Origin of the sequence: Halorientalis sp. (assembly GCF_028275115.1) — an archaeon.
Lineage (GTDB): Archaea > Halobacteriota > Halobacteria > Halobacteriales > Haloarculaceae > Halorientalis.
In genome coordinates this window covers 1-55,413 of record NZ_JAQCNH010000078.1, presented here as the reverse complement: position 1 = coordinate 55,413, position 55,413 = coordinate 1, and the positions used below count along the sequence as shown (strand labels likewise).

The 55,413-nt window shown below is 66.3% G+C and carries 55 protein-coding genes and 3 pseudogenes (1 of these 58 only partly in view); 33 read left to right on the top strand and 25 right to left on the bottom strand.

Features of this window, described 5'->3' with window-relative positions:
* The 8 genes from Q0964_RS10765 to Q0964_RS10730 form a co-directional block, all read left to right on the top strand.
* Positions 1-299, top strand: partial view of a DUF4129 domain-containing protein gene (locus Q0964_RS10765; RefSeq protein WP_299267162.1) — the end only. Its footprint begins 367 nt before the window's first position; 299 of the gene's 666 nt are visible here — the last part of the coding sequence; the start codon falls outside the window, past its left edge; it ends in the stop codon at positions 297-299.
* Positions 299-829, top strand: a complete 531-nt coding sequence (locus Q0964_RS10760; protein ID WP_299267159.1) for a DUF7269 family protein — start codon at positions 299-301, stop codon at positions 827-829. Before Q0964_RS10765 ends, Q0964_RS10760 begins: the two co-directional genes overlap by 1 nt.
* On the top strand, positions 826-2,109 hold the full coding sequence (locus tag Q0964_RS10755; protein ID WP_299267156.1) for a DUF58 domain-containing protein: 1,284 nt from the start codon (positions 826-828) through the stop codon (positions 2,107-2,109). The genes Q0964_RS10760 and Q0964_RS10755 overlap by 4 nt, the downstream gene beginning before the upstream one ends.
* Positions 2,106-2,594, top strand: a complete 489-nt coding sequence (locus tag Q0964_RS10750) for a DUF7519 family protein (RefSeq protein WP_299267154.1) — start codon at positions 2,106-2,108, stop codon at positions 2,592-2,594. The genes Q0964_RS10755 and Q0964_RS10750 overlap by 4 nt, the downstream gene beginning before the upstream one ends.
* A 445-nt stretch (positions 2,595-3,039) precedes the next feature.
* Entirely contained in the window at positions 3,040-4,425 is a 1,386-nt protein-coding gene (locus tag Q0964_RS10745; protein ID WP_299267151.1) for an ammonium transporter, read from the top strand.
* A complete protein-coding gene (locus tag Q0964_RS10740) occupies positions 4,422-4,787 on the top strand; it encodes a nitrogen regulatory protein GlnK1 (RefSeq protein WP_299267149.1) in 366 nt (121 codons plus the stop codon). The genes Q0964_RS10745 and Q0964_RS10740 overlap by 4 nt, the downstream gene beginning before the upstream one ends.
* A gap of 3 nt (positions 4,788-4,790) precedes the next feature.
* The gene (gene lrp, locus Q0964_RS10735) at positions 4,791-5,255 is read left to right on the top strand and encodes an HTH-type transcriptional regulator Lrp (protein WP_299267146.1); all 465 of its coding nucleotides are present in this window, start codon (positions 4,791-4,793) and stop codon (positions 5,253-5,255) included.
* Positions 5,256-5,357: 102 nt separating this feature from the next.
* Positions 5,358-5,615, top strand: a complete 258-nt coding sequence (locus Q0964_RS10730) for a hypothetical protein (RefSeq protein ID WP_299267143.1) — start codon at positions 5,358-5,360, stop codon at positions 5,613-5,615.
* 7 nt (positions 5,616-5,622) lie between these two features.
* Here Q0964_RS10730 and Q0964_RS10725 read toward each other — a convergent pair whose 3' ends face one another.
* Positions 5,623-6,876 carry an RNA-guided endonuclease InsQ/TnpB family protein gene (locus Q0964_RS10725; protein WP_299267140.1) on the bottom strand — a complete coding sequence of 418 codons (1,254 nt, stop codon included), beginning with the start codon at positions 6,874-6,876 and terminating at the stop codon, positions 5,623-5,625.
* Positions 6,877-7,134: 258 nt separating this feature from the next.
* On the opposite strand from Q0964_RS10725, the gene hemL reads away from it, so the two are divergent.
* The 3 genes from hemL to Q0964_RS10710 all read left to right on the top strand — a co-directional run bounded on the left by hemL (position 7,135) and on the right by Q0964_RS10710 (position 10,269).
* Positions 7,135-8,475: a glutamate-1-semialdehyde 2,1-aminomutase gene (gene hemL, locus Q0964_RS10720; RefSeq protein ID WP_299267137.1), complete on the top strand. Its 1,341-nt coding sequence runs from the start codon at positions 7,135-7,137 to the stop codon at positions 8,473-8,475.
* Between the two features lie 85 nt (positions 8,476-8,560).
* Positions 8,561-9,391: a hypothetical protein gene (locus Q0964_RS10715; protein WP_299267134.1), complete on the top strand. Its 831-nt coding sequence runs from the start codon at positions 8,561-8,563 to the stop codon at positions 9,389-9,391.
* Positions 9,392-9,471: 80 nt separating this feature from the next.
* Positions 9,472-10,269: an HVO_0234 family beta-propeller protein gene (locus Q0964_RS10710; protein WP_299267131.1), complete on the top strand. Its 798-nt coding sequence runs from the start codon at positions 9,472-9,474 to the stop codon at positions 10,267-10,269.
* A 6-nt stretch (positions 10,270-10,275) separates the two neighbouring features.
* Here Q0964_RS10710 and Q0964_RS10705 read toward each other — a convergent pair whose 3' ends face one another.
* Positions 10,276-10,608: a DMT family transporter gene (locus Q0964_RS10705; protein ID WP_299267128.1), complete on the bottom strand. Its 333-nt coding sequence runs from the start codon at positions 10,606-10,608 to the stop codon at positions 10,276-10,278.
* 117 nt (positions 10,609-10,725) lie between these two features.
* Between Q0964_RS10705 and Q0964_RS10700 the strand changes: the two genes are divergently transcribed.
* Entirely contained in the window at positions 10,726-11,574 is an 849-nt protein-coding gene (locus tag Q0964_RS10700) for a ribose-phosphate diphosphokinase (RefSeq protein ID WP_299267125.1), read from the top strand.
* 151 nt (positions 11,575-11,725) lie between these two features.
* Here Q0964_RS10700 and tnpA read toward each other — a convergent pair.
* Both tnpA and ileS read right to left on the bottom strand, forming a co-directional pair.
* A pseudogene (gene tnpA, locus Q0964_RS10695) lies at positions 11,726-11,967 on the bottom strand (IS200/IS605 family transposase); the annotation flags it as partial.
* Between the two features lie 178 nt (positions 11,968-12,145).
* On the bottom strand, positions 12,146-15,430 hold the full coding sequence (ileS, locus tag Q0964_RS10690) for an isoleucine--tRNA ligase (protein WP_299267122.1): 3,285 nt from the start codon (positions 15,428-15,430) through the stop codon (positions 12,146-12,148).
* Positions 15,431-15,532: 102 nt separating this feature from the next.
* Between ileS and Q0964_RS10685 the strand changes: the two genes are divergently transcribed.
* The 6 genes and pseudogenes from Q0964_RS10685 (at position 15,533) to Q0964_RS10660 (ending at position 19,818) form a co-directional block, all read left to right on the top strand.
* Entirely contained in the window at positions 15,533-16,063 is a 531-nt protein-coding gene (locus Q0964_RS10685) for a type IV pilin domain-containing protein (protein ID WP_299267119.1), read from the top strand.
* A gap of 46 nt (positions 16,064-16,109) precedes the next feature.
* Positions 16,110-16,745, top strand: coding sequence for a uracil-DNA glycosylase (locus tag Q0964_RS10680; protein WP_299267116.1), 636 nt, complete (start codon positions 16,110-16,112; stop codon positions 16,743-16,745).
* Positions 16,746-16,769: 24 nt separating this feature from the next.
* Positions 16,770-17,257, top strand: a pseudogene (locus Q0964_RS10675) (ZIP family metal transporter).
* A 77-nt stretch (positions 17,258-17,334) separates the two neighbouring features.
* Positions 17,335-19,155 (top strand): LEA type 2 family protein, encoded by a 1,821-nt coding sequence (locus Q0964_RS10670; protein WP_299267110.1) that lies wholly within the window; start codon positions 17,335-17,337, stop codon positions 19,153-19,155.
* Positions 19,156-19,219: 64 nt separating this feature from the next.
* Positions 19,220-19,615 (top strand): TetR/AcrR family transcriptional regulator, encoded by a 396-nt coding sequence (locus tag Q0964_RS10665; RefSeq protein ID WP_299267107.1) that lies wholly within the window; start codon positions 19,220-19,222, stop codon positions 19,613-19,615.
* Between the two features lie 2 nt (positions 19,616-19,617).
* Complete coding sequence (locus tag Q0964_RS10660; RefSeq protein ID WP_299267101.1) at positions 19,618-19,818, top strand: hypothetical protein; 201 nt, start codon at positions 19,618-19,620, stop codon at positions 19,816-19,818.
* Between the two features lie 245 nt (positions 19,819-20,063).
* Here the strand turns inward: Q0964_RS10660 and Q0964_RS10655 are convergent, their stop codons facing one another.
* Genes Q0964_RS10655 through Q0964_RS10645 form a run of 3 tightly spaced genes read right to left on the bottom strand, consistent with a single transcriptional unit; the run spans position 20,064 to position 22,394 of the window.
* Complete coding sequence (locus Q0964_RS10655; protein ID WP_299267098.1) at positions 20,064-21,215, bottom strand: thiolase family protein; 1,152 nt, start codon at positions 21,213-21,215, stop codon at positions 20,064-20,066.
* 53 nt (positions 21,216-21,268) lie between these two features.
* Positions 21,269-21,970: a hypothetical protein gene (locus tag Q0964_RS10650; protein ID WP_299267093.1), complete on the bottom strand. Its 702-nt coding sequence runs from the start codon at positions 21,968-21,970 to the stop codon at positions 21,269-21,271.
* Position 21,971: 1 nt separating this feature from the next.
* Entirely contained in the window at positions 21,972-22,394 is a 423-nt protein-coding gene (locus tag Q0964_RS10645; protein ID WP_299267090.1) for a hypothetical protein, read from the bottom strand.
* Between the two features lie 208 nt (positions 22,395-22,602).
* Here Q0964_RS10645 and Q0964_RS10640 point away from each other — a divergent pair, with 208 nt between their 5' ends.
* The gene (locus tag Q0964_RS10640; protein WP_299267088.1) at positions 22,603-22,980 is read left to right on the top strand and encodes a DUF5658 family protein; all 378 of its coding nucleotides are present in this window, start codon (positions 22,603-22,605) and stop codon (positions 22,978-22,980) included.
* A 3-nt stretch (positions 22,981-22,983) separates the two neighbouring features.
* Here Q0964_RS10640 and Q0964_RS10635 read toward each other — a convergent pair whose 3' ends face one another.
* A complete protein-coding gene (locus Q0964_RS10635) occupies positions 22,984-23,679 on the bottom strand; it encodes a hypothetical protein (protein ID WP_299267085.1) in 696 nt (231 codons plus the stop codon).
* Between the two features lie 572 nt (positions 23,680-24,251).
* Here Q0964_RS10635 and Q0964_RS10630 point away from each other — a divergent pair.
* From Q0964_RS10630 to Q0964_RS10620, 3 genes are read left to right on the top strand one after another with little or no spacing between them, the layout of a single operon-like run.
* Positions 24,252-24,686, top strand: coding sequence for an HIT family protein (locus Q0964_RS10630; protein WP_299267082.1), 435 nt, complete (start codon positions 24,252-24,254; stop codon positions 24,684-24,686).
* Positions 24,687-24,733: 47 nt separating this feature from the next.
* A complete protein-coding gene (locus tag Q0964_RS10625) occupies positions 24,734-25,453 on the top strand; it encodes a MinD/ParA family ATP-binding protein (RefSeq protein WP_299267079.1) in 720 nt (239 codons plus the stop codon).
* A 38-nt stretch (positions 25,454-25,491) separates the two neighbouring features.
* Positions 25,492-25,695, top strand: a complete 204-nt coding sequence (locus Q0964_RS10620; protein WP_299267076.1) for a DUF7561 family protein — start codon at positions 25,492-25,494, stop codon at positions 25,693-25,695.
* Here the strand turns inward: Q0964_RS10620 and Q0964_RS10615 are convergent.
* Entirely contained in the window at positions 25,692-26,984 is a 1,293-nt protein-coding gene (locus tag Q0964_RS10615) for a hypothetical protein (protein WP_299267074.1), read from the bottom strand. The two genes, Q0964_RS10620 and Q0964_RS10615, sit on opposite strands and share 4 nt — an antisense overlap.
* Positions 26,985-27,071: 87 nt before the next feature.
* On the opposite strand from Q0964_RS10615, the gene Q0964_RS10610 reads away from it, so the two are divergent.
* Positions 27,072-28,802 (top strand): ATP-dependent DNA helicase, encoded by a 1,731-nt coding sequence (locus Q0964_RS10610; RefSeq protein ID WP_299267071.1) that lies wholly within the window; start codon positions 27,072-27,074, stop codon positions 28,800-28,802.
* Between the two features lie 129 nt (positions 28,803-28,931).
* Here Q0964_RS10610 and Q0964_RS10605 read toward each other — a convergent pair whose 3' ends face one another.
* The 3 genes from Q0964_RS10605 to Q0964_RS10595 all read right to left on the bottom strand — a co-directional run bounded on the left by Q0964_RS10605 (position 28,932) and on the right by Q0964_RS10595 (position 33,215).
* Positions 28,932-30,008, bottom strand: coding sequence for a class I SAM-dependent methyltransferase (locus Q0964_RS10605; RefSeq protein WP_299267068.1), 1,077 nt, complete (start codon positions 30,006-30,008; stop codon positions 28,932-28,934).
* Complete coding sequence (locus tag Q0964_RS10600) at positions 30,005-31,150, bottom strand: 60S ribosomal export protein NMD3 (protein ID WP_299267065.1); 1,146 nt, start codon at positions 31,148-31,150, stop codon at positions 30,005-30,007. Before Q0964_RS10600 ends, Q0964_RS10605 begins: the two co-directional genes overlap by 4 nt.
* 262 nt (positions 31,151-31,412) lie before the next feature.
* Positions 31,413-33,215 carry an ATP-binding protein gene (locus Q0964_RS10595; RefSeq protein WP_299267061.1) on the bottom strand — a complete coding sequence of 601 codons (1,803 nt, stop codon included), beginning with the start codon at positions 33,213-33,215 and terminating at the stop codon, positions 31,413-31,415.
* Between the two features lie 523 nt (positions 33,216-33,738).
* Here Q0964_RS10595 and pspAB point away from each other — a divergent pair.
* Positions 33,739-34,323: pseudogene (pspAB, locus tag Q0964_RS10590) on the top strand (PspA-associated protein PspAB).
* Here pspAB and Q0964_RS10585 read toward each other — a convergent pair.
* A complete protein-coding gene (locus Q0964_RS10585; RefSeq protein ID WP_299267058.1) occupies positions 34,320-34,997 on the bottom strand; it encodes a histidine kinase N-terminal 7TM domain-containing protein in 678 nt (225 codons plus the stop codon). The pseudogene pspAB and the gene Q0964_RS10585 sit on opposite strands and share 4 nt — an antisense overlap.
* A gap of 192 nt (positions 34,998-35,189) precedes the next feature.
* Here Q0964_RS10585 and radA point away from each other — a divergent pair, with 192 nt between their 5' ends.
* The 3 genes from radA to Q0964_RS10570 all read left to right on the top strand — a co-directional run bounded on the left by radA (position 35,190) and on the right by Q0964_RS10570 (position 37,264).
* A complete protein-coding gene (radA, locus tag Q0964_RS10580) occupies positions 35,190-36,227 on the top strand; it encodes a DNA repair and recombination protein RadA (protein ID WP_299267054.1) in 1,038 nt (345 codons plus the stop codon).
* 414 nt (positions 36,228-36,641) lie between these two features.
* On the top strand, positions 36,642-37,043 hold the full coding sequence (locus tag Q0964_RS10575; RefSeq protein WP_299267050.1) for a DUF2178 domain-containing protein: 402 nt from the start codon (positions 36,642-36,644) through the stop codon (positions 37,041-37,043).
* Positions 37,040-37,264, top strand: a complete 225-nt coding sequence (locus tag Q0964_RS10570) for a helix-turn-helix transcriptional regulator (RefSeq protein ID WP_299267047.1) — start codon at positions 37,040-37,042, stop codon at positions 37,262-37,264. Before Q0964_RS10575 ends, Q0964_RS10570 begins: the two co-directional genes overlap by 4 nt.
* A gap of 318 nt (positions 37,265-37,582) precedes the next feature.
* Here the strand turns inward: Q0964_RS10570 and argF are convergent, their stop codons facing one another.
* The 9 genes from argF to Q0964_RS10525 form a co-directional block, all read right to left on the bottom strand.
* Positions 37,583-38,473 carry an ornithine carbamoyltransferase gene (gene argF / locus Q0964_RS10565; RefSeq protein WP_299267044.1) on the bottom strand — a complete coding sequence of 297 codons (891 nt, stop codon included), beginning with the start codon at positions 38,471-38,473 and terminating at the stop codon, positions 37,583-37,585.
* A gap of 1 nt (position 38,474) precedes the next feature.
* Positions 38,475-39,560 carry a [LysW]-lysine hydrolase gene (locus tag Q0964_RS10560; RefSeq protein ID WP_299267041.1) on the bottom strand — a complete coding sequence of 362 codons (1,086 nt, stop codon included), beginning with the start codon at positions 39,558-39,560 and terminating at the stop codon, positions 38,475-38,477.
* Positions 39,557-40,696 carry an aspartate aminotransferase family protein gene (locus Q0964_RS10555; RefSeq protein WP_299267038.1) on the bottom strand — a complete coding sequence of 380 codons (1,140 nt, stop codon included), beginning with the start codon at positions 40,694-40,696 and terminating at the stop codon, positions 39,557-39,559. The genes Q0964_RS10560 and Q0964_RS10555 overlap by 4 nt, the downstream gene beginning before the upstream one ends.
* Positions 40,693-41,520, bottom strand: a complete 828-nt coding sequence (locus tag Q0964_RS10550; protein ID WP_299267035.1) for an acetylglutamate/acetylaminoadipate kinase — start codon at positions 41,518-41,520, stop codon at positions 40,693-40,695. The genes Q0964_RS10555 and Q0964_RS10550 overlap by 4 nt, the downstream gene beginning before the upstream one ends.
* Positions 41,521-41,538: 18 nt before the next feature.
* Entirely contained in the window at positions 41,539-42,588 is a 1,050-nt protein-coding gene (argC, locus tag Q0964_RS10545) for an N-acetyl-gamma-glutamyl-phosphate reductase (protein WP_299267032.1), read from the bottom strand.
* A complete protein-coding gene (locus Q0964_RS10540; RefSeq protein WP_299267029.1) occupies positions 42,585-43,499 on the bottom strand; it encodes a RimK family alpha-L-glutamate ligase in 915 nt (304 codons plus the stop codon). Before Q0964_RS10540 ends, argC begins: the two co-directional genes overlap by 4 nt.
* A 150-nt stretch (positions 43,500-43,649) precedes the next feature.
* Positions 43,650-43,814, bottom strand: coding sequence for a lysine biosynthesis protein LysW (gene lysW, locus Q0964_RS10535; protein WP_299267027.1), 165 nt, complete (start codon positions 43,812-43,814; stop codon positions 43,650-43,652).
* Positions 43,815-44,043: 229 nt separating this feature from the next.
* Complete coding sequence (argH, locus tag Q0964_RS10530; RefSeq protein ID WP_299267025.1) at positions 44,044-45,606, bottom strand: argininosuccinate lyase; 1,563 nt, start codon at positions 45,604-45,606, stop codon at positions 44,044-44,046.
* Between the two features lie 4 nt (positions 45,607-45,610).
* Entirely contained in the window at positions 45,611-46,921 is a 1,311-nt protein-coding gene (locus tag Q0964_RS10525) for an argininosuccinate synthase (RefSeq protein ID WP_299267022.1), read from the bottom strand.
* Positions 46,922-47,330: 409 nt separating this feature from the next.
* Here Q0964_RS10525 and Q0964_RS10520 point away from each other — a divergent pair, with 409 nt between their 5' ends.
* The 3 genes from Q0964_RS10520 to Q0964_RS10510 are packed head-to-tail and all read left to right on the top strand — an operon-like array spanning position 47,331 to position 48,350.
* Positions 47,331-47,513 (top strand): DUF7554 family protein, encoded by a 183-nt coding sequence (locus Q0964_RS10520; RefSeq protein ID WP_299267020.1) that lies wholly within the window; start codon positions 47,331-47,333, stop codon positions 47,511-47,513.
* 59 nt (positions 47,514-47,572) lie between these two features.
* A complete protein-coding gene (locus Q0964_RS10515; RefSeq protein ID WP_299267017.1) occupies positions 47,573-47,788 on the top strand; it encodes a hypothetical protein in 216 nt (71 codons plus the stop codon).
* Between the two features lie 52 nt (positions 47,789-47,840).
* A complete protein-coding gene (locus Q0964_RS10510) occupies positions 47,841-48,350 on the top strand; it encodes a 2'-5' RNA ligase family protein (protein ID WP_299267014.1) in 510 nt (169 codons plus the stop codon).
* Positions 48,351-48,353: 3 nt separating this feature from the next.
* Here Q0964_RS10510 and Q0964_RS10505 read toward each other — a convergent pair whose 3' ends face one another.
* On the bottom strand, positions 48,354-50,555 hold the full coding sequence (locus Q0964_RS10505) for an ATP-dependent DNA helicase (protein WP_299267012.1): 2,202 nt from the start codon (positions 50,553-50,555) through the stop codon (positions 48,354-48,356).
* A 552-nt stretch (positions 50,556-51,107) separates the two neighbouring features.
* Here Q0964_RS10505 and Q0964_RS10500 point away from each other — a divergent pair.
* Entirely contained in the window at positions 51,108-52,340 is a 1,233-nt protein-coding gene (locus tag Q0964_RS10500) for a hypothetical protein (RefSeq protein WP_299267010.1), read from the top strand.
* A 1-nt stretch (position 52,341) separates the two neighbouring features.
* Here Q0964_RS10500 and Q0964_RS10495 read toward each other — a convergent pair whose 3' ends face one another.
* On the bottom strand, positions 52,342-53,298 hold the full coding sequence (locus Q0964_RS10495; protein ID WP_299267007.1) for a cation diffusion facilitator family transporter: 957 nt from the start codon (positions 53,296-53,298) through the stop codon (positions 52,342-52,344).
* 103 nt (positions 53,299-53,401) lie between these two features.
* On the opposite strand from Q0964_RS10495, the gene Q0964_RS10490 reads away from it, so the two are divergent.
* Positions 53,402-53,905, top strand: coding sequence for a metallophosphoesterase (locus tag Q0964_RS10490; protein ID WP_299267004.1), 504 nt, complete (start codon positions 53,402-53,404; stop codon positions 53,903-53,905).
* 182 nt (positions 53,906-54,087) lie between these two features.
* Here Q0964_RS10490 and Q0964_RS10485 read toward each other — a convergent pair whose 3' ends face one another.
* Complete coding sequence (locus Q0964_RS10485) at positions 54,088-54,921, bottom strand: ArsR/SmtB family transcription factor (RefSeq protein ID WP_299267001.1); 834 nt, start codon at positions 54,919-54,921, stop codon at positions 54,088-54,090.
* A 99-nt stretch (positions 54,922-55,020) separates the two neighbouring features.
* Here Q0964_RS10485 and Q0964_RS10480 point away from each other — a divergent pair, with 99 nt between their 5' ends.
* Positions 55,021-55,149, top strand: a complete 129-nt coding sequence (locus Q0964_RS10480) for a DUF7859 family protein (RefSeq protein WP_299266998.1) — start codon at positions 55,021-55,023, stop codon at positions 55,147-55,149.
* The last annotated feature ends 264 nt before the right edge of the window (positions 55,150-55,413 follow it).

Here is a 55,413-nt window from a genome sequence, read left to right as displayed (position 1 = left end):
ACGCCGACGACGACGGCGTGAGCCGTGCAGGCCCGACCGTTTCGGACGCACCGGTGGACAACGAGGTGTACCGCGCATGGCGCGCGATGGTGCAGGGGCTCGACGCTCCGTTCGGCGAGTCGACCACGCCACGGGAGTTCGCCCGCGAGGCGGTCCGTGCCGGCGCGGCCACCGGCCCGGTCGAGCGGCTGACCGACCTGTTCGGTCGGGTGCGCTACGGCGCGACCGAGCCGACCGAGGAGTGCGAGGACAGCGCCCGCGACGCCTTGGCCGCGCTCGACAGCGAGGGTGAGGACTGATGCGGCGACTTCTGCTCGTGGTCGGGTTCGCGTCGACGGCCGCTGGGGCCGTACTGGTGTTCACACCGCTGTCGGTGAGCGGGGGTGGGCTCACGGTGGTCGTCCTCGTCGGCTCGGCGCTGCTGGCCGGTGGCGTCGGCGGGTTGGCGGCGCTCAGCCGGTCGTCGGTGACGGTGGCCGACGGGTCGCTCCCCGACCCGAGTGACAGGGGACGGTCGGTCCCCGGCGACGAGGTCGACCGGGAACTGGCCGGCCTCTCGACGCGGGACGAGGAAACACAGGAGCGGTTGCGGGCGCGAATCGAAGCCGTCGGCGTCGGGGTCCTCGCCGACCAGCTGGACTGCTCGCGGTCGACGGCGCGCGAGCGACTCGTGGCGAGCGATTGGACGGACGACGACGCCGCACAGGCCTTTTTTCAGGCGCGCCCGCCTTCGCGCCGGGACCGGCTGCGGACGCTCCTTCGGGGCGAGCCGACGTTCTCGCGGCGGGCCCGCGCGGCGCTGGCGGCACTGCGGGAGGTGGCGGCGTGACCGGGACGGTCCAGCGGACCGAGCGGTGGCGTGGGCTGAGCGCCGCGGCGTTGCTCGCCGGCGCGCTCGGCCTCCTCACCTGGACGCCGGCACTGTTGCCCGTCGCCGCCCTCGCGGTCGCACTGCTGGCGTACGGTCGTGTGGTCGCGCCGCCGGACGGGACGCTGGCGCTCACCCGGACGGTGAGCGAGCCAGAGCCGGACCCCGGCGAGGAGGTGACGGTCCGGCTCGCGGTCGAGAACGTCGGCGACCGGACGATTCCGGAACTCAGACTGGTCGACGGCGTGCCGCCTGCACTCGGGGTCGTCGACGGGGCGCCGAGTCTCGGGACGAGCCTGCGGCCCGGTGGGACGGCCAGGCTGTCGTACTCGGTCGAGGCCGCCTCCGGTGCTCACGAGTTCCAGCCCGCGACGGCGCTCCTCCGGGACGCCGCGGGCGTGATCGAGCGCCGGGCAGAGGTCGAGGCCGACGACGCGACGGACGTGGGTGAGCCACCGGGGCTCAACGACGGCCAGCGGCTCCCACTCCGAGCCGCGAACGCCCGCTTCGCCGGCCGACAGACGGTCGATGGCTCCGGGAGCGGCCTGACGTTCCGGACGATTCGTGAGTACCGACGGGGCGACCCGCTGAGTCGCGTCGACTGGCGACGACGGGCCAGAACGGGCGAACTGGCGACCGTCGAGTTCCACCCGGAGCGGTCGCTCCCGGTCGTCCTCGTAGTCGACACCCGGTCCGTCGCGGCGGTTGCACCGACCCCGGAGGGCGAAACCGCAGTCGAGCGGTCGCTGTCGGGGGCCGACGCGCTGTTCGGCGGCCTCTCGGCCGACGATCACCGCGTCGGCGTCGCGACGATGGGGCCCGGTCGAGCGTGGCTTCCGCCCGGTCGCGGGCGCGCACACGAGCAGCGCGCACGGGAACTGTTTGCACGGTCCGTCGAGCAGGGACCGGATGGCGAGGACGATGACGTGGCGGGCGCCGGAGCCGACGCCGGTCGCGAGTGGCTCCGCGAACGCCTCCCCGCGACCGCCGAAGTGATCGTGTTGACGCCGGCGGTCGACGACGCTGCCGTGACGCTGATAGAGGGGCTGGCCGCGCTGGGGAGGCCGGTCAGCGTCGTCAGTCCGAACCCGACCGTCGAGAACACGGCCGGTCGGACGCTCGCGCGGTTCGAGCGCCGGGACCGGCTGGCCGACGTTCGCGCCAGCGGCGTCCCGGTCGTTGAGCTGGGGCCGGACGAGCGGATCGAGCGCGCATTCGCGACCGCCGGGTGGTCGCGGTGAGGGTCGGACGACTGGCCGCCTGCTACGCCACGGGCGCGGGCATCGTGGCGTTCGTCCTCGCCGGTGTCGGGCCTCTCGCCACGGTCTTTGGGGCGTTCGGGCTGTTCGGACTCGCCGCGGGGTCGGTCCGTGGCCGAGCGGCCCTCGTCACGGGTGGGTGTCTCGGGCAGTTCGGCGCCGTCGTGGCCGGCGGCGTATCGGGCGCCGGAACCGCACAACTCGTGGGGGCCGGCGCGGCCGTCGTCGTCGCCTGGACGGTCGGCCGAACGGCCGCGGAGCTCCGGGCGTCGCTCGACGAGGCGGCCGACACCCGTCGGTTGGAAGCGACCCACGCCGCCGGGGTCACTGCGGTGGCGCTGGCGGCAGCTGGGGTCGCAGTCACACCGACACTGCTGTCGGTCGAGGCCGAACCGGTCGGAGTCGGCCTCCTGCTGGTCGGCGGAATCTGTCTGACGACTGCACTGGCACTCGCGCCTGAAGCGTAACCACGTGAGTCCCTCGGTCGATTCGTCGCAATAACTGGTCGAACGGTCGGTAAGCGGCGACCATCGACACAGATGCGACAGTACGCCGGGCCGTCGAGACGAGTCGGTACCAAATGGGCACAAAACTCTGAGAGTCGGCACTATCTGCTCGCGCACCGGCTACAAGCGGGTCATCCGGCGAAATGTGGGTTCACGAACGTTTGGAAATGTAGACCACAGTTACCGAGAGACTGGACGGAATACAACCTTATATCCATAATAGTTGCTTGTAATCCGAACGTTCGTCTATCTATCCTCCAAAAATAATCTATCTTTTAACCTAACGCTTATGTAGTGGGATTCCATGATGTTCTCTCGTGAAATACCAAACAAACATAGCGTGCTTCGGTGAAAAGTTAGACAACCACACGGGTAGTCTGCCCGTTGGTGTACGGTGGGTGGCTGCATGACCCTGCTACAGGCAGACCCCGCGACGATTATCGACGGCGTCAACACGATGTGGGTGTTGACAGTCACGTTCCTGATTTTCTTCATGCACGCGGGCTTTGCGATGCTGGAGGCCGGACAGGTACGTGCGAAAAACGTCGCCAACCAGCTGACAAAGAACATGTTGACGTGGTCTGTTGGGGTCATCATGTTTTTCCTGGTCGGGGCTGCAGTATCGACGATCGTCGCCGCACTGACCAGCGGCGGGGCGGTCGACTTCGCGAGTGCGTTCCAGAGTACCATCTCGCCCGAAAACACGGACGGGTGGGTCAGCTGGTTGTTCGGTGCGGTGTTCGCCATGACGGCGGCGACCATCGTCTCCGGGGCAGTGGCCGGCCGCGCAAAACTCCGTGCGTACGTTAGCTACACTATCATGCTGGCGGCAGTCATCTACCCCGTCGTCACCGGGCTGACCTGGGGTGGTGGCTTCCTCGCCAACGTGCTAGGCGTCGGTTTCAACGACTTCGCGGGCGGGATGATTGTCCACGGCATGGGTGGTGTCGCCGGCCTGACGGCAGCGTACATCATCGGTCCGCGCATGGACCGATACAACGGTGACGGCAGCGTCAACGTCATTCCCGGTCACTCGATGACTTTCGCCGTGCTAGGGACGCTGATTCTCTGTTTCGGCTGGTACGGATTCAATGTCGGGACAGCCGCGACAGTGTTCACGACCACCGAGGGCGGTGCGCTGGCGCTCGGTGCGTTCGGAACGTCGATGACGGCCGCCGGTTCGGTCGGCCGCGTCGCAATGACGACGACGCTCGCGATGGGTGCCGGTGCCATCGGGGCAGCCGGTGTCTCCCTGCTGCAGAGCGGGAAAGTCGACACGCTGTACGTCGCAAACGGGATGCTCGCGGGCCTCGTCGGCATCACGAGCATCACGCATCTCTCGACGTGGTGGGGCGCGCTCGCGGTCGGTCTGCTGGCCGGCGGTCAGCTCCCCATCGTGTTCAGCTTCATCGAGAAGCGGCTCAAGATCGACGACGTCTGTGCGGTCTACCCGGTTCACGGGAGTGCCGGTGCGATGGGCGCAATCCTGCTCCCGTTCGTCTCGGTCAACGGCTTCTCGGCGAACGTTCTCGCCGCACAGATCGTCGGCGTGACGATCATCGGTGCCTGGACCATCCTGGCGACGGCCGGGGTCTTCGGCCTGTTCAAGCTCGTCGGCCAGGTCCGTGTCGCCGAGAGTCACGAGCGCGAAGGCCTCGACATCTCCGAGCACGGCGTCGAGACCTACCCCGAATTCAACCGTGGTGACGAGACGGCAGTTACCGACGGCGGTAGCGGCCCAGCGTTCGAAACTGACGGCGGTCATGTCAACACGGAAGGTGAGAAGCAATGAGTGACACACCCAACGACGGCGATATCAAGATGGTGATCGCGTTCATCCGGCCCGGTAAGCTATCGGATGTAAAAAAAGGCCTCGCCGAAGTCGGCGCGCCCTCGCTGACGGTAACCAACGTCCGCGGCCGCGGGAGCCAGCCGGTCAAGAAGGGACAGTGGCGCGGCGAAGAGTACGTCGTCGACCTCCACGAGAAGGTCAAACTGGAAACGGTCGTCGCCGACGTGCCGGCGGACGACGTCGTCGACGCAATCCAGAACGCCGCCCACACCGGTGACCCCGGTGACGGCAAAATCTTCGTCCTCGACGTCGACAACGCCATCCAGATCCGCACCGACAAACGTGGTCGAGACGCGGTCTGACGAATGGCAGTCGACGACACAGACCGTCGCATCGTGAACGCGCTGCTCTCGGACGGCCGGGCCAGCGCGCGCGAGATTGCCAGCGAAACCGGTCTCGCAGCGACGACGGTTTCGAAGCGGCTGTCTGCTCTCGAGGAGGACGGGATCATCGAGAGCTACCGACCGGTAGTCGACTACGACCGACTGGGCTACGACGTGACCGCGGTCTTCCACCTCAGTGTGGATGGCAACGGTCTCAAAGCAGTCATCGACCGCCTGCGTGACCACGAGCGGATGGTCAGCGTCTACGAGGTGACCGGCAGTCACGACGTGGTTACGGTCGGGAAGTTCAGAAACACCGACGAGATGAACCGCAAAATAAAGGACCTGCTGACCGACCCCGACGTGGAGGCGGCGAACACGAGCGTCGTCCTCGACGTCGTCCGGGAGAACGCGCAGTTCGCGATCGACCTCGAAACCGAGGACTGACGCCGGACGGTACCGGTGCGCGGTTCGCTGTTTTCTGACGCTCGTTCGACGGGAATTGAGTCCGGGGGAGCATTTTTATTCTGAGAGCGTGACGACACGCCCGTGACCGACGAGCGGGACCCTGGGAAGACGCTGGAAGACTGGAAAGCCGAGATGCAGGCGGAACGCGAGACCCAGATCGCCGGGCCCAATCCGGACGAGGACCACCGAATCGAGGGCGTGGTACAGAGTAGTTACCGGGTGTATTTTACGTACGAGCCGGAGGCAGACGCGTTGGAACGGGACCGGCGGGAGCAGGTCGACGACTTCGGAGACCCGGAACTGTTAGCCTGTGTCTGTGGCGTTCGCGGCGTAAGCTAACCCACCCCTAAAGGGGTGGGCTTTCAGCGTGGACTCCCGCTCGGGCCGAATCCTCGGCAGGAGGTTCATACTCTCCGTTCGCGTTCAACATCCCGCTGTTTAAGCGCACGCCTACGGGTGCGCCTCCGCCGTCCCCAGTTTGGTTCCGGCGGAGATACCGCAGTCCGATATTCTTCGCGGCATTGTAGTCGGCGTGGTTCTGGTAGCCGCATTTCAGGCACTCGAACGCCTCGCCGTCGCGGTTGTCGGGGTGGGTGAATCCACACGTCGAACACCGCCGCGACGTGTTCTCGGGGTCTACCTGTTCCGCGTCGATACCGCGTAGCTCGGCTTTGTACTCGACGTACTGGTACAGACGCTCGAACGCCCACTTGTGCCCCCACGACGCACCGGGAAGCCGGTCGCGGATACCAGTCAGTTGCTCAAACGCTATTACCGTACAGCCGTTCTCGTCGGCTTCAGCGAGGATTTCGTTAGCGATACGATGGAGCATCTGTGTCAACCGCCCTGTCTCTGTGCGACCGACAGACTGGATGTTCTCGTGTGCCCACCGCGTATCGCACTGCCCGAGGTCGCCACGCCGCTGTTCGTACTCACGCCGCCAGTGGTCGAACTCGTCGCCCGTCCAGAACATCCCTGTGCTGGTGACGGCGAGTTGGTTCACACCGAGGTCAACGCCGAGGACCGTTAGGGTTTGGTGCCCGGTCGTTGCCTGTGCCGGTGTGTCAGACTCCACCTCCGCCTTTGTGCGGATGTGAAGGAACCACTCGCCATCTCTGTGGTGTAGCTCCGCCCCTGTCACCTCGTAGTCGTCGGCGAACAGGTACTCGGCGTGGGGCGTGTCCCGCTCGTCGTCGGGCAGAACGTACTGGGCGTCGATTCGTCCGTCTATCGTGGCGAGGGAAGCGTAGTCGTCGTGGAAAGTGGCACACCGCTTGTCGTACACGACAGTCGGCGTCGAGAAGTGGGGCTTTCCGGCGTACTCGCCCTGTTGCCACCGCGCGACGACGCCTTTGAGCGTATCGGCGGCTTTGTTCCGGGCGGCTTGGACGTGTTGGCTGTGGAGCCGTGTTCGGTCACGTATCTCGTCGTAGGTTTCCTCGTGCAACGTGGTCTTGCTGGTTTCGACGTATTCGCCGTCGAAGGTGTGGTCTACGACGTAGTTTGCCGCCCACAGGAACTCGTCTACCGTCTCACGCAGGAGCGCGGCACCATCATTATCCACGTCGAGTTTGACCGGAACAGTGCGCCGCACATCCATACTTCATATGTGTTGCTGGTGGTTGAAATACGTCGGGGAGTAGGCCGGGCTGTTGTGTGGTGGTTTGGTCCCCGGAGATTACGCGCTTCCTCCCACCCCTGAAGGGGTGGGTTTCCGCGCTGTATCCGCTATGACCCGCGAGGAGGCCCGCAGGCACGTCGCGGCCGCGACCGAGTAAAACCTCATCACCGGCGGCGTGTGGGGGTGCGTCCGGGGCGAGTGAGTCAGGTCTTTGGTGCGGGCGGGCCAAGAGATGGTATGACTCACGAGCAGTCGCGCGACCTGTACGACCGGGCACTGTCGGTGTTGCCTGGCGGCGTCAACTCCGCGGTGCGGGCGGCAATCGAGCCCTACCCGCCCTTCATCGAGCGGGGCGACGGCGGCCACGTCGTCGACGTCGACGGCAACCGCTACGTCGACTGGCTGATGGGCCTCGGGCCGCTCCTGTACGGCCACGACACCCCCCAGCCCGTGGAGTCGGCCATTCAGTCCCACGCTAGCGAAGGGCCGATGTACGGGATGCCGACCGAGATCGAGGTCGAACACGCCGAGTTCGTCGCCCGTCATGTCCCGAGCGTCGAGATGCTGCGGTTCGTCAACTCCGGTACCGAGGCCACGGTCTCGGCCTGCCGCCTCGCCCGCGCCCACACGGGTCGCGACAAGATCGTCGTGATGCAGGGCGGCTACCACGGCGCACAGGAGAGCACCCTCGTCGAGGGCGAGTACGACGACACCAGACCGTCGAGCCCGGGCATCCCCCAGTCCTTCGCCGACGAGACGCTCGCCATTCCGTTCAACGACGAGGAGGCCGCCCACCGCGTCTTCGAGGACTACGGCGACGAAATCGCGGGCGTCCTCGTCGAACCAATCCTCGCCAACTACGGTATCATCGAACCCGTCGACGGCTACCACGAGGCTCTCCGCGACCTCACCGAAGCCCACGACGCACTGCTGATCTTCGACGAGGTCATCACTGGCTTCCGGGTCGGCGGCCTCCAGTGTGCCCAGGGAAAGTTCGGCATCGAACCCGATCTGACGACCTTCGGCAAGCTCATCGGCGGCGGATTCCCGGTCGGTGCCATCGGTGGTTCCGCCCAGCTCATGGAGCGGTTCACTCCCTCCGGCGACGTGTTCCAGGCTGGCACCTTCTCCGGCCACCCCGTCACGATGGCCGCCGGGCTCGAGTCACTGCGTTACGCCGCCGAACACGACGTCCACGACCATATCCACGACCTCGGCGAGCGACTCCGGCTCGGCGTCGGCGAAATCGTCGAAGACCAGGCCCCGGCCTACACCATCACCGGCACCGACGGGATGTTCAAACTCGTGTTCACCCGCGAGGCACCCGGCAGTTTCGAGGGCCACTGCGAGGGCGGCTGTCAGCAGCGCGAGAGCTGTCCGCGCTACGACCGCTGCCCGAAAACCGGTTCGGACGTGGCCGGCGGCGAGACCGACCGGTGGCGGCGCGTTTTCTGGCCGAAGATGAAAGACCAGGGCGTGTTCCTCTCACAGAACCAGTTCGAGTCCCAGTTCGTCACGTACGCCCACACCGAGGAGGACGTCGACGAAACCCTAGAGGCGTACAAGCAGGCGCTGTGACTGGCACGGCCGTGTGGCCGCGTGGATAAAACAGCTGTTTTACTCTCCAGCGCCCCTTTTTACCTGCCGGCCGTCGGCACGCCGTATGGAACGACGCACGCTGCTATCGGCGCTGGCGGCGGCCGGAACGGCCACGGCTGCAGGCTGTCTGAGCGAACAGGACCCAACCGAGGAGGGGAACGGGACTACGACCGACGAGGCGGTGACCGACGAGGACGACGACCCCAGTCGGGGGCCCGAAGCGACTGCGGAGACGTTTCTCGACGCGTTCACCAGCGGCGACGCGGCCAGAATCAACGAACTCATGCACGACGAGGGGCCAGTCGAGGAGGTTGCGTCGTCGGAGGCGCAGGAACTGGCGTCCAGGTCGATAACGGTCGAGCGGACCGAAACCGTCGAGTCGGGTCAAGAGGAGGCGACCGTCGAGGTGCTGTTCAGAACGGGGGACATGGTCGAGGCCGGCGCCGCGGCGGTGTCACAGACCCTCGAACTGCGGGTTCAGGACGGCGAGTGGCGGGTCTGGTCGCGGTCGAGCACCCCGCGTGGTGAGTCGAGTATCGCGCCGGGGGCAGTGTTCGAGGTCGACCACGCCGGTGAGACGGCGACGATCAGCCACCAGGGAGGTGACCGCGTCCGTGCCGACGCACTGTTCGTTCGCGGGGACGGACTGGACGCGACGGGTTCGTGGGCCGCCCTCGGCGGGGAGGCGAGCGATGAACGCGACGGCACGGCGGCCGTTGTCGCCGGCGACAGCCTCACCGTCGGGGTCGACGCGGCGTTCGCCGTCCGGGTCGTCTGGGAACCCGACGGCGCGACCGCGGTGACGATGACGGAAGCGGCCGCGGCGTCGTCGACGGAGTCCGTGACAGCGAACGACGATGGCGACCGCGGCGATAGCAGCACCGAGCGTCGGTAGCGTCGGCACTGCGCGCCAGCAGCACTCGGGTGGACCGGTCAGTCGGTACGCTTTCAATCTCGCGCGAACCAGTGACACCTATGAGCGACGCGGACACCAGTCTCAACGAGAAGCGGGTCTACGGTGAAAAAACTGGAACGACGGAGTTGTACGTCGCCGCCGACCTCGGCGTGGCCGTCGTCGCCGTCTCGGCCGACATCGTCGGCGAGTTCTCGCTGGCTCACCGCTGTGCCGCTCAGGACGTGGCCGCCGGTCCCGACTTTCTGGCCGTCGCGACCGACGACGACGTACTCGTCAGTTCCGACGGGGGGTACGACCCGACCGGCTTCGGCCCCGCCGTCGCGGTCGGGTTCGACGGCGACGCCCTCCTGGCGGCGGGGCCCGACGGCCGGGTCGCCCGTCGAGACGACGGGGGCTGGACGACACTGGGCACGGTCGAAGGCGTGCGGGCTATCGACGGTGACCTGCTGGGGGCGGCCGGGGGCGTCTACCGCGTCGGCGACGGCCCCGGTCACGTCGGCCTTGCGGACACCCGGGACGTGGCGACCGGCGGAACGCCGCTGGCCGCGACCGACGACGGCCTGTACTACCTCGGCCCAGGCTGGGCGAAAGCCAGCGACGGCGCGTTCACCGCGGTCGCCAGCAGTCCCGGCCGGGGCTACGCCGCGAGTGCCGACGCGCTCTACACGGGCGACGGGGACGACTGGCGCGAATGCGGGGTCCCGGCCGACGAGTCGGTCGTGGCGGTCGCCCACGGTGACGGTGTCTACGGCGTCACCGAGAGCGGGACGCTGCTTGTCGACGCCGGCGACGGCTGGCGCACCCGGGCGCTCGGCCTGTCCGGCGCGTGTGGACTCGCCGTCGCCCCCAGTTCGTGAATCGAATCAGTGGGCGGACGTCTCAGAGACGACGTTCAGCAGGACGACGCCGAGGACGATACAGGCGATACCGGCCACCCCGGCGGGGTCGAGCCGTTCGCCGAAGGCGACGACGCCGACGGCCGCGATACCGACGATGCCGAGCGCGGCCCACGTCGCGTAGACCATACCGATTGGGAGCTCTTCCAGGACCAGCGAGAGCAGGGCGAAGGCCACGCCGTAGCCGACGACGACCCCGAGACTGGGCAGGGGCTTCGAGAAGCCCTGCGAGAGCTTGAGCGACACCGTGGCGACCAGCTCGGACGCGATTGCCGCGGCGAGGAGGGCGTACGGGTTCACAGGCGAGCGTACAGCCAGTCGACACTAAGCGGTTGCGCTCCGGCACTCCGGGTCCGCGGTGACCGGCGGACGGACCAAAGAGATGGGTTTTAGAGTCGCCGTAGCGACGACTCGACTATGATCGTCAGTGGCTCCAGTTCCCAGTCGCTGGCCGCGTCCGTCGCCGCGGCGACCGACGCGGACCTCGCGCCCGTCTCTTTCGAGCGGTTCCCCGACGGGGAGCACATGGCACAGGTTCCGTACTTCGACGCCGACGAAGCGGTAATCATCGCCGCAACGGACTCGAGCGACACACACGTCGAGTTGCTCCAGCTTCAGGACGCCGTGCGCGAGGCCGGTGCCAGTCACGTCACGACCGTCATCCCCTACATGGGCTACGCCCGGCAGGACGAGGCCTTCGAGCCCGGCCAACCAGTCTCGGCCCGCGCGATGGCAAAGGCGCTGAGTCCCGGCACCGACCGCGTGCTGACCGTCAACCCCCACGAGCCGACAGTCGTCGATTACTTCGACGTGCCGGCCGAGGCCGTCGACGCCGCCGCCCAGTTGGCCGACCCGCTTCCTGAAGACCTGACCGAACCAGTCTTTCTCTCGCCCGACGAGGGCGCGGTCAACATCGCCGACACGGTGCAGGGCGCATACGGGCGCGGCCGCACGGACTACTTCGAGAAGACCCGACTCTCCGGTTCGGAAGTCGAGATTCGACCCCGCGACGCCGACGTGGACGGGCGGGACGTGGTGCTGACAGACGACATCGTGGCGACCGGGTCGACGATGGCCGAATCGGTCGCCGCGCTTGACGACATGGGTGCCGCCCGGGTGTACGTCACCTGCGTTCACCCGATGCTGACCGGCGACGCGACGACGAAACTCGCCCGCGCCGGCATCGAAGCCATCTACGGGACCGACACGCTGGAACGGGCCGCCAGCACCGTCAGCGCCGCGCCCGTCATCGCGACAAAACTGTGACCTGCCATACCCTACCCTACTCGCTCACAGCGGTAACAGCGCCGAAGGCCATCCCGTCAGGGGTGGGAGGGAGCGCGTAAGCCCATGACACGTCCCACTCTGACCGACATTTTTGACTCTCCCACGCGATTAAAGACATTGATACGCCTCGCCTCAGGAGGTCTGTGGTTGGCTTCGCTCGGAAGAGGATGTGTACGTGGTCGTCCTCGCCGTCGAGGGTGGTCAGTTCGACACCGTAGTTGTCCGTGAGCCGCTGATGACCTCGTGGATGGATTGTGTTCGCTCCTCGGTTAGCACTCCGTGCCGATACTTCACGGTGAGTATCAGGTGGTAGTCCAGGGAGTACGTCGAGTGCGCTCCCGGGTCGAGGTCGTATACTGTGGGTTCGGTCAATAGTATACCACCCTACGCAGGAACGTTGTGACTGCGTGGGCCTGTGGGCCTCGGACCGTGTACGAGAACTGTGCGGCGCCGTATCCGCTCCCTGCTCGCGCCCCCCGTTCGGTCGGCGCTCGCTGAGGAAGGGGGTTCAGCGCCTACGTTCAGCTAAATTCGGCCCCGGTAGGACACGTCAGTCAGACGCTTCCACCGCCGGGACCGCCTCGACCGCAATCTCCATGACGATACCGTCGACATCCCACTCCCTGCGGTGGCCGTCCTCGACCGGTCCGAACTCGTCGGCCCGGACTTCCCCGGCGATCAGGTCCTCGTGGTCGGCCACGAGGTCGGCCACGCGGTCGTCGTCGATGTCGAGGTCGACACGGATCCGCGCCTCCAGATCGAGGTCGAGGTCTTTGCGCATCTCCTGCACTCGACGGATCACCTCGCGGGCGTACCCCTCGCTCTCGATGTCCTCGGTCAGGCCGGCGTCGATGTAGGCGACGCCCATCTCGTCGCCGGCCACGTCGAAGGCCACACCCGTCACGTCGTCGGGCGTCTGCGTGACGAACTCGACCATCTCCTCGGTCAGGTCGACGGGGTCCCCGAGCGCGTCTTCGACCGCGGCTTCCAGCGCCTCGACGGTCGGTTCCTCGACGCTGGCCTCGTTCAGAGCGTTCATAATCCGGCCGGCGTCGTCACCGAACTCCGGCCCCAACAGGCTCATATCGGCCTCGGCGGAGTACGCGAGTTCGCCCCAACTCTGGCCGGGTTCGACCAGTTCGAGTTCCCGGGCATTGAGCCGCTCGGTCAGGAGGGCGCGCTGGCTCTCGACCGCAGCGGCGGTCTCCGCGTCGTCGGCCGCGACGACGACCCGCGTGATCGGCCACCGGAGGCTTCGTTCGGCCTGCTGGCGGGCGTTCGAGCCGGCTTCCTCGACAGCCCGGGCGACCTCGACCTCGCCCTCCAGAGCGGGATCGTGCCAGAACGTGTCGGGTTCGGGCCAGTCACACATGTGGACGGTGTCGTGGCCCGCCTCACCGGTGAGGATGCCGTAGATTTCTTCGGCGACGAACGGCGCGAAGGGCGCGATCAGCGCGACCGTCTCCTTCAGCACGCGGTAGAGCGTGGCGTAGGCAGTCCGTTTGGACGCGCTGTCGTCCTCCGCCCACATCCGCTCGCGGACGACCTGCACGTAGAACCGGGACACGTCCTCGACGACGAACTCGAGCAGGGCGTCGAGTGCTTTGTCCTGCTCGAAGTTCTCGAAGTGTTCGGTCATGCGCTCCTCGACCGACTGGAGCCGCGAGAGAATCCACTCGTCGACCAGCTCCGTCTCGGCCTCGGTGAGGGCCACACTGTCGGGGTCGAACTCGTCCATCCGCATGTACGGCAGCGGGAACCGGAACACGTTCCAGAGGATGTTGAGCCGGCGCTGCATCTCGGCCATCTCCTCCCAGGAGAACTTCATATCGTCGGCCTGGCCCGTCACCGACAGCAGGAACAACCGCATCGGGTCCCGGCCGTGGCGCTCGATGGCCTCGCCGGGTTCGACGATGTTCCCGATTGACTTCGACATCTTGCGGCCGTCGGAGTCGAGCGCCCAGCCGTGCATCATGACCTGTTCGTAGGGCACGTCCCCGAGCGCAGCGGTGCCCATCCCGAGTTGCGACCAGAACCAGCCGCGGGTCTGGTCGTGGGCCTCGATGATGAGGTCGGCCGGCCACAGTTCCTCGAACTCGCTTTCCTGCTCGGGGAAATTCATGGTGCCCCACGTCGCGACCGAGGAGTCCAGCCACACGTCGAACACGTCGCCGACGCGGGTGTAGGTGGTGCCGTCCTCGGTGATGGTCAATTCGTCGACGGTGCCCTTGTGAAGGTCGACGCGCTCCGGGTCGATTGCCTGGTCGACGCGTTCGGCCAGTTCCTCGCGGGTGCCGACGACGATGGCGTCGTCCATGTTGCCGCTCCACTCCCCGTCACCTCCGGCGGCTTCGCCGCCTCCGTTCGAGGCTGAAGCCTCGCTGTCCGGCGTCCAGATCGGAATCGGGATGCCCCAGTACCGCTGGCGGGAGACGTTCCAGTCCGGCGAGTCCTCCACGAAGTCCCGGAAGCGGTTGTCTCGCGCCTCTTGTGGGTACCACTCGCTGTCCTCGATGTTGTCGAGCAGTTCGTCCTTGATGTCGGTAACCGTAATGAACCACTGGTCGGTAACGAGGCGAACGATGTCCGTATCACACCGCCAGCACTGCCCCTCGCGGACGGAGTGTCCCTGCTCGCTCGACAGCAGGTGGCCCGACGCGTCGAGGTCACCGATGATCTCGTCGTTGGCGTCACGGACGAACTCGCCTTCGTACGCGCCGGCCACGTCGGTGTAGACGCCATCGCTGCCGACCGGGCAGAACATCTCCAGGTCGAGTTCCTGCCCGCGCTCGAAGTCCTCCTCACCGTGGCCGGGCGCGGAGTGTACGAGGCCAGTTCGGTCGGCCTCCACGTAGTCGGCGGTGTAGACCTGCTGGGACCCCTCGGCCTGTGCGTGGTCTGGCACCTGCTCCGCGAGCGGGTGGTCGTACGCCCAACCGACCATCTCCTCGCCCTCGAGTCTTTCGACGACCTCGTAGTCGTCGTAGCGGCCCGCTTTCAGCACGTCCTCGACGCAGGCCTCGGCGACGTAGAGGCGCTCGGTCTCGCCGTTTTTTTCCGCGTCGACACCGACGTACTTGAGGTCGCCGTCGACCGCGACGAATGTGTTGGCGACGATGGTCCAGGGCGTGGTGGTCCAGATGACGAGGCTCCCCTCACGGCTCGCGGCTTCGCCGCTCGCTCGTTCCGAGGGCTCACGGAGCGGGAACTTCACGTAGATAGAGGGTTTGCCGACTTGGTGGTACTCCACCTCGTTGTTGGCGATAGCGGTCTCACACCGGGGACACTGGTTGATCGACCGTTTCCCCTGTTCGACCAGGCCGCGTTCGTGGGCTTTCTCGAACCCCCACCACGCCGCTTCCATGTACTCGGGGCGGACAGTTTTGTAGGGGTCGTCCCAGTCCATCCAGACGCCGAAGGATTTGAAGTCCTCCTGCAGGCCCTCGAGTTGCTCCTCGGCGAACTGTTTGCACTCGTCGATAAACTTCTGCTCGCCGAACTCCTCGATGTCTTTCTTGTTCTCGAAGCCGAGTTTCTCCTCGACTTTCGTCTCGATTGGGAGCCCGTGCATGTCGTAACCCGGGCGGTCGGTCACGTCGTACCCCTGCATGCGAAGATAGCGGATATAACAGTCTTTCAGGGTCTTGTTCCAGGTCGTCCCCATATGCGCCGACCCGGAGGTGTAGGGCGGTCCGTCGACGAAGAAGTACCGCTCGCCGTCGGCCCGGTGTTCCGTCGTCTGTTCGTAGGCGTCGACCGCGTCCCAGTACTCGAAGACGTTCTCTTCGAGCGCGCGAGGCTCGTACTGGTCGTCCACCGGATCGAACCTGCTCATGTAGTTTCAATTCGCCGCCGGGACTAAATGCAAATCGGTCCCGCGCCACGACAGCGCAGGCCCAACCATCCACTTATATTGGACGAACGGCAAATTAGAGATGTGCTGGGAGGTAACCGCGGCCAGTCGGAAGTACTCGGCGAGGTGTTGCTGGTCGGCGTCGCCGTCGTCGTCGCCGCCGTCCTGTCGGTCGGCGCGTTCGGGTTCGGCGAGGAGGTCGACGACCCCGCACCGGTGGTCGCCGAGTCCAGCGGCGAACTCGTCGCCGACGACGGCGGGTTCAACAACCAGCGCGTCAGAATCTACCACCAGGCGGGTGACCCCGTTCGGGTGACGAACGTCGAGATTGCCGTCGACGCCAACGACGCCTGTGGGAAGCGAGGACGGATCGTCGGCCTCCCGACGAACACCATCGACGCGGACGAGAACGTCAGAGGGGCGGACATCTTCGACGGACGGAACGGACAGGCAGAGGGCGCACTCCGGGACGAGGTGTACCGGGCCGGCGACGTGTTCGACTTCCGGTTGGTCAGCGGTGCCTGTGAACTCAACCCCGGCGATCGGCTTACAATCCGGGTCGTCCACACCCCTTCCGGGGCCGTTCTCGTCGAGGAGCGACTCACCGCGAACTGACGGCGAATCGCCAGCGTGGAGTGCGACCCGCCAATAACACGACCCGATGCCCGAGTTCCCGGACGGCGACGACCGAAATCCGCTCGCCGAAACCTGCGAACGCTGTTCCGCCCTCGTCGAATCCCGGGAGTGTCTCTCGTGGGGGAACGGACCGCTCGACGCCGATCTGGTCGTCGTCGGTGAGGCACCGGGCTACGGCGACCCCGAGGCCGACCGCTGGCAGGGAGGCAACTGGACCGGGATGGCCTACACGTCCCGACACTCCGGCCGACGGATCCGCGAACTGCTCGCCGACGCCGGTTACGGGCACGACGACTGTTATTTTACCAACGCTGTAAAGTGTTTTCCGGCCGACCCCGACGAGTCGACGACGAATCGCGAGCCTGCAGAGGGAGAGCGGGCGAACTGTCGGCCGTACCTCCGCGAGGAGGTCGAGGCAGTCACGCCCCGTGTCGTGGTCGCGACCGGAAGACACGCCACGGAGTCAGTACTCTCGATGGTCGGCCGTGGCTTGGACGGCTTCCTCGACGCGGTGCTCGACCCCGTCCCGTGGCCCGCGCTCGACACGACGGTCCTGCCGCTGTTACACCCCTCGTACCAGGACGTATGGCTCTCGCGGCTGGGGTATACGCGCGAGGAGTACGTCGACGCAATCGGGTGTGCGGTCGAGGAACTAATTTAGCCGTGTTCGTCGAACGGGCGAACGGTGAGCGCAGTCGCCGAACTGTTCCGGAGCGTCGTCCGGACGAACCCGGTCGTGATGGGGCTGGTCGGCGGCCTCGTCATCGCCGGCCTCTCACTGGGCGTCCTTCTTCTCGACCAGGCCGACCGGCTGGTGCCCCACGCTCACTACCTGCTGACCGGCGAGCGACGGACCGACGCCGCCGACCCGAGGAGGCCATCTCACTCATGCTCGCAATCGGCATCCAGAACGTCCCGGAGGGGCTGGCGGTGTCGGTCGCGGCGATCAACGCCGGCCTCGACCGGCGCCTCTACGCGGTCGTCGCCGGCCTCCAGTCGGGCAGCGAACCGCTGCTCCCGTACGCTACGGGCGTTGCCGCCGGTGCAATGTTGTTCGTCATCTCCGACGAAATCGTCCCGGAGACACACGTCCGGGGCAACGAACGGATCGCCACACTCGGAACCATGCTCGGCGTCATCGTCACGTTGTACTTGGACGTGTCGCTGGGCTAACCGCCCGCCACCGCGACCGAAATCGGTCGTCGATCTGGTCGATGGAACTATTCTTAAGTTGTCCATAGTTTCTCACAATGGAGCTACGTGAGGTCGCGCTGAAACTCGGTGGCGTCGTCGCAGTCGTTCTCGTCCTCGGTGTGGTGACGGTCGGCGTGCTGGCGGCGACCGGTGCGTTCGCCGCGCCGACGGTCAGCTCGACCAGCTACGAGTGGGGTGCGATCACCGACGAGAGTACCGAGATCGTCACGAGCGTCACGGTCGACAACCCCAATCCCGTCGGCGTGCCGGGCGTGGTGGACGTGTCCTACACCGCGCGGTTGAACGACGTGACGCTGGCCCGCGGCGAGCGGTCCGGCGTCGGCTTCGGTCCCGGGCGGAACAGCATCAGCCTCACGGCAGCGATGCAGAACTCGAAGATCGCCGACTGGTGGGTAACACACGTCAACGGCGACGAGCAGTCGGCACTCACCGTCGATGCGACGGTGAACGCGCCCGGGTTCTCCCGGGAGCTTCCCGCGAAGTCCTCGACCGTCGAGACGGAGATCCTCGGTGGGTTCAGGACCGAAGGTGCTCGGCAGGTCGCGTTCCAGGGCGACCCGCTCCTGACGCTCCGGAACCAGCGAGCCAGTTGGGGCGCGGCCGACGCGGAGACGACGCCGCTGTTGTTTTCGGCCGACGTGGAGAACGTTCACGACTACGACGTCAGGCTGGCCGGCGTCGAGTACGTCGTCGAGATGAACGGCGTCGAACTCGGGACCGGTCAGCGCGAGGCGGGACTGAACGTCGCGCCCGGCGAGTCCGGCAGTATCGACGTCACAGTCGGGCTGGACACGCCGAAGATGGCCGACTGGTGGCGCAAACACGTCACCGACGACGAGGTGAGCAATCTGACGGTCCGGATGTACGGCTACGTCGTCCGAGACGGCGAGCGCCAGCGCGTTCCCATGCGCGTGTTCGACCGAACCATCCGGTTGCAGACGGACATGCTCGGCAGCGGTGAGACGAGCGTCGAACCGGTCGAGACGTCACAGCGGACAGACCCCTTCGAGCCGCCGTCGGTCACCGACACAGACCAGGAGTGGGGCACCGTCACCGACGACACGACCGAAATCCGAACCGACGCCAGCGTCGACACGCCCGACGACCCGGGGCTGGTCGCACTGATGTCGCTCGACGTCCGCCAGACGACGACTATCAACGGCGTCCCGGTCGCAGACGGGTCGACTGTCCTCGATACGGTCGAACCGGGAAGCGATACGCTCTCGCTGACCAGCCTGAAAGACAACGGCGAGGTGCCTCAGTGGTGGGCGCGCCATCTCAACGGCGACGAACGCTCGCAGGTGGTGACGACGCCAACCGCGACGGCCGACGTGGGCGCGACGAAGTTCGACGCCGAACTCGGGACCCGTGAGAGCATCGTCACGACGGACCTGCTCGCCGGTATGAACGGCGACCGGAACGAGGAGGTCGAAGTACAGGGGCAGACGGCACTGGTCGTCACCGGCGTCAGTTCCTCCTGGGGACGGGCCGCCCCCGACACGGCCCCCGTCCGGACGCGCACGTCAGTCCGAAACGAGCTCACGACGCCAGTGACGGTGGAGTCGATCGATTACACCGTGACAGCCGCCGGTGTCACGCTGGCCGACCGGAGCACGCGCGTCGAGCAGGTGATCGACTCCGGGTCGAGCGACATCATCACAGCGCGCCTGGTACTCGACAACTCGAAGATGGACCGCTGGTGGGTGCGCCACGTCCGGAACGGCGAGCAGTCCACTTTCGACGTGGACGTCGAAGCTACCGTGGCCGTCATCGGTCAGCGCGACCGCGTCGCGCTCGACTCGCTCGGCCAGCAGTCGACCATCGAGACCGACCTACTGAACGCGAGCGGGGGATAGCGGCCCGCGTATGTCAGCCGGTTCGGAGCGAAAGGGGCATACAACTGAACACTCACTCGTGGGCATGGAAGAGGAGCCCGTTCCGCCCGACACGACGGCAGCGGTCGCGGGTGCGGTCAGAGAGGCGCTCGCCGAACACGGGTACGCCCGGCTCACCACGGCGAAAATCGCCGCCGAAAGCGAGTTGAGCGGGGCCGGGCTGTACTACCACTACGACTCGAAAGACGAGATGGTCGTGGCCTTTCTCGAGGCGGCGGCCGGCTTCCTGAGTCGTGAACTCGACGCACTCGACGCGAACGACCCCGAGTCCCGGCTTCGAGAAGCGTGTGACCTCCTCTTTACCGACCGCGACGACACCGAACGCCGCGGCGTCGACGTCGCCGTCATGGAGTTGCTCGCCCACGCACCCCTAACGAGACACTCCGAGACCCACTGCTGGCACTCGAAGGGAACACGATAGACGTGCTGGCCGAGATTGTCAAAGCCGGTGTCGCGGACGGCACCTTCGAGGAGGACGTGGACCCGCGGCCAACCGCCGCCTTCCTGCTCGCAGCGGCCGACGGCGCGACCGGCTTCTACCTCTCGCTCGGGATGGACGTCGGCGAGTCGCTTCCGGGAGTCGCCGACCGTTACGTCGATTCCCTGGTGGCCTCGAACGACTGAGCCCTGGGACCGGGCACTCACCGAAACAGCTACACGCGACGCCGACCGTGCTTCGCTGGCTCCGGCTCACGCTCATCGGGGTGCCGGCGGTTTTCCTGACCGTGTAGCGGTCAAAGAGCAGTTCGACGGTGCGGTGAAGCGGGCAAGAGCGGCGCGCCGTCCGTGTCGCACAGGGCACACGCCGATTGCACGCCCGGCTTTTTTAACGGTTGCGCGTCGCGTACCCACTGGCGAAGAGCGTAGGCTTACACTCGCTCGATTATCGTCGCCACGCCCTGCCCGAACCCGATGCACATGGTCGACAGCGCGTAGTCTTGACCCGTCCGCTGGAGTTCGTGGGCGAGTTTCGTCAGCAGGGCACCGCCGGTCGCGCCCAGCGGGTGGCCGTGGGCGATGGCGCCACCGTTGACGTTGGTGTCCTCCCAGGACGCGCCGGTCTCTTCGAGCCACGCGGCGACGACGGCGGCGAACGCCTCGTTGACCTCGAAGATGTCGATGTCTTCGACGGCCATCTCGGCCTTCTCGAGAACCCCCTCCGTCGCCGGAATGGGGCCTTTCAGCATCGTAATCGGGTCGACGCCGACGACATCGGTGGCGACGATACGAGCCATCGGGTCCCAGTCGTGTTCCTCGACGGCGTCCTCGCTGGCAACCAGCAGGCCCGCGGCGCCGTCGACGATGCCCGAGGAGTTGCCGGCGTGGTGGACGCCGTTGCCCTCCTGACGGAACGAGAGGGGGAGCCCGGAGAGAGTCTCCGCGTCGGTTTCGGGGCGTGGGTGCTCGTCCTGCTCGACGGTGACAGCCTCGCCGTCGAGCTCCGTCTCGACCGGCGTGATCTGGTCGTCGTAGTGGCCGGCCTCCCAGGCGTCGCCCCAGCGCTGTTGGGAGTCGGCGGCGAGTCCGTCCAGTTCCTGCCGGCTGAAGCCGTACTCCTCGGCGATACGTTCGGCACCCTCGCCCTGCGTCGTCACCTCGTCGAACTCCTCGAAGTAGGTCTCCGTGACACTGTTTCCGTCCGAGCCCATCGGCACACGGGTCATGTGTTCGACCCCACCGGCGACGAGTACGTCGTGTTGCCCGGCCATGACGTTCGTCGCGGCGAAGTTGACCGCCTGCTGGCCCGAGCCACACATCCGGTTCAGCTGGACGCCGGGCACCCGGTCGCCCCAACCGGCGACCATCGGTGCGAGGCGAGCGATATTGAGTCCCTGCTCGTCGACTGGCGTGACACAGCCGTAGACGACGTCCTCAACGGTCTCCTCGCCGTCGAACTCGTTCCGTTCCGCCAGCGCTGTCAGCGGCTCCGCCGCCAGGTCCTGTGGGTGCGTGTCCCTGAACGAGCCGTTCTGTTTGCCGAAGGGCGTCCGTACCGCGTCGACGATGAGTGCATCTCTCATATGACACTTGGTATCGGGTCGAGACCAATAGTTGTTTCTCCCGTCTCGTGCGGTCACATCACGGTGACCGACCCGTCTTCGTCGAGGCGGACTTCGTAGTGTTCGATAGCAAAAGAAAGCGACGTCCGGTCGTCGTCCTCGGCGAGTGCGACGACCTCGTCGGCGGAAACGTACGTCGACAGATGCTCCAGGTCGTCCGGTTCGAGTTCCGTCTCGGCGAGGACGGTATCGACGATGAGCCGGCCGACCGGAACGGGGCCCTGACCGCGAGCGCCCGTGGCGCTGATGTAGATGGTAGCGAACGACCCGTCGACCACGTCGATGGGGGAGGGGTCGGCGGCCGCCTCGGTCTCGGCTGTCGCGTCCTCGCCCCAGATGTCCGTGACCACGTCCTCGCTCCGTGTGTCGTCCTCGGCCGCCGAGACGGCTTCGTCCACGTCCGCGGCAGTGGCCTCCCCGTTGGACGCCGCATCGTCGGCGGTCGCCGGCCCGTCCAGGGTCTCGGGAAGCGTGAGGTCGTCGTACTCGCTCGCCACGTCTGTGAGTCTGGTGCGGGCCGAGTCACCCATTACGTCGGTGTAAGATTCGACCAGTTCGTCGATAACCGTCCGGTCGTCGTCGGCGATGTCCGCGACTGCGCCGTCGTCGGTCACGGACAGTCCGTCGACAGAGCGAGCGATGTCGACGGCGCGCCTGCCGATCATGGTCCGCTGGGTCTCGATCAGCCGCTCGGCGAGTCGTTCGTAGCTGGTCATCTCAAGCCGGGCTGTGTTCGCTCATCGTCTCCCAGAGCATGTAGAAGCCGGCGAGGAGGAGCGCCGTCGTCACGAGATACACCGCACTCTCGATGCTTTCGCCGGGGCTCTGGAGGTCCATGATCTTGACCGCGCCGTCGAGCAGTCGCCAGACGGCGAAGACGATGACGCCCCCGCCAGCGACGTAGAGCGCCTTGCCGATCTCACCGCCGTACGCTCGTGCGGCCTGGACGACGAATCCGACCGCACCAATAGAGAGCATCACCTGTGCGATGAGACTCGTCACGTACCAGAAACTGGGGCCGCCCGTCCCTGCACTGCCGCTCTGTGCCAGTACGGGCGCGGTGAACACGACACTTGCCATCCAGAGCAGCCCGAATCCGAGGGCGGCCGTCCGTATCGGACGCCCAACACTGCGAGTCATTCTCATACAGTTTTCAGACGAATTGGTATTAACTGTTTGCCTCAGCACACTGAACGAGGCTAGTCCGCGGTAATGACGTCGTTCGGTCCGGTGAAGCGGATCGAAAGCTTATTTCCGAAAGATCGGTAAGTAAAGAACACAGTACGGCACCTGGCGTCGCGGCCTGCACTAGTGGGGCGGTCGCGGCGATGTGGTGGGGTCGACGGACATGGCAACAGACGCGTACGACACGGGTGGGGTACCCGACGAGCAACAGGCGCACAGCGGCTACGTCGAACGGATAGTACTGGCGGCCAGTCGCCGGGAGCAGTGGTTGTGGGCACTGGTCGCCGTCACCTTACTGGGCGACATCGTGTTGACGCGACAGGGGCTCACGCAGGGACTGACCGAAGGCAACCCGATAGTTCGGACGGCCATCGCCGACGGCGGCATCGGCATGTTAGGCGCGCTGAAGGGTGTCGCCGTCGGTCTCGGCCTGACGACCTGGCTCGCGATGCCCGAGCACGAACGCGTCGTCGTCCCGCTTGGACTCGCACTCCCGTGGCTCGGTGCGACGCTGGTCAATGCGGCCCTGTTGTTCGGGTAGCGTTCACTCCGCGAGCCAGTCGTCGATTCTGCTGGCAACATAGTCCTGGCCGCCCAACCCGACGCTGATGCCGACGGCCAGCGCAATGCCGAGGCCGAGTCCGATGGCGACCGCCTGAGCCAGCGTATTCAGGATAGTCGTGCTGTAACCGAAGGCGTCGAGCGCGAGCGTAATCGAGACGAAGTATATCACCATCTTCGCCGTCAGCGAGAGGACCGGCGTGAGCTTGGTGCTCCCGACAGTCTCGGACTGCTTGATATTCCGAGCGACGTACCCGGCGATTACGAACCCAACGAGTAGCATCAGTACCCCGCCAAAAAACGAGGGGTAGTAGTTGGCGCCGGCAGCGATGTAGTTGATAATCCGATTCGACCCGAGGATACCGAAGGAGAACACGAGCGCGACGATAAATAAAAAGTATGAAATGAGTTTCGTGATAGCGTCGTCAACCTCGCCCTCGTCTCGGAAGAACGCCCCCAGCGGCGTCTCCATGAGTGCTTCGCCGAACGCGACGCGCCGACCGACCGCCGTGATGCGCTTCCCGACCCGTGGCCCTATGACGTACAGCCCGAGAAGCGGCAGGACGACTGCCAGAATGAGCTGCACCGGGAACAGGATCAAGTTGATAATTCCTTGTAATACACCACCGAGCGGTTGCTGCCCACCAGCCGTCTGGAGAATCGTATCGAAGCCGTTCATCGGTTCCACCCATCGGTCTGGGTTCGTCGTTCGTTCCGTCCCAGTCCGACCACATGGAGGCCAATATGTCTACGCATTCGACGCATTATATACGTATAATCAACAGAATAAATCTTATGTTTTTTGTCGTGAACTGTACGGAGTCCACCCCGCTGTCGGCTCATGGCTGGCCCCCTGTTCGTGTGGCGAGCGCACGGTCGTGGCATTCCGTATGTACCGACAGCGACGCGCCAGGTTTGGCACTATTACACTGTCCAGGAGGCGATGAGCGCCTGTTTCGGTCCCTCGACGACTTTTAAGAATGATGCTCTTGGTAACTGTTCGGGGACTGTCGCAGTCTCAGGATTACGCCCGGAACTTTGACGATTTAGAGCCTGTGGCTCACTCGCTCCCGTGCTTGTACGCAGTCGCCTCCGTGTTAGTGTACACGAGTGGTGTATACTACAGCACAGTACAGCACGGGCACGCACAGTTCAGATAGGCCGATTAATCGAACATTTGACACCAAACTCTTGTTCTCGGCAGTGTTAGTTTGGAATGGCATCAAACGGTGCTAACAGGTGATAGATCGTATGTCAGGTTCAGATAACGACTGTATCTTCTGCCAGATCGTCGCGGGGGAGATTCCGAGCCACACCGTCTACGAGGACGACCAAGTGTTCGCCTTCCTCGATGCGAATCCACTCGCGCCGGGTCACACGCTGGTCATCCCGAGAGACCACCACGAGCGATTGAACGACCTATCGGACGACACGGCGGAGGCGCTGTACGCCGCCGTCCACGACCTCGTGCCGGCTGCCGAGGCCGCCGTCGACGCCCCGGCGAGCAACGTCGGATTCAACAACGGCGAGGAGAGCGGACAGGAAGTACCACACGTCCACGGCCACGTCGTCCCACGTTTCGCCGACGATGGCGGCGGTTCCATCCACGCCGTCGGCGGCAGCGCGCCCGACCTCGACGACGCGGAACTGGCCGACATCGCCGACGACATCGCGGCGCAGCACTGAGTCGTCGGTACGTAGGTTTTTATTCTAGAGGGGAACCAGGCCCAACCGTGACCAGCAGATCGATGCTCGCGCTCGCCGGGACGGCCGGCGGTGCGGGCACGACGCGGACGACCGTCGAGTTCGGCGCGACCCTGGCGCGGGCCGGCCGAGACGTGGCCCTGCTGGACGCTGCCTTCGCCACGCAGGGGCTGGCGGCGCACGTCCCCGGTCGCATCAACCCGGACCTGACCGCCCTCTGTACCGGGCCGGGTGAACTGTCCGACGGACTCGTCGACCTCGCCGTCGACGTGCCGGGCCGGCTTGCCGCCTGCGCCGCTCGGGCCCCGTTCGAGCGACTCGCACGAGCGAAGACACCCGAAGCAGCGCGGCGGTTCGAGAGCCTGCTCGATTCGGCGGCACGGCGGTTCGATCACGTTCTCGTGGATACGCCGCCAGTCGCGACCAACCAGGCCGTCGCAGCGGTCACGAGCGCCGACCGCGTGGCTCTCGTCGCGCCCGACAGCGAGCGCGGACTGGACCGACTCCCGACCATGCGTGACCGCCTCCACGACCTCGGCGCACCGGTCGACGCCGTCGTCGCGACCCGGGCGGTCGGGGCCGTCGAAGCCGCCGACGCCACCATCCCCGAGAGCGACGTGCGGACAGTGGCGGACCTGCCTGTCTGTGCCGACCCCGACACCGAGTTCGCGCCCGCGGTCGCAGTCGCCGTAGAGCGGGTGCTGGGCACCGATCTGGAACTGAACTTCCCGGAGGAGGGACTGCTGTAGGCCGGAACCGCCAAGCCACGGGCGGCCCAACAGCCACCATGGCACACGAGCCCTGTGACGGCTGCGGGGAGCGCGTCGAGGTGGCGGGTGGCATCGCGGACATCTGGTCGTTCGGCGGCGACCGCGCCGTGGGGCTAGCGCTGGAGTTGGCCGACGGCTCGGAGTGGCTCCTCTGTTCGGAGTGCATCGACCGGTTGCCCGACGACCGCGACGCGACGGCCGACGACGTGGAAGAACTTTAGCCGTCCGGCCCTCCGTACGCCGACAGCGTCGCGGACACGTCGCTGTCTGCCGACCCCCAGACCAGCGAAATCTTCGCGTCGCTGGCGACGCCGAGGCGAGCCTGATCGCCCGCGACGACGGCGGCGTCGCTGCCGACGTTCCCGGAGGCGAACGCGGCCGGCCACTGCTCACCGCTCTCTGTTACGTCCAGTTCGCCGGCCACCGTCTCGGGAATCGATCCGGCACCGACGAACCCGTCCCCGCGGAAGACGAGTTCGCTCGCCCTGACCGAATCCCCGCCGTCGTGAGAGACGGTCGTGATGCCCACCCCGTCGCCGCGGCGCTCGTAGTCCCACGAGAACGACACCTGTGGCGGGCGGTCGCGCTCGCCGCCCGAGGACCCGTACTGCGGGCCCAGCATCTGGACCGAGCCGGTGTCGGCCGTGCCGTCGACGACGGCGGTCCGGCCGACCGCGTTGACCGACGGCGAGGAGAGCGGGTCGAACAAGGTTTGCTCGCTGACGAAGGTCTCGACCGCCGCGGTGTCGACCACCGACTGGCTCTCGAACACGAGCGCGCCCCTGAACGACGCGGAGCTACCGTCGAGTCGCCAGCGGAAGCCGTCGGCGACCACGCCGTCGAGGAACGGGGCCTCGTCGTGGGTCCGTCCGCCGACGACAGCGCCCGAGCCGAGTTGCGACAGCAGCGTCCCGCAGTCGGCGTTTGTGTCGACATAGCGGTCGGCCGCACGGCGCTGTGCGTCGATGATAGCTTCGACGTTCTCCGCGGCGTCATCGAGAGAGCCAGTCCGAACAGCCGTGCTCGACGAGACGGCGGCGGTACCGCCCGGCCCACCCGTGTAGAAGCTGAAGCCGTTGTACGTCCGGCCCTCGGTGTACCCATTGGCCCGCAGGAACGACCGGAACGCCTCGGCGTCGATGTCGCCGGTCAGGACGATCCCGCCGCCGATCAGGTACAGACCGGAGAGGGCGGACAGCGTGATCCCCTCCAGTTGCCTCGTCGCACCCGTCAGCCCGCCGAAGGCGCTCCCCTCCACGGCCGACTCGTGTTCGAAGATTTCAGCGGGATCGGCCGCCGTGAACTCGTAGTGGTCGGTGCCCATCGCGGCCGGCGCGGGCAACCAGTCGGCGAAGGCGGGGACCGCTCCGCCACCGCCACCGTCGTCGCCGTCGTCGGTCGGCGTGTCGGTGCCGTCACTCTGTAGACAGCCGCCGAGGCCCACCGTCAGGCCGCCGGCGAGGAGGGTGCCGCCCGTCCGAAGGACGTGGCGTCGTTGGGACTCGTCCATGGCCAAACGTGATGGTTAGCTGTAACTTAACTCCGGTGGGTACTGCGAGCCGAACGATTTTAGCCCCGGAGGTGCCCATCGAGTGACGTGAAGCCCGCCCGGATCGAGACGGAGTTTCCCGCGCCCGCCTACCGTGGGAACCAAGAACAAGCGCTCGCGGACATCCGCGCCGCGTTCGAGGGCGGCAACGACGTGGTGCTAGTGCGCGCCCCGACCGGGAGCGGGAAGTCCCTGCTCGCCCGTGCCATCGCCGGGTCGGCCCGCACCGCCAGCGAGGCCGAGGCAGGCGAGCCCATCGGCGCGTACTACACGACTCCACAGGTCTCACAGTTGGACGACGTGGCTGCCGACGACCTGCTCGAGGACCTCGAACTCATCCGCGGCAAAAACAACTACTCCTGTATCCTCCCGGGCGAAACTGACACCCCTGTCGATCAGGCCCCTTGTGCCCGTGAGCGGATGTTCGACTGCCAGGTCAAACACCGCTGTCCGTACTTCTCCGACCGGTCCATCGCCGCCAACCGCCCCATCGCCGCGATGACGCTGGCGTACTTCATGCAGACTGCCGGCTCGGACGTGTTCGGCCAGCGCGACGTGGTGGTCATCGACGAGGCCCACGGCCTCGCCGAGTGGGCCGAGATGTACGCGACCATCGACCTCTCGCCCCGGCGGGTCCCCGTCTGGGGCGACGTGGAACCGCCGGACATCGACGGTCCCGACCGGGCCGAAGGGTACGCCGAGCGGGTGATGCGGATCGCCTCGCGCCGCCAGGAGGAGTTGCGGGGCAACGCCGAACTCGACCCCGAAGAGGTGGTCGAGCGCGACCGACTCACCGAACTCGGCTCGGAGTTGCAGTGGTTCCTCGAGGACTACCGGGACCCCGACAGCGTGACGACGTGGGTCGTCGACCAACCCGACGGGGCGGGGACCGCCGTCACAATCAAGCCGATGAACCCCGAGCGGTATCTCACGCACACGGTCTGGGACCGCGGCCAGAAGTTCGCCCTGCTGTCGGCGACCATCCTCAGCAAAGACGCCTTCTGTGCCGGCGCGGGGCTGGACCCCTCGCGGGTGGCGCTGGTGGAAGTCGACCACACCTTCCCCGTCGAGAACCGCCCGCTGTACGACGTGACACAGGGGAAGATGACCTACGAGGAGCGCGACCGGACCCTCCCGCGCATGGCCGAAACGCTGGTCCGGATCATGCAGGCCCACCCCGGTGAAAAGGGACTGGTTCACTGCCACTCATACGGAATTCAGGAACGACTGGTCGACCTGCTCTCGGAGTACGGCGTCGACGAGCGAGTGCGTGCACACGACCGCGAGAACCGCGACGCCGTCCTCTCAACGTGGAGGCGGGGGGACGGCAACGCGGTCTTCTGCTCGGTCAAGATGGAGGAGGCCCTGGACCTGGAGGGCGACCTCGCGCGCTGGCAACTGCTGTGTAAAGCCCCTTACCCCAACACGCGTGACTCGCGGGTGGCCCAGCGACTCGAAAACGGCCAGTGGGGCTGGTACTACCGGACCGCGCTCCGGACGGTGGTCCAAGCCTGTGGCCGGGTGGTCCGCGCCCCCGACGATTACGGGGCGACGTATCTCGGCGACTCCTCGCTGCTCGACCTCTTCGAGCGGGCGCAAACGGACATGCCCGGCTGGTTCGCCGAGCAGGTCGACCGGATGTCGACGCCCGAACTGCCGGAACTGGATGCCGGCGCCGCCGTCGGCGAGGCGAACTCTCGGAGTCGGTCGAGGTCGCATCGCTCGACGACCCGTGACTCCGACGGCTCTCACCCCCTGTCGGACGTCTGGGACAGCTAGAAGAACGACACCGTCGCGTACGCGATCGGCGATCCGACCATCAGGATCGTGAAGATAATCGCGATGATCTGTTTTCGGTCCATGCCCCAGATTCGTGACCCCGGGGATTAGAGCTTTCGCACTCACAGGTTACTCGACCCGTGCATCCACGACGACGTGGGCGACGCCTTCGCTGTACCCTTTGACGGTGCGCCGGGCCAGAATCTCGGCTTCCCGGCCGCGCTCGGCGGCGGCCGACGTCAGTCGCTCGACGGGCCGGTCGTACACCAGCGTCTCCGGTGTGGCCTCGTGCATGTGGACGACGCCGCCGGGAACGAGGGCGGACAACGCCGCGTCGAGGTAGTCGTGGGCCTCGTAGTAGCCCATGACCACTCTGTCGGCGTCGACAGTCTCGGCCACGTCACGGCAGTCGGCCCGGTAGAGGTCGACTCGCTCGTGAACGCCGTTGAGCCTGGCGTTCTCCAGCAGGTAGCGGAAGGAATCGGGGTTGATTTCTGTCGCCGTGACGCGCGCGCCGGCCCGGGCCATCGGGAGCGTGAAGTAACCGATGCCAGCGAACATGTCGAAGACGCGGTCGTCGTCGCTCGTCCGGTCCGGCGACTCGCACCGCTCGTCACAACGGACCACGTCTCCCATCCGCCTGCGCTCGGTCTTGTTCCCCGGCGAGAACATCACCTCGGCCAGGTCGAGCGCGTAGCGGGTCCCGTGCTCCGTGTGAACCGTCTCGGTGTCGCCCACGCCCGCGATCACCGTCGCGTCGGGGCGGCGTTGAGTGCCGTCGATCCCGTGGCGCGCCAGCACGGTGTCGGCGTTCGCGTGGAGGTCGAGCAGGGCGTCGCCGATTTCTGCGGGTCGCGGCGCGTCCCCGACGTCGACGAGGACGACGGTACCGATGACCGCCCAGGAACTCGGCGCTCGCTCGCGCTCGGCCTCGCTCCAGCCCCGCTCGCGGAGGTGGTCGTCCAGGTTCCGGAGGCGTGGTTCGGCTTCCTGCCGGACGACTTCCCGGACCGCGGTCTCCTCGGGCGGGACCGTCACTGGCAGCGCGACGGCGTCCTCGCCGAACGGTCTGATACTGCGGTCGGGGTCGTAGACCCCTTCCGCCCGGAGCGCGTCGGCCGCGGTCTCGGCGCGGCCTCTGGCGACGACCGCTGCGAGGGGGTCGGCGTCGGTCGCCGGTGTGTTCTCGGTCTCGTCTGCCGTCATGCGCTCTCGGTTCCGCCCGCAGGGGCACCCGAACCGTCGTCCTCGGGCAGGACGTGCAGGCCGGCCCGGCTCTTGAGGACGGGGACGGTGTCGGCGTCTGGGTTCAGATAGTCGGGGCGGGCGATTGTTTTGGCCTCGTAGGTCTCGGGGTCCAGTACCTGCACGGCCCGGTCGTCCTCGACGGCGACGAGTGTCGTCTGGTCGGCCTCCTCACGGGTCCCCAGTCGCCGGGCGTCCGGAGCGTTCTCGTCCTCGAAACTCGCCTCGAAGGGCTCGCCGGTCGTGATGCGCCGGCCCTTCAGGTTGCCCTGCACGCTGCGGACGAGGACGGGACCGTCGTCGTCTCTGGGGTCGATCACTTCGCCGGGGCGGTACCGGGGCAGGCGGATAGCGTATGTCACCCGGTAAACCTCGTTCCCGTCACTGTCCTCGGTGACCAGCGTCTCGGCGCTCTCGTAGCTGCCCCCGAGCTGGCGGACGATTCGCTCGGCGACGCCGTTCCCCAGCTTCGTGGTCGAGAGTCGCATATTTAAGCCGCCCTCGGTCCGTTTCGCCTCGGTGACGAACGCCGCACGGTCGCCGTCGTCCTCGCGGTCCGCGACGTACTCGTTGGTGATCCGTTCGGCCCGCGCCAGTTCGTCGTCGCTCGGGTCGCGCTCGTCGGCCCGGACCTGGACGGTTGCGGCGTAGGAGCCCCCGGCGATACGGCCACAGCGCCTGCAGGTCTCCCGGGAAATTTTCACGGGCACGAGCACCTCCTCGACGACGGGCGTGTCCCGGACGATACCGGAGAAGCGACAGTGCATCTTGACCGTCGTGGGGTCGACCTGCTCGGGCGCGACTTCCCAGTCGACGGCCTCGGCTTCCAGATGGATGGCGAGAGCCTCGCTGACCTCCTCGACGGCCACGTCGACGTAGTCGTCGGCCCCCACGTCGACCCAGCGGTTCCCCCGGTGGACCACGCCACACTGGGCACAGACCCGGATCTCGATGCGCTCGGGCGCGTCGACGAGGTCGAACTCCTCGAAGTAACAGTCGTTACAGAGCACGCGGTCGGGGTCCCTTGGCTCGCCGGGACGGGGTTCCGGCCGCTCCGGGATGGTCTCCCCACAGCGCGGACAGAACTCGCGTGACTCACTCATTGGTCCATCGTACTCGACTCGGTCGGTTAAGCCTCGCGTTCTGTGTCGCGAGCCCTCGGCCACACCCCGGGCCACGCGGCGATTAATTACGCTGAGCACGTACTCACTATCTTGATTCAGCGAGAGAATCCCGCCGTTCACGGCGGGCGCGAATCGCGTCCACTTTCACTCGCGGATTCATCGGCCGCCTGGCCCGGACCCACCCCGAGACCGAGCGCCGTATCGAGCGGCTCCGGACACTCGAGCGCGAACTGGCCGGACGCTAGGACGACTGGTCGGAGGTGGCGTCGAAATCCCGGATGACGCCCGGCGGGACCGCCGGTGGCGCCCGTGGTGGATCCTCGGTCTTCAGGGCCGCCTCGTCGGCTACCGCCGCCTCGTCCACGTCGGCTGGCGTCGGTATCCGAACGCGGACGACCGTCCCGCGTGGCTCGTGCTCCTCGAAGGCGAGCGAGCCACCGATCCTGGTGACGCCCCACTTGACACCCCAGAGTCCCAGCCCACTCCCGTGTTCGAGCGGGGCCTCGTCGCCGGCGACGACCGGCGAGCGCTCGGAGTCGGGGATACCGGGACCGTCGTCCGTGACGGTGATCTCGACCGGGAGTTCTACCTCCGGGTCGACGGTGACGGACACGTCGACGGTCGGGTCGGCCGCGTCGTTGTGTTCGACGGCGTTTTCCACGAGGTCCTCGACGACGGGGTGCAGGACCCGGTGGTCGGCCCGGGCGAGGACCTGGTCGGGGGCCGACCAGGAGACGTCACAGCCCGTCTCCCCCCGAACCGTGTCGACGACGTCGCTGACGACCCTGGTCACGTCGGTCCGTGGGTCGGGTGTCACCGGGACAGCCATCATCCGCTCGATGCGGCGGGCCTTGTCACCGGTCTCGGCGATCGACAGCGCGGTGTCGACGACCTCGTCCGCAATCTCGGCGGTGTCCGTCTCGGCCTGCTCGGCGATCACTTCGGCCCGAGTGACGATGGTCGCGGTCTCGTTGCGGAGGTTGTGCCGCAGGACGCGGTTGAGGACCGAGAGGCGCTGGCGCCGGGTGTATCGCTCGGTCACGTCGCGGAGAACGAGCGTGTGCCCGATACACTGGTCCTGCTCATTGGTCAGCCCGGACACCGATGGGTCGTACTGGCGGGGACCGGTGGCGGTGTCGAGGCGGACGCCGTCCCGGTCGGACAGGCCGCCGACCGACGTACCCACCACGTCGTCGAGAGGTCGGTCGACGGGCTCCTCGTCGTCGGCAAACGCCTGGCGCGCCCGCTCGTTGAGTCGGACGATTCGCCCGGCGCTGTCGGTGACGATCACGAGGTCGTCCATCTCTTCGAGGACGGTTTCGGGACCGATGGTGCCGGCGGCGGGTAACCCCTCGAACAACCGGTATCGGGAGACGGCTGCGGCGGCGGCGACAGCGCCCACGAAGATACCACCAGCACGGACCATCTCGTCGGCAAAGCCTGGCACGGACGCGCCGCTGACCCGGAGTGCACCGTTGACGAAGTTTCCGACCCACGGAGCCACGACGATCAGCGCCAGTGCGACCCCGAGTGACGGGCCAAGGTGGTCCCGACGGAGCCCCGTGCGGACGAGCAGGCCGACGGCGACGAGCAGGACGGTCGCCGAGTAGAAGTGCATCGCGACGTAGCCGCTGTAGACACCGACGACGAGGGGCTCGGAGACGGCCGTAATGAGGCCGGACTCGACGAGGCCGACCCAGGTCCCGGCCAGTGCGGCGAAGGCGGCCGGCGTAATCAGCGCTACCGTGCGCCGTCGGGAGGTGAACTCGAACAGGCCGTAGTACTCGAAGGCGAAGCGGGCCCAGACGACCGGCATCACGATGACGACTAATGGATAGATTCCCGTCGCCAACTCGACGCTCCCGGAGAGGTGGTAGGCCACGCTCGACCCGGCCGCACCCAGCGCCAGCGCTCCCATCGTCGCCGCGAACCACCGCGCACCAGGCCCTGGCCGGCGGCTGGCGGTCCAGACCCCGACAGCCCCGAACACGACGGCGCTCACTCCAAACAGCGCCGTCACTACCGGGCCAGCCTGGGCAGTCATGCTATCAACAACCCGGGACCGGTAGGGTTTAAATCCGAGTCGAGAAACGATAGCCGAAACGGCAGTGAGCAAAGCAAAGAGCGTCCGCGCCCGCGGTGAGGGTACGGGACTGCTGGGTGACCTCCTCCTCGTCATAAACGGAGAGGGAGCGAAGCTCCCTCAAGCAGTCGGGCGTAGCCCGACGACGGCGAGGCTTCCCGAACCGCACCGCAAGCGGTGAGATATTTACTGGTTTGCAGACCGGTCGGCATGACCGGTCTCCTGGCGGGGCCAGACCGCCGTTACTCCTATTCCACAGTGGGATTCAGAGTTACCGGACTGGGAATCCAGCGACCCGGAGAGGATTCCTTCGAATGTAGATTCCTATGAATCCGATATTGTCCGTTTAATTGGGCGGTCAGACCGCTTCGGTGTATGTCATGTTATGTGTTGAGAAAAATAAATTTCAGGGTGGAAACACTGTGGTGAATGGTTCCTGAAATGGACGCGATTCACGCCCACCGTGAATGGCGGGGTTCTCTCGCTGTATCAAGATAGCCTCCCGGGAGTGTTGTGGTTCGGGGCAGAAGCCGCTGCCACCCGCCGGCCGACCCCGAGGACTTGTTCGGCATGAGTACCGCCTACGTCACGATGGCAGCCGACCTGGGGGTTCGAGTCGGCTGGCGTCGCTGCCCTCTGTTTCGCGAGCGGCGACAGCGCCGACTTCGCCGACGCCGGCGAAGCCGAGACTGGCACCGCCGAGCAGTTTCGTGCGGACCGGCACGGCTACGACTGGGTCGTCCTCGACGACGACGTGGAAGCCCTCCTGACGAGCGTCCACTTCACCGCCGACACTCTCGTCGAACGGGGCTACGGCTCCCGGTTGCTCGCCGTGCTCTTTGCCTTCGAGCGGGTCGAGAACACGCTCGCCGACGACGCCGCAGACCGCCCGCTGTACTGGGTGTACTCGTTCCGGCGCGGCGCGTACTATCCCTCCGCCCCGGCGGGCGACCGCGAACGCGACGACAGCGTGGAGTTCAAACTCGCGAGCGTCCTCGACGTCGAGGACGACGAACGCTTCTGGTACCCGCTCTGGCCCGCGTCGCCAGGGGGCCACCCCTGGGACTAGAGATAGAACATCGCGGCCATGATGCACACCCCGGAGGCCAGGAAGGCAAAGGGGCCGTAATCGATAGTCGTGTCACCGATCACGTAGATTCCGGTCCCGACCGTCGGGAGGATGGTGGCGACGAGGAACGCGGTGGTCGTGTTGACCCACGATTCGTCGCTGCGTTCGATTGCCGCCTGTGTGAACATCCCAATCGCGACGAGCGCGATTCCGAGCGAGTAGTACGCGTAGACCTGGAACCACGGCCCGAACTGGTAGGTCAATGGGAGTACCGCGTCCGCCCCGGTGTTCGCGATGTGCCCCCGAATCCAGATGTCGTGGCTGGTGATGATCATCACGGTCGTCACGACCGGTACGGCGGCCAGCAACGCGACATTCCGAAGTCGTATCAGGTCGTCCCGACCGGTGAACCGCAACGCCATGACCAGGATTGCGGTCGGAACGATGGCGCTCCCGATGAAGTGGATCTTGTACCAGAAGATCGCGGCCTGTGACGGTGACGAACTCATTTCCATGGCGTACCCGCCCGCCCAGAAGACGGCGCCGATGAACACGGCAAATAGCGCGTACGCGCCCTTCTGTTCGTGATAGTACGCGGTCAGTGCTGCGAGTCCGCTCCCCACGATGGCGACGACCCACAGCGGTATCGTGTATGGTGTTAGTGCAATTTCCACACCGAATCCCCCTTGATACCACTATCAGTAGTCACGCATATAAATATTGCAATTGTTATGTGAACCTCTGACGCGATTCTTGACACCTCAAGCTACGGGTAACACTCCGTGCCGGCCGGCCGCCGACCCCCATTTTCACTTTCACCACGGTGTTAACGAGGGTTTATGTGGAAGGGAGCAGAAAAAAGGCGTATGGCGACAAACGAAGACCTCGAAGAGTTGCCGGGTGTGGGACCGGCGACGGCAGAGAAACTGAAAGACAACGGATTCGACGGGTACCAGGGCATCGCGGTCGCCAGTCCCGGCGAACTGTCGAACACTGCCGACATCGGCGAGTCGAGTGCCGCCGACATCATCCAGGCCGCTCGGGACGCCGCCGACATCGGCGGCTTCGAGTCCGGCGCGCAGGTGCTGGAACGCCGCGAACAGATCGGGAAGCTGACGTGGGGCGTCGAAGAGGTCGACGAGTTGCTCGGTGGCGGTGTCGAGACGCAGTCGATTACCGAGGTGTACGGCGAGTTCGGGGCCGGGAAGTCACAGGTCACCCACCAGCTCGCGGTCACCGTCCAGCTCCCGAAGGAGCACGGCGGTCTCGAAGGGAGCGCCATCTTCGTCGACTCCGAGGACACGTTCCGACCCGAGCGAATCGACCAGATGGTCCGTGGCCACGACGACGACGTGCTGGCGGACACGATGGAGTCGTTCGGCATGGAGGACGCCAGCGTCGACAGTGAGGCGGATCTGGAGGAACTGGTCGAAGAGTTTCTTGACCGAATCCACGTCGCGAAGGCGTTCAACTCGAACCACCAGATCCTGCTCGCCGAGAAGGCCAAAGAGATCGCCAGCGAGAGCCAGGACGACGAGTTCCCCGTCCGCCTGCTCTGTGTGGACTCCCTGACCGCGCACTTCCGCGCCGAGTACGTCGGCCGTGGCGAACTGGCCGAACGCCAGCAGAAGCTCAACAAGCACCTCCACGACCTGATGCGCGTCGGCGACCTCAACAACACCGCCGTCGTCGTCACCAACCAGGTCGCCTCCAACCCCGATTCCTTCTTCGGCGACCCCACTCAGCCCATCGGCGGCAACATTCTGGGCCACACCTCGACCTTCCGCATCTACCTCCGGAAATCCAAAGGCAACAAACGGATCGTCAAACTCGTCGACGCCCCCAACCTCCCTGACGGCGAGGGCGTCATGCGCGTCGAAGAAGGCGGCCTGATGAACGAATAGCCACCCACCACCTTTTTCTCGCTCGGGTGGCCTGCGGCCACCACTCGCGGCAAAAACGTGGGCGAAAAAGGCCGAGCGCGCCCCGACGGCGCGCGCTCGGTACAACGCGGTGTGTGGACCGCACTCGCACAAAACCCGCACCGCACTCCAATTTTTCTCGGCCAACCGTGTCAAAATGCAGTTTTGAGCCTCTGATACCGGTGTTCTCGCCAGCCACGCCACCGGACGTAAAAGTTATTTTACTACGTCAAAGACGTTTTACTGTAAAACGCTCTTTACGACAAGAGCGTTTGACCAGGTGACACACATGACGACGACACAGCACTCCCCCGACGCGAACGCACAGACCGGCGCTGGCCTCCTGCTCGGCGCTGTCCCGATCCGGTTTCGACAGCTAACCCGGGGTGTCGAGACGTGACGGCACTGCTCGACCGCACGGGCCGGGTTCGCTCGGCGGTCGCGGGACTGGCCGCTGTCTCCGGACTCGGCCTCGCCGCGTTCACCGTCCTGAACCGGCCGTTCGTCGCCGTCGGCATCTACGCCGTCGCGCTGGCGGGCGCAGTGGGACTCCAGGCGACCGCCGACGCCCCCGTCTTCGACGAACGGGACGCCGACATCTCCCGCGACGCCGCGCGCTGGACCCTCGCTATCTTCGGCTGGGCATCGGCCGGCGTCTTCCCCGCCCTGACCGTCGCGTGGGGCCTCGGCCTGTTCGAGTGGCAACCCTGGAGCGTCGCCATCGCGCTGTTCGTCGCGGTGTTGTACCTGACCTACGGTACGCTCTCGTTCGCGCTCGGACGGCGGCGGTCGGCATGAAAAATTCGCTGCAGACGTACCGCGAACGCCACGGGCTGAGCCAGCGCGAACTGGCCGAACACGTCGGCGTTACGCGACAGACGATCAATGCCGTCGAAGGCAACCGCTACGACCCCTCCGTCGAACTCGTGTTCACACTCGCCGCTTTCTTCGAGTGTTCCGTTGAGGACCTCTTTCACCCCGATATCGACCCCGAGACGACTGCGAGCGATCACGGGTGACGACCGGGTTGAAGACGGGAGACGAGCCCTCGGGACTCTCCCATATTACCTCACCCCTCCCGGGCCGCCGACAGGAGACCGATGCAGATCCGGATCGGGAACAACACGGTCACGAACACCCCCGAACATGAGCAGCGCGTCGACCGTCGCCGCCCACGTCCACGGCGTGAACAGACGGCTGAACCGTCCGTAGGGAGGACAGTCCGAGAGTTCGGGCTGAGCACGATCGCACCGCCAATCGTAGCCACTCCGACAGCGACCGAACTGAACGCGACGAGGAATCGTCGAATCCGCTCTCTGGTTCGTGACCCACGGCCCTCAGTTCTGCTCGGACAGCCAGACTAACAGTCCGTTCTGGGCGTGCATCCGGTTCTCCGCCTGGTCCCAGACGATCGCGTTCTCGCTTTCCAGGGCCTCGTCGGTCACTTCCTCGCCGCGGTGGGCCGGCAGGCAGTGCATCAGCGGCCGGTCACCGAGCAGGTCGGATGTGACCTGAAAGCCGTCGAAGTCGGCGAGTTTCTGCTCGCGCTGGTCCTCCTGGCCCATGCTGACCCACACGTCCGTGTACACCACGTCGGCGTCTTCGACCGCCGCCTCGGGGTCCGTCGTCGTCTCGGGTACGCCGCCGAGGCCGGCCGCGCGTTTGCGGACGCCGTCGTCGATACCGTACCCCGCCGGCGTGGCGACCGTCAGGTCGACGCCGGCCATCGCCGCGCCCAGCACGAACGACTGGGCGACGTTGTTGCCGTCGCCGACCCAGGCGACGTCCACGTCGAAGTCGCCGAACCGCTCGCGGATCGTCAGCAGGTCTGCGAGAGTCTGGCACGGGTGGGCGTCGTCGGTCAACCCGTTGATGACCGGCACGGTCGCGTACTCGCCCAGTTCCACGACGTCTGCGTGGTCGAACACGCGGGCCATAATGAAGTCGACGTACCGTGACACTGCGCGGGCCGTGTCTCTGATCGGCTCGCCGTGTCCGAGGTGGATGTCGTCCGGGCCGAGGAAGATGGCGTGACCACCGAGCTTGGTCATCCCGGTCTCGAAGGAGACGCGAGTCCGGGTCGACGGCTTCTCGAAGATCATCCCGAGCGTCCGGTCGACCAGCGGTTGCCGACCGTCGTCGGCCGTCTTCAGTTCGGCGGCGCGGTCGAGAACGGTGGTCAGCTCCTCGCCGGTCAGGTCGTCGACGTCTAGCAGCGCGCGCACCATGTCAGTCCTCCAGAAGCCGTCGAGTGACCGTTTCGAGCACCTCGAGAGAGCGGTCGTACTCGTCGAGTTTCAGGTGCTCGTTGGGCGCGTGGTCGAGGTCTGAGTCGCCGGGACCGTACGTGACCATGGGACAGTCCCATGCCTGTGCGTACACGTTCATATCGCTTGTGCCCGTCTTCCGGAGCATGCGGGGATCGCCCCCGGCCTGTCGGATCGCTGCGCGGAACGCCCGCGCCACATCGGTCCGGGGCGACATCATCACGGGTTCGACCTTGTCTTTCCAGTGAACGCGGTCGGCCACGTCCAGATACCCCTCTGTGATCTCGATAACCTCCTCGGTGTTCATGCTCGGAGGGACCCGCAACTGCACCGCCATCGTCGCCTCGACGGAGAGCCCGTCGTCAGTGAGGCCGCCCTCGATTTTCGTTGGCTTGGCCGTCACCCGCTCGAAGATGGCCTCCCACTCGTCGGTCGCGAACTCCTGTTCGACGTTCGACCACCAGGCAATGGCGTCCTGCACGGCGTTGTTCTCCGGGCGAGAGGTGTGGCCCGATTCGCTGGTTGCGACGTAGGTGCCGCCGACCAGACCGCGGTACCCCAGCGTAATCCCCTGCCAACCGGAGGGCTCGCCGTTGATAACGGCGTCGGGTGCCGACGCCCTGTCCTCGACGAGGTGGAGCCCACCACGAGAGTCGACTTCCTCGCCGACGACACCGGCGAACGAGGCCCCCGTACTGACGGCCGCGACGGCCATCGCCGCCAGCGGGCCCTTGGCGTCGACGCTCCCGCGACCCCAGAGCGCGTCGACGTCGTCGTCTCGGGCGTCGCGAATCTCGACGGGGATGTCCCCGGGAACGGTGTCGATGTGCGAGGTCAGCAGGACGCCATCATCGGCTGGCGCGCGGACGTTACCGGCCTCGTCGACCCAGACCTCGCGGTCGTGTTCCTCGAAGTAGGAGACCAGCACCTCGGCACAGCGGCGCTCCTCGCCCGACACGGACGGCGTCGAAACCAGGTCCACGAGCAACTGTCGGGCCTCCCCGTCCACGTCGATGCTGCTCTGGCTGGTGAACTGTGTCCCGCTCATCCGTCGTCCTCCGCAACCGTAGCGACCAGCGCCTCGACGACCTCGTCGGCGTGGTCCTCGGTGATCGTCAACGGCGGGAGCAACCGGACCACCGTCCGTCCGGCCGGCAGCGCTAGCACGCCGTGGTTCAACGCCAGTTCCTTCAGGACGCGGTTGGCGCCGCGACCGACCTCGACGCCGATCATCAGACCCTCGCCGCGAACCTCGCGAACGTGGTCGTCGAGTTCGGCGTGGAGGCGCTCCTGGATGTACGACCCGACCTGGGCCGCGTTCTCGGTGACTGCCTCGTCGAGAATCGTCTCGACGGTCGCCTCGGAGGCGGCCGAGACGACGGGACCACCTGAGAATGTCGAGGCGTGAGAGCCGTAGTTCTTTGCGATCCACTCCCGACACAGCGTCGCGCCGATTGGCAGGCCGTTGCCCAAGCCCTTGGCGCTCGTTATCATATCGGGCACCACGTCGGTCCACTCCGAAGCCCACAGACTGCCCGTCCGGCCCATGCCGGTCTGGACCTCATCGAAGATCAGCGCCGCACCCTGCTGGGCGGTCTCGACCCGCGCGGTCTGGAGGAACTCCCGGGTCGCGGGGTTGATGCCGCCCTCACCCTGTACCGGTTCGACGATGACCGCCGCAGTCTCGTCGTCGATGGCTTCGGCCATCGCCTCCGGGTCGTCGTAGGGGACGAACTCCACGTCGCCCATCAGTGGCTCGTACGGCTTTTTGTACTTGTTCTTCCAGGTGGTCGCCAGCGCGCCCATCGTCCGGCCGTGGAAGCCCTGCATCGTCGCGACGATTTTGGAGTTGCCCGTGGCCGAGCGGGCGAACTTCAGCGCCGCCTCGTTGGCTTCCGTCCCCGAGTTACAGAGCCACGTGTAGTCGACGTCGCTGGGCGCAGTGTCGGCCAGCAGGTCGTACAGCCGAGTCCGGGTCTCGACGGGGTATGACGCCTGCACGTAGGTCAGGTCCGCGAACTGCTCGCGAACGGCCTCGTTGACTGCAGGGTGGTTGTGCCCCAGCGGGACGCAGGCGTAACTGGCCCCCATGTCGAGGTACTCGGTGCCATCGTCGCCGTAGAGGTACGCTCCTTCGCCGCGTTCAATCTGGATTGGTTTCTCGTTGAAGACGAATCCACTCATTGTAGTGCCTCCTGGTACAGGTGTGTGCCGCCACCGGAGAGAGCCGAGAGGACCGGCTCGTCGGTGTTGGCGTCCGCGATTACGACCTCGTCGGCCCCGCCGTCGAGGGCCTCCTCCGCCGCCATAATCTTCCGGCTCATGAAGCCTTCGGCGGCCGTCTCCAACCCGGCCCACTCCTCGCCCGTCTCGACGGTCTCGATCAGCGTGTCGGGGTCGTCGGGGTCCTCGAAGACGCCCGCCACGTCCGTCAGCAGGAGGAGGGTGCCACCGAGTTCGCTCGAGATGGCCGCCGCCGACCGGTCGGCGTCCGTATTGACGGGGAGTACATCCTCGGCATCGGCGCCGGCCATCGGCGGGGCCGCAACCGGGACGTAGCCGTCCGAGAGGAGCGACTCGAGCAGGTCGCCGTTGACCTGTTCGATCGTCCCGGAGTGGTCGCCTCGCCTGATCTTTTTTTTGCCGTCCTCGACGACCCGAACGGCGGACTTCCGGGGACCGTGGAGGAGCTTCCCGTCGACGCCGTTGAGTCCGACGGCATCCACGTCGAGGCTCTGCAGGCCCGCGACCAGCTGCGTACTGAGGTGGCCGAAGACCATCTCGAACACCTCCATCGTCTCGGCGTCGGTGAACCGACCGACGACGCCGCTCGGGGTCTCGACGTACTCCGGTTCGATACCGAGTCGTTCCAGCGTGTCGTCGACGGCGGTCGACCCGCCGTGGACGACCGCCACGTCCTCACCGTCGTCGTACAGTGATGCGACATCCGAAAGGGCACCTGCGGGGTTGACCGCGCGAGCGCCACCGACTTTGATAGTTACTCTCATGAAAAATCTACCTCCGGGCTACGGGGAACCCACGGGATGCAGGCCCTGAAACGAAAGGCCCGCCGTCTCGTCGAGGCCAAGCGCGACGTTCGCGGCGTGGACGGCCTGGCCGGCCGAGCCTTTCATCATGTTGTCGATAGCCGAAAACACGACCAGCCGCCCGTTGCCGGGGTCGAGTTCGAAGCCGACCTCCGCACGATTCGTCCCCGCGACAGCTTTGGGCTCGGGGTAGCGGTAGACGCCACCCCCACCCGCGACGAGTTCGACGAACGGTTCGTCTTGGTACTGGCTGCGATACGCCCCCCACAGGTCGCCCTTCGAGACGGGACCGTCGGGGAAGACGTGGCAGGTCGCGCTCGCGCCGCGGGTCATCTCCACCGCGTGAACGGTAAAGGACACCTCGACGCCGAGGAACTGCTGGATCTCGGCCTCGTGCCGGTGGCCCGTCGGCGCGTACGGCCGGACAACGCCGGACCGCTCGGGGTGGCTGGAGGCCTCCCCGCCGCCGGCACCACCCTCAGAGGACCCGACCTTCACGTCGACGACGATCCGCTCGTCGCCGTCCAGCACGCCCTGTTCGAACAGGGGCAGGAGTCCGAGAATCGTCGCGGTGGCGTTACAGCCGCCCGAGGCGACGATTTCGGCTCCTTCGAGGCGCTCTCGGTTCAGTTCGGGGAGAGCGTACTCGGCCTTTTCAAGCAGTTCGGACCGGCTGTGGCCGTCGTACCACTCGTCGTACTGCGCTTCGGTGTCGAGTCGGAAATCCGCCGACAGGTCGACGACGGTGCCAGCGGCGTCGCGGAACTCGTCGATCTGTTCCATCGTGACGCCGTGGGGCGTCGCGGCGAACAGCGCGTCGACCGACTCCAGATCGTCGGGTTCGGAGAAGCGCAGGTCCAGATGTCGCAGGTTGGGGTGCTGGTGCCCGACCGTTTTGTTGGCTTTGGAGCGACTCGTCGCCTGGACGACCTCGAACTCGGGGTGCCCGGCCAGCAGGCGCAGGAGTTCACCGCCAGTGAAGCCGGTGCCGCCCACGACGGAGGCGGTCAGCGAGGAATCCGTACTCATCGGGCGTTCACCCCCTGTTGTTGCTCGGCCTTCGTCTCCAGCCAGTCGACGACGCGAGCGGGCACGTCCACGTCCGTCGCCTCGTTCAGCGCCTTGAACTCGACGGTGTGGTTGACCTCGTGGACGGTGTACCGCGGGCCAGACTCCATCTGGTTACTCCCCGACCCGTCCTCGGGACCGGCTCCAGTTCCCATCAGATCCACGCCGAGCAGGCCGCCACCTACGGCGTCAGAGGCGCGTTCGACCAGGTCGAGTGCCTCGTCGTCGAGGCCGAACGCGTCGGTCTCGGCCCCTTTGGCAGCGTTGGTGATCCAGTGGTCCGAGGAGCGGACCATCGCGGCGACGGGGTCGCCGTCAGTGGCGAGAACGCGGATGTCCTCGCCGCCTTTCTCGACGTACTCCTGGACGTAGAACACCTTGTGTTCGTAGTGGCCCAGCGTCTCCTTGTGTTCGAGGATGGCCTCGGCGGCCGTCCGGCTGTCGATCTTGGCCATCAGGCGGCCCCACGAGCCGACGACCGGCTTGAGAACGCAGGGATACCCGAACGCCTCGATGGCCGCCATGGCCGCGTCCGTGGTGAACGCGACGGTCGTCTCTGGCGTGGGCACGTCGTTCTCGGCCAGAGCGAGGCTGGTTTTCGCCTTGTCGGCACACAGTTCGGCGGTGTCGGGATGGTTGACGATGGGGACGTCGTCGGCGTCGACGAACTGTGTGGCGTAGACACTCCGACTGGTCGCGAGACACCGGTCGACCACGAGGTCGACGCCAGCGAAGTCAGCGGGCGACTCGGACAGTCCGAACTGCTGGTTGCGAACGTCGATTTTCGTGACGTCGTGGCCCCGGTCACGAAGCTCCGAGAGGAGGAGCTTCTCGTCTTTGCGGATGCGCGAATAGAGTATTCCGAAATTCACGTGAATCCCTCCGGCATGAACGCGAGCACGTTGCTCGCTCTGCGTGCGACGGTGTTCAACCGAGCCACCTCTGGTCGCGGTGTCGTGCTGATGACAGTGCTGCTGTTATCGTGTTCATATTTTCACCGGCCGGCAGCGGCCGTCACCACGTTACTCGCCCCAGTCCTCTTCGAGCTCGGGTGCCGAGTCCAGCTCGACCGGGTCGGTGTCGACGACTTCCAGTTCTGCACCGCAGGTCGAACAGTCGACGATCTCTCCCACTTCCAAGTCGTCGTGCAGAGACACGTCGGCCCCGCACTCGATGCATTCGGTCATTGGTACCTCCATCTCACGCTCGTTACCACTTAAACCCTTCGGACTTGTCGAGCAGAATTAACGACCCAAACTACCTTCTAACCGCTTCGTAATCCTTCTGAGCGGCATTTCATGAACGCTGTATCATGGTTCTGGTATTTTTTCCCCTCGCGGGGGTCGCGGTCGCGGCGGGGGGGCCGCTACGTCCCGACGTCGTGGACGTTCGCGTCGCCTGCGAACGGGTCGGAACTCAGACATAGCCGGCCACCTCGTCGCGGAGTCGGTCCTCGGCGTCGGCCAGCGCGGCCCGGCGCTCCCCCAGCGCATCGTGGTCGGCGTCGAGGTCGCCCCGTGCCGAGGCCAACTGGTCGGCCACCGCGCCGGGTGCTGGCCCGCCGGCCGAGTCACGACTCGCCACGCTCTCGGCGGGGTCAAGAGCGGCTTCGACGGCTGCGCGGCTCTCGTCGCTCGCCTGTTCCGAGGCCTCGCCGTCGACGAACGCCGACAGCGACTCGCCGAGAAGCGCCTGTGCCGCTGCGTCCAGCGTCTCGTAGTCAGGGTCGGCCGACCGGTCCGCGGCATTGGCCACGAGTTCGTGTGCTGTCCGGAAGGGAAGCCCCTCCATCGCCAGCAGGTCCGCGACGCCCGTCGCCGTCGAGAAGCCTGCACTGGCCTCCTCGGCGAGTCTCTCGACGTTCCAGTCGGCGGTCGCGACCGCGCCGGCCGCGACCTCGGTGGCCCCGATCACCGCGTCGACGGCGTCCCAGCCGTACTGGCCCGCCCGCTGGAGGTCGCGGTTGTAAGCACGTGGCAGGCCCTTCAGCGTCGTCAGCAGGCCCGAAACCGCGCTGTGTGCGTCGCCGGCCCGTGCCCGCACTAGCTCCAGCGTGTCCGGGTTCTTTTTTTGCGGCATGATCGACGACGTAGAGGCGTAGTCGTCGCTCAGGTCGAGGTACCCGTCACTGGCGAACATTACGACGTCTTCGCTGAGTCCCGAGAGCGTCGTCGCCAGGTTCGAGAGCGCCGTCGTCGCCTCCAGCAGGAAGTCGCGTGCGGACGCGCCGTCCATCGAGTTGGCCAGTACCGAATCGAAGCCGAGTAGCTCGGCGGTCCGCTCGCGGTCGATACCGAACGGCGTCCCGGCGAACGCCGCCCCACCCAGCGGTGAGCGGTTCGTTCGCGCGTACGCGTCGAACAACCGCTCGGTGTCGCGGGCCAGCGACCGCTCGTAGGAGAGCAGGTAGTGGCCCACCGTCGTCGGCTGAGCGTACTGGAGGTGGGTGAACCCAGGCATCAGCGTCGCCGCGTGCTCGTCGGCCTCGTCGAGCAGTTGTTCACGTGCGCCGACGACGGCCGCAATCGCGTTGAGTAGGTCCCCGCGCAGGCGGTAGCGGATACAGGTTGCCACCTCGTCGTTGCGCGACCGGGCAGTGTGCATTCGGCCACCCTCGGGCCCGACGCGTTCGATTACTGCCGTCTCGATGGCCGCGTGAACGTCTTCGCCCTGGGGGAGGGCACCGTGTCCTGCCGCTTCGATGTCGTCCAGCGCCGCGAGAATGGCGCCGGCGTCGCCAGTATCGACGATGCCCTGCTCGGCCAGCATCACGACGTGGGCGCGGTCGACCGCCAGGTCCGCGGCGAAGATGCGCTCGTCGGCCGCGAGCGAGGAGAGGAACCCACGGGCGGGGCCACCGCTGAACCGGTCCCGGCGGACCACGTCTCCAGGAGCGTCAGCGACCGGGGGCTCGTCGGAGCCTACCCCGACGGTGTCGCCGGTCTCGTCCGCCTCGCCGTCGGTGGGTTCCTCGGTCATGAGTCTACTCCTCGGGTTCGGCGCTTCCGTCGGACGGTCCGTCCGACGACGTCCCGCTCGCGTCGTTCGCAGGACCCCCGTCCGTCACGGCCTCGGCGGCCGCGCTGTCGACGGCCTCGCTGACCGTGTTTGCCAGGCGTTCCTGGAAGCCGTGGTACTTGGCGACGCCGGTCGCGTCGGCCTGTTCGATGTCGTCTGTGACCGCTTCGGTATTGAACGAGGCCTGTCCCTCCGCGTAGCAGGCGTACTCGCTCTCGCGGGCGACCGGACGGGCCTGCCCGCCCTCGAGTTTGACCGTAACGGTGCCGGTGACGCGTGTCTGGGTCTCTTCGATGAACCCTTCGAGCGCGCGGAAGAGAGGGGCGTTCACCAGCCCCTGGTACCCCTTCTCGGCCCACTCCTGATCGATTCCTGTTTTGAAACTCCGCTCTTCCTCGGTGAGGACGAGTCCTTCGAGAGCGTCGTGGGCCGCCAGGAGTACCGTGGCCGCGGGGTGTTCGTAGTTCTCGCGTACCTTGAGCCCGAGCATCCGGTCTTCCATCGTGTCGGTGCGCCCGATGCCGTGTGCGCCGGCCTGCTCGTTCAGTTGTTCGATGACCGCGACGGGGCTCAGCGCCTCGCCGTCGATGGCGACGACCTCGCCCTCCTCGAACTCGACGTCGACGAGTTCGGCCGCTTTGCCGCTGGGACTCGCCGTCCACTCGTATATTTCGTCGCCGGGAACGTGGCTGGGGTCTTCCAGTTCCGAGCCCTCGACCGAACGGCTCCAGAGGTTCGTGTCGATGCTCCAGCGGCCGCCGTCGCCACCTTCGACGGGCAGGTTCTTTTCCTCGGCGTACTCCTGTTCCCACTCGCGGGTCAGGCCGAGTTCGCGAACGGGCGCGTGGACGTCCATGTCCGAGTCGCGCCAGACCGTCTCGAAGCGGAGCTGGTCGTTGCCTTTCCCGGTACAGCCGTGAGCCAGGGCGGTACAGTCCTGCTCCTCAGCGACTCCGAGAATCGCGGCGGCGATGACCGGGCGGGCCAGCGCGGTCCCGAGCGGGTAGCCCTGGTACGTGGCGTTTGCCTTGACGGCATCCATACAGAGGTCGGCGAACTCGGCTTTCGCGTCGACGACGTAGTGATCGAGGCCCAGTGCCTCGGCGGTTTCCTCGGCCTCGTCGAACTCCTCGGCCGGCTGGCCGACGTCGACGGTGACGCCGATCACGTCGTCGTAGCCGTACTCGTCTTTCAGTAGCGGTACACAGACTGTCGTGTCGAGCCCGCCGGAGAAGGCGAGCGCGACCGTTCCTTCGGTGTCGTTGGGTTCTGGCATGTGTGTTGTGTGATGAGTCGAGGCGGTGCGGACCGCCCAGCACCAGTCGGTGGGCGGTTCGAGACGAAACGACCGTGGTATGAAGTGGGAGTGAGGTGGGCCTAACGGCCCCGTCGTCGGAAACGCCGTCGGAGTGCCCGACGTTCAGACGTGTCACCAGCCGACGGCTGGTGCTCTCGCGATTGTGGGAGAATGTGGACAGACCCTCCGGCCTCGCTCGGCAGCGGGCCGGTACCGTAGGTCTGTGTCATGTACCTGCTACTACCGCGGATTCGTATTAAAACCTTCCGAGATTCGGACTCCGTGGCGTGCGATGACACACCTCGGGTAGTGGTCGCGGGGGGTCACACGCCACGTCCACGCCGTGACGGCCACAATCCATTTCCTTCCGCCGGTCACACCAGTGAGCATGAACTGTCGCGGCGCGCTCGACACCGACGACCTGCTCAAAGTCGTGCTGGTGCTGGTGGTCGTCTTACTCGTCGTCGAACTCCTCGAAGCGGTCGTCGGCTTCGTCGTCGGTCTGGCCGCCCCCGTCCTCGCACTACTCGTCGTCGCGCTCATCGCCCGCTACTTCCTCGACCGCATCTGACCGTCCGTGTCGACTGTCGGACCATTGGATTTAAGCGAAAACCGATGAACACTACTCACATGAGTGAGGGGCGAGTCACGGCGGCCACCGAGGGCCGGGTCACGGCGACGAAGGTCAGAAACCTCTTTATTTTCCTCGGACTGGGGCTGCTCCAGTTGATGGTCGTCTTCGAGGGCATGGCCCAGTACTGGGGTGTCACGATTCCGGTGTTTCCACTCCTGTTTATTCTGCTCGGATTCGTATCGGCTGGGCTGTTGTTCATCGCGAACTTCTGACCGGTCGCGACCAGCAGTTCTTTGATTGCCGGAGTCGTGGTCGAAACAAGGCGTGTACAGTCTGAACGTTCCGGTCCCGTCGTCGGTCGCCGCCCTCGCGAGTCGGTTGGCGACGGAACTCCCGACCGCACGTGTCCGGTCACGCGGCCGTCACACCCTCGGCGTCAAACGCCTCGGCGGCGACGGTCCCAGCGACTACCCCCGTCTCGAAGCGCGAACCCGGGAAGTCCTCGCCGGCACCGCCCCGTTCGACGTCCGGATCACCGGTATCGAGGTGTTCGAGCGGGCTCCCGTCGGCAGTTCACCCGTTATTCACCTGGCCGTCGAGAGCGCCGCCCTCCGGGAACTCCACACTGGCCTCTGTGAGGAGTTCGAACCCGTCGACGACATCGAAGGCGACGGCTACAGCCCCCACGTCACTATCGCTCGCGGCGGGGATCTGTCGGCCGCCCAGCGCATGGCCGAGCGAGAGATCGACACAACGGAGTGGGCCGTCGACGAACTCGTTTTCTGGGACTCCGAGCGAATCAAGCAGGTCAGCAGTGTTGCGCTTCCGGCCTGACGCTCACGGGTTCGGTGGCGTGCCGTCCCAGGCGTCCATATCGCCGTAGAAGTTCAGCATCGCGAACTTCAGCTTCTCGGGGGCGATGTCGATCATCTCCGCCCGTTCCTCCGGCGGGAAGCTCTCCCGGACCGTGTAGTTGCCCAGTTCCTGTTCGCCGAGTTGCGTGTACCGTTTGTCCACCAGCACCCGCGTCCCGAAGTCCGCCGGCGAGCGCACTACCCGTCCCAGTGCCTGCCGGGTTTTGCGAACGGTCGGAATCTCGACGGCGTAGGCCCAACCCGCGTCCTCGGTCCCGTTCCACTCGCCACCGTCGTCGCCGAACGTCTCGTCGTACGCCTCCTGAACCGCGTCCAGCCGGTCGTCCAGGTGCGGGTACGGGACGCCGACGACGACTGCCGTCCGGGCGTCGCCGTCGTCGAAACTCACCCCCTCGGTAAGGGTGCCCCATAGCGAGGTGAACAGGATGGCGTTTTTGCTGTCGGTGAACTCCTCACGGAGTTCCCTGGCGCTCGTCGCGGGTCTGTCCAGATACCGCTCGGCGTCGGTCCGGACTCGGTCGTGGTAGCGTTCGGCCTCACTGTAACTCGGGAGGAAAGCCAGCGTGTTACCCGGTGTGAACTCGACTGCGTCCTCCAGCACGCCCGTCACGGTGTCCTGAACCCTCGGATCGTCGCGCTCGCTCGAGAAAAGCGCCGGTGCCTCGACGGCGTAGGTGCGCCGGCGCTCCTTGGGGAACTGCGCGCCGTAGGCCATCGTCTCGGGGTCGTCGAGTCCCAGCACGTCCTCGGTGACCGGAAAAGGGCGCAACGTCGCGCTCATCAGGACGCTCGCGTGAAGTTCGTCGAACAGCGAGCGGGTCACCTCCTGTGGAATGCATCGGTAGAGTTCGGCCCGGCCGTACACATCGCCGCGTCCCTCGTCCCGGCGGACGCTCACGACCGGGTAGTGGCCCTGCGTGTCGCCCTCGTCCATCCACGTCTGGACGAACCGTACGGCCTGGAGGGTCTGACACTCCTGTCGTGTACTGGCCTCGCCGTTCTTGTACGCCTCCTCGTACTTCTGGTCGAGAGCGCGGCCGAACGTGAGCGCGGCCTGGAGGTCGACACCGTAGCCCGGCCCGGTGTACGCCCGGAGGAAGTTGATCGTCAGGTCGTCCCGGCCGTCCTCGTTGGTGATGGAGCAGTCCTCCCAGTTCTCCTCGATGCGCTCGCGCTCGCCGAAATCGAGCGCGTCGTCGTAGGTTTCGGCCAGCGCCGACCGGAACGCCCGGACGACGTTCACCGCGGCCTCGGCCGCCGGGTCGTCCCGTTCGGCGAGTTCGTCCAGTGCGCTGTCCAGCGTGGTCTCCGTGAGCGTCCGGGTCGCGTGGTCCCGGGCCGCGTCCTCAACGTTGTGGGCCTCGTCGAAGACCGTGATCACGTCCTCCGGGTCCCGACCGAGCCACCGGAAGAAGTGTTCACGGATGTCCGGGTCAAGCAGGTGGTGGTAGTTGCAGACGACGAGGTCGACGCCCTCCATCCCCTCTTTGAGGAGTTCGTAGCCACAGAGCCCCTCCATCTCGGCGTACTCGTAGATGTCGTCGGGGTCGCGAACGTCCGCGAACAGCCACTCGTAGAAGGCGTCGGTGTCGCCGGTGAGGTTCTGGTAGTAGTAGTCGCAGGTGTTGCCGTTCTCGCGCAGGTCCTCGAGTTCGTCCTCGACGGCGTCGAGTTCCTCCAGCACCGCTCCGCGGGCCTCAGCGGCCTCCTCGCTCCCGGCCTGACTGTCCTCCAGGAGCGTCGACTCCCGTTCGTTCAGTTCCGCGAGATCCTGTTCTTTCTCGACGATCTCGTGGGTTGTGTCCCGCAGGGCCTGACACTCCTCGTAGCCCACGTCGATGTGACACATCGACCCCTTCCCCCGGAAGACGACCGCGCGAATCGACTCCTGCTCTGTGATGGCGCGGGCCTCCTGGACGAACTGGCGCATCTGCTGGTGGACGTTCGTCGTGATGACGACCGTCTTGTCTGCCTCGCGGGCGTACTCCAGGGCCGGCACCAGCGCGGCCAGGGTCTTGCCCGTCCCGGTCGCCCCCTCGAACAGCACGTCGGATCCCTCGCCCAGCGCGTCGTGGATGCGGTCCATCGCGTCACGCTGGTGGTCGTATGGCTCGCCGTATGGAAAAAATCGCGTGTAACCGGCCGCGTCTCCGTCGCTCGACACACGCGTTCTTTGTTCGCTCCCAAATAAAAAGTCTCGCCGTCCACAGCGAGGTCGCGGCAAAAAAAGAGCAGTAATTTCCTGTCCGACGTTGTCCAGTAAGAGCAGATGATACAGGAGGGTTCATCGAGAAGGGGTCGTTACTCGGATTTGCAGTTTTCGCAGGCGGTTGTCTCGGGCGACGAAGCCGCGATATAGCCGCAACACAACCGAAGAAGTCCGTGTCGTGCTTGTGAACGACGAGTTGAGCGTGTTCGAACGGAACGTGACGCTACCGCCGGAGTCGGTATCCGATGCCAGAGTGGAGACCAGATTCGATTCGGAATAAAACAGGACACTGAGTTGACGGCGAGGGGCTACAACAACGGCGAGATGACAGAGAGTCGATTCGTACTGAACTGTGGCCTGGAGGAGTGCCCTGGGGATTTCTTGACTGTCAGAGTGCAGTCGGGTACGGTGTTCGTCGACGGGTCCGACGAAAACGGCACGTCCTCTATATAAGCGGACGTGTGTACACCCACAGCACTGATTTTCCCGTGCTCGTTGTGACAGTCTATGGGACGGAGACTGCTGGTCGCGTGCTGTCTGGCGCTGGTCGCGCTGGCGGGCTGTTCCGGCGGCGCTGGCGGTCCGACACCGGTGGCCGACGACGCGAACCCAACGACGACACCCGCGAACGGCGACGGCGAACCGACCGAGACGACGGGGTTAGACCTCTCGGTCGGTGCGGAGATGGAGGCGGCCGCACTCGTGCGGGCCCACGAGACCGCACTGGCAGACGAGAGCTACGTGTTCCGCTCGGGCTTCGGCCTGCCTTCTGGCGCACGGGAGCGTGCGTCGACGGTCGTCAGGGCCGAGGACGGATTGTTCGAGATCGAACGCTTCCAGTACCACCCACTCCGCGGCGAGGCCACGGCGCTGTACGCCCGCGATAGGCGCGAGTACGTCCGGTTCGAGGACGGGCCGGTGACGAGGACGGTCGCCCAGCCCAACCGGACCGCGGTGCCGACGGGCCGGCAGGCGCTGGTCGGAACGCGGACGCTGACGGTCACCGACACGCTCCAGCAGGACGGTGAGCGACGGTACGTCCTCACCGCCGGACTCGACTACGAGAGCGCGGACCGGACGCTCCCCTATCGCCGAGCAGTCGTGGACGAGCGCGGCCTGATCCACAACTACACGAGCGGGGAGTACATCCCACCCGAGAGCGAGCGGCCGACCGAGGGGTTTCTCGTCTCGCGCTGGTTCGACCTCTCGAACGTCGGGGCGACGACGGTCGACGAGCCCGACTGGCTGACCGACCTCCGGACGACCGACTCGGCCGGGCCGGTGACGACCGTCGTCGACCACGCGGACCTCGACACGCGCTTTCGGGTGACGGGGACCAACGTGGACGCGAGCGTCGAGCGCCTCCGCAACGATGCGGTACTCGGGAGCGACCACGTCGACGAGTCGCGGGCGTCGCCGCTGATCGACCTGGATATCGAGGGGCAGATCTCGAACGCGACCGTCAGGGTCGGCTACGACCCCGCCGCGCTTCCCAACGGGGCCGAGGAGGGGGGTCTCGCCGTGTTCGTCTACAACGAGTCGCTCCAGACGTACCTGCCGCTGAACACCTCGCTGGACGCGGACGCGAACGTGGCCGTCGCCAGCCGCGGCGCACCGGTCAGGTACAGCTCGGGCGGCGGGCCGGAGCAGACACTCCGGCCGGCCCTCTCCGATCCGACGGCCGACCGACTCGTCGTCGCGGTGATGCACGCGGAGACGTGGTACTCGGCGTTCCGGTAGCTCAGTCGACCGGCTCGACGTAGATCCGGTTGACGTGGGGTTTGGCCTCGCGGATGGCGGCCTCAATGTCGTCGATCACGTCGGGGCGCACGTCGGCGGTGAGGTCGTCGGCGAAAGCCACCTCGGTGGCAACCAGCACCTCGCCCGGGCCGAAGTACACGGTGCGGAAGCCGACGAGTTCGTCGACGCCGTTCCAGCCGGCGACTACGTTCCGTAGCTCGCGTTCGTCCTCGTGTGGCATGCTCTCGCCGAGCAGGAGCCGTTTGTTCTCCCAGGCCAGCGCGATGGCAAAGCCCATCAGCATGAGCCCGATGATGAGCGCCGAGGCCGCGTCGAAGACCGGGTTGTCGGTGACTCTGGAGAGATAGATGCCGAACAGCGCGATTCCTGCGCCCGCGAGCGCGATGAAGTCTTCGGTGAACGCCGTGAGGGTGGTCACGTCGGAGGTCTTCCGGAACGCCTCGCGGTAGCCGCTCCAGTCGTGTGTGTCGATCTGGCGTTTGAGTTCCGCCCGGGCCTTGTAGAACGCGTAGGTCTCGAAGACGATGGCCCCAATCAGGACGGCGTAGTTGATATAGACGGGCGGAAACGAGAGGGTGATGTCGGTGAAGGGGACCGTCGGCTGGCGGGCCGACTCGTGGGTCCCGTGTGCCAGGGCGTCGTAGCCGTGTTTGGCCGACTCCCAGCCCGCGATGCCGAAGAGCAGGACGGAGACGAGGAAGCTGTAGAAAAACTGGGCCTTCCCGTAGCCGAAGGGGTGGCGTCGGTCGGCCTCCTGTGCACCGTAGCGGATACCGATCAGCAGGAACACCTGGTTGCCCGTGTCCGAGATGGAGTGGTACGTCTCGGAGAGCATCGCCGGGCTGAGCGTCAGCAGATACCCCACGAACTTCATGATCGCGATGGCCCCGTTTGCGATCAGCGCCGCGATGACGACCCCCTTGCTGTTCCCTGCCATTACGGGGTGGCTCCCCCGGTAGACCCAAAGCTGTTCTGGAACAACCAGTCCGTCTCGCCACCGAATCCGTCGGAGGTTTACCCAGCCCCGTCGTACCAACCGTATGCTTACCGTCGTCTCCGACACACACGGCACCGGGACCCACCGGCTCTCCGGCCGAACCCGCGAGGCCGTCCGTGAGGCCGACGCTGTCGTCCACGCAGGGGACTTCACGACCGAGTCGGTACTCGACGCCTTCCAGTCCGAGGCCAGACGATTGTACGGCGTCATCGGCAACAACGACCGGCCCGCCGTCCGGAACCGTTTGCCGGCCAAGCGCGTCGTCGAACACGCAGGAATCCGGTTAGTCGTCGTCCACGGTCACGAACACACCGAAACCACCCTCTCACTGTTAGGCCGGCAGGAAGCCGCCGACCTCGTGGTCTTCGGTCACTCCCACCGGCCCGGCGTCCACGAGGGCGACGGCGTGACGCTGCTGAATCCCGGCAGTCACGCCCAACCCCGCCGACACCGGTCGGCGCACGCGGAACTGGAGCACAACGGGGACGCCATCGGGGGCCGACTAATCGACCCGGACGGCACTGTGTTCGAGGAGTTTAGGATATAGTTGGGCGGGCGCGCCCGAGGGGAGTCCGGAGGGCTTCGGAGCCGAGTCGGAGGCGAACACGGTCTCGTCGGGAGGGCCGGAGCGAGCAGGCGCATCGAATCGTAGACTCCCTGTACGATTAGGGCCAGCGGAAACTCAAACAGTCGTTTTAGATACGGAGAAACCGGGAGGGTGCGGCCGGATCAGTCCGTGAGGGACCGGACGCCGGCCACGACGGCCAGTGCGGTCAGCCCGCCGAGAAAAAAGAGGAGTCCCGGCGGGAGCGAGAGCGCGCCGGCCACGGCGTCGCTGGCCCCCGACGTTGCCGTCTCGGTCGCCGTCCGTGCAGCCTCGGTGGCGACGTCGGCGGTCCCGCCCTCGGTGGCCTCGGGTCGGGCCTCTACGGGTGCGTCGGTGGCGTTGCTGCCCGTCACGTCTGCCACTTCCATGCCGCCACCGCCGTCGTCGGCTGGTGGGGACTCCTCCGGTTCCGGTTCCGGTTCCGGCGTCGGCGTCGCGGTTTCGTTGCCCGCGGCTGGCGCACCGCCGGAGTCGGCACCACCTGGCGACCGACTTCCGGTCGGGTTCAGGAAGCCACCGGTACCGACGGCCGCCTGAATCGCGAGGCTGGCGATGCCGATGAGCCCGAGGCTGCCGAGAAAGCGCGACAGGGCGGTCCGGAGTGTGGACTTGTCGTCGTCGTCACCACCGGCCATGATGACCAGCGGACGGTCCGCGGGGGCGTAGACGTTCATTTCGCGACCCTTCTCGGAGTAAATCGTGTCGATCACCTCGATAGCACCGGCGTCTTCCAGATTGTTGAGGTGGTACTGGACGTTCTGGAGGGAGGTGTCGACCCGCTCGGAGAGGGCGGCGGGCGGGGCGGGTTCGTCGTGAAGCTCCGACAGGACGAGCCGGGCCGTCTCGGAGGTCAGTGCCGACAGCACGTCGTCGGCGTCCTCTGAGTCGACGCCGATGACGCGCGGCCCGGCCTCCTCGGCCGCGGACGTGTCGGGTTCGGAGGGCAACAGCGACATTGTTCGCCGGCTATGATAGCGACCGGTATCAACTTTGTTACGTCCTGCCGGAGACGGGCCGAGGAAAAGGATTTTTGCCCCCGGGAGTCACCTCGGAATATGGCCGAACTCGTACTCTGGGGGATGGTCGCCGTTATGCTCGGCTTCGTCTTCCTCGTCTACTTGTTTTTCCGCCGGACAGCCACGGCGCTCAAAAAGGGGATGAACGAGGGGAAAGGAAACGGTTGATATCCTCCTCCGGCTTCAGGCGGAGGAATCCCGAGTGGTGGGAGTTTCAGGTTCGTAGTCCAACCGGCAGACTACCAGTCCTTTCGGGCGCGGGTAGTCCCACAGTGTCGGACTGGTGGACTGCTGGCCATGCCAAGTGGCCGTTACCCCTATTTTCGACCGTGTACGGCGTCCCGGTGTTGTTTGTGCCACAGGGACGCCAGCAGGCGTCAGCAGACTCGGGGATATCGTCTGGTTCGCTTCGAGCAGTCGGCACAGATACAC

What these genes read in the sequence shown, in the direction of transcription:
- Q0964_RS10760 (WP_299267159.1), top strand. Translation starts at nt 299, where the DNA reads ATGCGGCGACTTCTGCTCGTGGTCGGGTTCGCGTCGACGGCCGCTGGG.
- Q0964_RS10745 (WP_299267151.1), top strand. Translation starts at nt 3,040, where the DNA reads ATGACCCTGCTACAGGCAGACCCCGCGACGATTATCGACGGCGTCAAC.
- Q0964_RS10740 (WP_299267149.1), top strand. Translation starts at nt 4,422, where the DNA reads ATGAGTGACACACCCAACGACGGCGATATCAAGATGGTGATCGCGTTC.
- lrp (WP_299267146.1), top strand. Translation starts at nt 4,791, where the DNA reads ATGGCAGTCGACGACACAGACCGTCGCATCGTGAACGCGCTGCTCTCG.
- Q0964_RS10725 (WP_299267140.1), bottom strand. Translation starts at nt 6,876, where the DNA reads ATGGATGTGCGGCGCACTGTTCCGGTCAAACTCGACGTGGATAATGAT.
- hemL (WP_299267137.1), top strand. Translation starts at nt 7,135, where the DNA reads ATGACTCACGAGCAGTCGCGCGACCTGTACGACCGGGCACTGTCGGTG.
- Q0964_RS10715 (WP_299267134.1), top strand. Translation starts at nt 8,561, where the DNA reads ATGGAACGACGCACGCTGCTATCGGCGCTGGCGGCGGCCGGAACGGCC.
- Q0964_RS10710 (WP_299267131.1), top strand. Translation starts at nt 9,472, where the DNA reads ATGAGCGACGCGGACACCAGTCTCAACGAGAAGCGGGTCTACGGTGAA.
- Q0964_RS10700 (WP_299267125.1), top strand. Translation starts at nt 10,726, where the DNA reads ATGATCGTCAGTGGCTCCAGTTCCCAGTCGCTGGCCGCGTCCGTCGCC.
- ileS (WP_299267122.1), bottom strand. Translation starts at nt 15,430, where the DNA reads ATGAGCAGGTTCGATCCGGTGGACGACCAGTACGAGCCTCGCGCGCTC.
- Q0964_RS10680 (WP_299267116.1), top strand. Translation starts at nt 16,110, where the DNA reads ATGCCCGAGTTCCCGGACGGCGACGACCGAAATCCGCTCGCCGAAACC.
- Q0964_RS10670 (WP_299267110.1), top strand. Translation starts at nt 17,335, where the DNA reads ATGGAGCTACGTGAGGTCGCGCTGAAACTCGGTGGCGTCGTCGCAGTC.
- Q0964_RS10665 (WP_299267107.1), top strand. Translation starts at nt 19,220, where the DNA reads ATGGAAGAGGAGCCCGTTCCGCCCGACACGACGGCAGCGGTCGCGGGT.
- Q0964_RS10655 (WP_299267098.1), bottom strand. Translation starts at nt 21,215, where the DNA reads ATGAGAGATGCACTCATCGTCGACGCGGTACGGACGCCCTTCGGCAAA.
- Q0964_RS10650 (WP_299267093.1), bottom strand. Translation starts at nt 21,970, where the DNA reads ATGACCAGCTACGAACGACTCGCCGAGCGGCTGATCGAGACCCAGCGG.
- Q0964_RS10645 (WP_299267090.1), bottom strand. Translation starts at nt 22,394, where the DNA reads ATGACTCGCAGTGTTGGGCGTCCGATACGGACGGCCGCCCTCGGATTC.
- Q0964_RS10640 (WP_299267088.1), top strand. Translation starts at nt 22,603, where the DNA reads ATGGCAACAGACGCGTACGACACGGGTGGGGTACCCGACGAGCAACAG.
- Q0964_RS10635 (WP_299267085.1), bottom strand. Translation starts at nt 23,679, where the DNA reads ATGAACGGCTTCGATACGATTCTCCAGACGGCTGGTGGGCAGCAACCG.
- Q0964_RS10630 (WP_299267082.1), top strand. Translation starts at nt 24,252, where the DNA reads ATGTCAGGTTCAGATAACGACTGTATCTTCTGCCAGATCGTCGCGGGG.
- Q0964_RS10620 (WP_299267076.1), top strand. Translation starts at nt 25,492, where the DNA reads ATGGCACACGAGCCCTGTGACGGCTGCGGGGAGCGCGTCGAGGTGGCG.
- Q0964_RS10615 (WP_299267074.1), bottom strand. Translation starts at nt 26,984, where the DNA reads ATGGACGAGTCCCAACGACGCCACGTCCTTCGGACGGGCGGCACCCTC.
- Q0964_RS10605 (WP_299267068.1), bottom strand. Translation starts at nt 30,008, where the DNA reads ATGACGGCAGACGAGACCGAGAACACACCGGCGACCGACGCCGACCCC.
- Q0964_RS10600 (WP_299267065.1), bottom strand. Translation starts at nt 31,150, where the DNA reads ATGAGTGAGTCACGCGAGTTCTGTCCGCGCTGTGGGGAGACCATCCCG.
- Q0964_RS10595 (WP_299267061.1), bottom strand. Translation starts at nt 33,215, where the DNA reads ATGACTGCCCAGGCTGGCCCGGTAGTGACGGCGCTGTTTGGAGTGAGC.
- radA (WP_299267054.1), top strand. Translation starts at nt 35,190, where the DNA reads ATGGCGACAAACGAAGACCTCGAAGAGTTGCCGGGTGTGGGACCGGCG.
- Q0964_RS10570 (WP_299267047.1), top strand. Translation starts at nt 37,040, where the DNA reads ATGAAAAATTCGCTGCAGACGTACCGCGAACGCCACGGGCTGAGCCAG.
- argF (WP_299267044.1), bottom strand. Translation starts at nt 38,473, where the DNA reads ATGGTGCGCGCGCTGCTAGACGTCGACGACCTGACCGGCGAGGAGCTG.
- Q0964_RS10560 (WP_299267041.1), bottom strand. Translation starts at nt 39,560, where the DNA reads ATGAGCGGGACACAGTTCACCAGCCAGAGCAGCATCGACGTGGACGGG.
- Q0964_RS10555 (WP_299267038.1), bottom strand. Translation starts at nt 40,696, where the DNA reads ATGAGTGGATTCGTCTTCAACGAGAAACCAATCCAGATTGAACGCGGC.
- Q0964_RS10550 (WP_299267035.1), bottom strand. Translation starts at nt 41,520, where the DNA reads ATGAGAGTAACTATCAAAGTCGGTGGCGCTCGCGCGGTCAACCCCGCA.
- argC (WP_299267032.1), bottom strand. Translation starts at nt 42,588, where the DNA reads ATGAGTACGGATTCCTCGCTGACCGCCTCCGTCGTGGGCGGCACCGGC.
- lysW (WP_299267027.1), bottom strand. Translation starts at nt 43,814, where the DNA reads ATGACCGAATGCATCGAGTGCGGGGCCGACGTGTCTCTGCACGACGAC.
- argH (WP_299267025.1), bottom strand. Translation starts at nt 45,606, where the DNA reads ATGACCGAGGAACCCACCGACGGCGAGGCGGACGAGACCGGCGACACC.
- Q0964_RS10525 (WP_299267022.1), bottom strand. Translation starts at nt 46,921, where the DNA reads ATGCCAGAACCCAACGACACCGAAGGAACGGTCGCGCTCGCCTTCTCC.
- Q0964_RS10520 (WP_299267020.1), top strand. Translation starts at nt 47,331, where the DNA reads ATGAACTGTCGCGGCGCGCTCGACACCGACGACCTGCTCAAAGTCGTG.
- Q0964_RS10515 (WP_299267017.1), top strand. Translation starts at nt 47,573, where the DNA reads ATGAGTGAGGGGCGAGTCACGGCGGCCACCGAGGGCCGGGTCACGGCG.
- Q0964_RS10500 (WP_299267010.1), top strand. Translation starts at nt 51,108, where the DNA reads ATGGGACGGAGACTGCTGGTCGCGTGCTGTCTGGCGCTGGTCGCGCTG.
- Q0964_RS10495 (WP_299267007.1), bottom strand. Translation starts at nt 53,298, where the DNA reads ATGGCAGGGAACAGCAAGGGGGTCGTCATCGCGGCGCTGATCGCAAAC.
- Q0964_RS10490 (WP_299267004.1), top strand. Translation starts at nt 53,402, where the DNA reads ATGCTTACCGTCGTCTCCGACACACACGGCACCGGGACCCACCGGCTC.
- Q0964_RS10485 (WP_299267001.1), bottom strand. Translation starts at nt 54,921, where the DNA reads ATGTCGCTGTTGCCCTCCGAACCCGACACGTCCGCGGCCGAGGAGGCC.
- Q0964_RS10480 (WP_299266998.1), top strand. Translation starts at nt 55,021, where the DNA reads ATGGCCGAACTCGTACTCTGGGGGATGGTCGCCGTTATGCTCGGCTTC.